At 60.7% G+C, this 57,476-nt stretch carries 52 protein-coding genes (2 of these 52 only partly in view); 31 read left to right on the top strand and 21 right to left on the bottom strand.

From position 1 onward, the window contains the following. The 3 genes from fdhD to JTY93_RS01225 form a co-directional block, all read left to right on the top strand. Positions 1-524, top strand: the 3' portion of a protein-coding gene (gene fdhD, locus JTY93_RS01235; protein WP_205477184.1) for a formate dehydrogenase accessory sulfurtransferase FdhD. Its footprint begins 316 nt before the window's first position; 524 of the gene's 840 nt are visible here — the last part of the coding sequence; its start codon lies beyond the left edge, outside the window; the stop codon is at positions 522-524. Then, entirely contained in the window at positions 521-2,869 is a 2,349-nt protein-coding gene (locus JTY93_RS01230) for an FdhF/YdeP family oxidoreductase (protein ID WP_205477185.1), read from the top strand. The genes fdhD and JTY93_RS01230 overlap by 4 nt, the downstream gene beginning before the upstream one ends. A 223-nt stretch (positions 2,870-3,092) precedes the next feature. Beyond that, a complete protein-coding gene (locus JTY93_RS01225; protein WP_057437072.1) occupies positions 3,093-3,572 on the top strand; it encodes a glycine zipper domain-containing protein in 480 nt (159 codons plus the stop codon). A 144-nt stretch (positions 3,573-3,716) separates the two neighbouring features. Here JTY93_RS01225 and JTY93_RS01220 read toward each other — a convergent pair whose 3' ends face one another. From JTY93_RS01220 to JTY93_RS01210, 3 genes are all read right to left on the bottom strand, one after another. Then, positions 3,717-4,148 (bottom strand): acyl-CoA thioesterase, encoded by a 432-nt coding sequence (locus JTY93_RS01220; protein WP_205477186.1) that lies wholly within the window; start codon positions 4,146-4,148, stop codon positions 3,717-3,719. A gap of 23 nt (positions 4,149-4,171) precedes the next feature. Further along, positions 4,172-6,109, bottom strand: a complete 1,938-nt coding sequence (locus JTY93_RS01215; protein ID WP_205477187.1) for a RecQ family ATP-dependent DNA helicase — start codon at positions 6,107-6,109, stop codon at positions 4,172-4,174. A gap of 262 nt (positions 6,110-6,371) precedes the next feature. Further along, positions 6,372-7,547 (bottom strand): tetratricopeptide repeat protein, encoded by a 1,176-nt coding sequence (locus tag JTY93_RS01210; RefSeq protein WP_205477188.1) that lies wholly within the window; start codon positions 7,545-7,547, stop codon positions 6,372-6,374. 442 nt (positions 7,548-7,989) lie between these two features. Between JTY93_RS01210 and JTY93_RS01205 the strand changes: the two genes are divergently transcribed. From JTY93_RS01205 to JTY93_RS29715, 3 genes are all read left to right on the top strand, one after another. Continuing rightward, the gene (locus JTY93_RS01205) at positions 7,990-8,322 is read left to right on the top strand and encodes a hypothetical protein (protein WP_240344377.1); all 333 of its coding nucleotides are present in this window, start codon (positions 7,990-7,992) and stop codon (positions 8,320-8,322) included. 4 nt (positions 8,323-8,326) lie between these two features. Further along, positions 8,327-8,962, top strand: coding sequence for a DUF1493 family protein (locus JTY93_RS01200; protein WP_205477190.1), 636 nt, complete (start codon positions 8,327-8,329; stop codon positions 8,960-8,962). 269 nt (positions 8,963-9,231) lie between these two features. Beyond that, the gene (locus JTY93_RS29715) at positions 9,232-9,588 is read left to right on the top strand and encodes a DUF1493 family protein (RefSeq protein ID WP_205477215.1); all 357 of its coding nucleotides are present in this window, start codon (positions 9,232-9,234) and stop codon (positions 9,586-9,588) included. Between the two features lie 116 nt (positions 9,589-9,704). On the opposite strand, the gene JTY93_RS01190 is transcribed toward JTY93_RS29715, so the two are convergent. Together JTY93_RS01190 and hslO are read right to left on the bottom strand one after the other, a co-directional pair. After that, complete coding sequence (locus JTY93_RS01190) at positions 9,705-11,246, bottom strand: phosphoenolpyruvate carboxykinase (RefSeq protein ID WP_169991838.1); 1,542 nt, start codon at positions 11,244-11,246, stop codon at positions 9,705-9,707. Positions 11,247-11,425: 179 nt separating this feature from the next. After that, on the bottom strand, positions 11,426-12,328 hold the full coding sequence (hslO, locus tag JTY93_RS01185) for an Hsp33 family molecular chaperone HslO (protein ID WP_205477191.1): 903 nt from the start codon (positions 12,326-12,328) through the stop codon (positions 11,426-11,428). A 125-nt stretch (positions 12,329-12,453) separates the two neighbouring features. Here hslO and JTY93_RS01180 point away from each other — a divergent pair, with 125 nt between their 5' ends. Next, the gene (locus tag JTY93_RS01180; RefSeq protein ID WP_205477192.1) at positions 12,454-13,254 is read left to right on the top strand and encodes a phosphatase PAP2 family protein; all 801 of its coding nucleotides are present in this window, start codon (positions 12,454-12,456) and stop codon (positions 13,252-13,254) included. Between the two features lie 41 nt (positions 13,255-13,295). Here JTY93_RS01180 and JTY93_RS01175 read toward each other — a convergent pair whose 3' ends face one another. Continuing rightward, on the bottom strand, positions 13,296-13,703 hold the full coding sequence (locus JTY93_RS01175; RefSeq protein ID WP_205477193.1) for an Hsp15 family ribosome-associated heat shock protein: 408 nt from the start codon (positions 13,701-13,703) through the stop codon (positions 13,296-13,298). Positions 13,704-13,985: 282 nt separating this feature from the next. Here JTY93_RS01175 and rimB point away from each other — a divergent pair, with 282 nt between their 5' ends. Together rimB and rimK are read left to right on the top strand one after the other, a co-directional pair. Beyond that, complete coding sequence (gene rimB, locus JTY93_RS01170; protein ID WP_029299782.1) at positions 13,986-14,468, top strand: retropepsin-like aspartic endopeptidase RimB; 483 nt, start codon at positions 13,986-13,988, stop codon at positions 14,466-14,468. Beyond that, positions 14,465-15,370, top strand: a complete 906-nt coding sequence (gene rimK, locus JTY93_RS01165) for a 30S ribosomal protein S6--L-glutamate ligase (RefSeq protein ID WP_038445187.1) — start codon at positions 14,465-14,467, stop codon at positions 15,368-15,370. Before rimB ends, rimK begins: the two co-directional genes overlap by 4 nt. Positions 15,371-15,483: 113 nt before the next feature. Here the strand turns inward: rimK and JTY93_RS01160 are convergent, their stop codons facing one another. Beyond that, the gene (locus tag JTY93_RS01160) at positions 15,484-16,797 is read right to left on the bottom strand and encodes an ATP-binding protein (RefSeq protein WP_169991830.1); all 1,314 of its coding nucleotides are present in this window, start codon (positions 16,795-16,797) and stop codon (positions 15,484-15,486) included. Positions 16,798-16,913: 116 nt separating this feature from the next. Beyond that, positions 16,914-17,654, bottom strand: a complete 741-nt coding sequence (gene ompR / locus JTY93_RS01155) for an osmolarity response regulator transcription factor OmpR (protein ID WP_205477194.1) — start codon at positions 17,652-17,654, stop codon at positions 16,914-16,916. 335 nt (positions 17,655-17,989) lie between these two features. Between ompR and JTY93_RS01150 the strand changes: the two genes are divergently transcribed. The 7 genes from JTY93_RS01150 to tauD all read left to right on the top strand — a co-directional run bounded on the left by JTY93_RS01150 (position 17,990) and on the right by tauD (position 26,232). Continuing rightward, positions 17,990-20,326: a Tex family protein gene (locus JTY93_RS01150; RefSeq protein ID WP_205477195.1), complete on the top strand. Its 2,337-nt coding sequence runs from the start codon at positions 17,990-17,992 to the stop codon at positions 20,324-20,326. Further along, positions 20,326-20,709, top strand: coding sequence for a PaaI family thioesterase (locus tag JTY93_RS01145; RefSeq protein WP_205477196.1), 384 nt, complete (start codon positions 20,326-20,328; stop codon positions 20,707-20,709). Before JTY93_RS01150 ends, JTY93_RS01145 begins: the two co-directional genes overlap by 1 nt. 215 nt (positions 20,710-20,924) lie before the next feature. After that, positions 20,925-22,508: a glutamate--cysteine ligase gene (gene gshA / locus JTY93_RS01140; protein WP_205477197.1), complete on the top strand. Its 1,584-nt coding sequence runs from the start codon at positions 20,925-20,927 to the stop codon at positions 22,506-22,508. A 233-nt stretch (positions 22,509-22,741) separates the two neighbouring features. Further along, positions 22,742-23,719 carry a taurine ABC transporter substrate-binding protein gene (gene tauA / locus JTY93_RS01135; protein WP_205477198.1) on the top strand — a complete coding sequence of 326 codons (978 nt, stop codon included), beginning with the start codon at positions 22,742-22,744 and terminating at the stop codon, positions 23,717-23,719. Positions 23,720-23,735: 16 nt separating this feature from the next. After that, positions 23,736-24,515, top strand: coding sequence for a taurine ABC transporter ATP-binding subunit (tauB, locus tag JTY93_RS01130; RefSeq protein WP_169991809.1), 780 nt, complete (start codon positions 23,736-23,738; stop codon positions 24,513-24,515). Beyond that, positions 24,512-25,339: a taurine ABC transporter permease TauC gene (tauC, locus tag JTY93_RS01125; protein ID WP_205477199.1), complete on the top strand. Its 828-nt coding sequence runs from the start codon at positions 24,512-24,514 to the stop codon at positions 25,337-25,339. The genes tauB and tauC overlap by 4 nt, the downstream gene beginning before the upstream one ends. A gap of 56 nt (positions 25,340-25,395) precedes the next feature. Beyond that, positions 25,396-26,232, top strand: a complete 837-nt coding sequence (tauD, locus tag JTY93_RS01120) for a taurine dioxygenase (RefSeq protein ID WP_205477216.1) — start codon at positions 25,396-25,398, stop codon at positions 26,230-26,232. Positions 26,233-26,346: 114 nt separating this feature from the next. On the opposite strand, the gene betT is transcribed toward tauD, so the two are convergent. Next, positions 26,347-28,308, bottom strand: a complete 1,962-nt coding sequence (betT, locus tag JTY93_RS01115; RefSeq protein ID WP_205477217.1) for a choline BCCT transporter BetT — start codon at positions 28,306-28,308, stop codon at positions 26,347-26,349. Between the two features lie 400 nt (positions 28,309-28,708). Next, a complete protein-coding gene (gene epsC / locus JTY93_RS01110; RefSeq protein ID WP_104911352.1) occupies positions 28,709-29,635 on the bottom strand; it encodes a serine O-acetyltransferase EpsC in 927 nt (308 codons plus the stop codon). A 167-nt stretch (positions 29,636-29,802) separates the two neighbouring features. On the opposite strand from epsC, the gene JTY93_RS01105 reads away from it, so the two are divergent. From JTY93_RS01105 to JTY93_RS01040, 14 genes are all read left to right on the top strand, one after another. After that, the gene (locus JTY93_RS01105; protein WP_205477200.1) at positions 29,803-30,795 is read left to right on the top strand and encodes a D-cysteine desulfhydrase; all 993 of its coding nucleotides are present in this window, start codon (positions 29,803-29,805) and stop codon (positions 30,793-30,795) included. Positions 30,796-31,016: 221 nt separating this feature from the next. Further along, positions 31,017-31,811, top strand: a complete 795-nt coding sequence (gene tcyJ / locus JTY93_RS01100) for a cystine ABC transporter substrate-binding protein (protein WP_205477201.1) — start codon at positions 31,017-31,019, stop codon at positions 31,809-31,811. Beyond that, a complete protein-coding gene (gene tcyL / locus JTY93_RS01095) occupies positions 31,811-32,476 on the top strand; it encodes a cystine ABC transporter permease (protein ID WP_029299561.1) in 666 nt (221 codons plus the stop codon). Before tcyJ ends, tcyL begins: the two co-directional genes overlap by 1 nt. Positions 32,477-32,479: 3 nt before the next feature. Then, positions 32,480-33,226 carry an L-cystine ABC transporter ATP-binding protein TcyN gene (tcyN, locus tag JTY93_RS01090; RefSeq protein WP_205477202.1) on the top strand — a complete coding sequence of 249 codons (747 nt, stop codon included), beginning with the start codon at positions 32,480-32,482 and terminating at the stop codon, positions 33,224-33,226. 368 nt (positions 33,227-33,594) lie between these two features. Beyond that, positions 33,595-34,371, top strand: coding sequence for a hypothetical protein (locus JTY93_RS01085; RefSeq protein ID WP_205477203.1), 777 nt, complete (start codon positions 33,595-33,597; stop codon positions 34,369-34,371). 185 nt (positions 34,372-34,556) lie between these two features. Then, entirely contained in the window at positions 34,557-35,798 is a 1,242-nt protein-coding gene (locus JTY93_RS01080; protein ID WP_205518967.1) for an SfnB family sulfur acquisition oxidoreductase, read from the top strand. 23 nt (positions 35,799-35,821) lie between these two features. Beyond that, a complete protein-coding gene (locus tag JTY93_RS01075; RefSeq protein WP_205477205.1) occupies positions 35,822-37,015 on the top strand; it encodes an SfnB family sulfur acquisition oxidoreductase in 1,194 nt (397 codons plus the stop codon). Then, the gene (locus tag JTY93_RS01070) at positions 37,015-38,376 is read left to right on the top strand and encodes an LLM class flavin-dependent oxidoreductase (protein ID WP_205477206.1); all 1,362 of its coding nucleotides are present in this window, start codon (positions 37,015-37,017) and stop codon (positions 38,374-38,376) included. Before JTY93_RS01075 ends, JTY93_RS01070 begins: the two co-directional genes overlap by 1 nt. Positions 38,377-38,486: 110 nt before the next feature. Further along, positions 38,487-39,296 (top strand): MetQ/NlpA family ABC transporter substrate-binding protein, encoded by an 810-nt coding sequence (locus JTY93_RS01065; RefSeq protein WP_205477218.1) that lies wholly within the window; start codon positions 38,487-38,489, stop codon positions 39,294-39,296. 2 nt (positions 39,297-39,298) lie between these two features. Further along, positions 39,299-40,414, top strand: coding sequence for a methionine ABC transporter ATP-binding protein (locus tag JTY93_RS01060; protein WP_205477207.1), 1,116 nt, complete (start codon positions 39,299-39,301; stop codon positions 40,412-40,414). After that, positions 40,404-41,048 carry a methionine ABC transporter permease gene (locus JTY93_RS01055; RefSeq protein WP_169991783.1) on the top strand — a complete coding sequence of 215 codons (645 nt, stop codon included), beginning with the start codon at positions 40,404-40,406 and terminating at the stop codon, positions 41,046-41,048. Before JTY93_RS01060 ends, JTY93_RS01055 begins: the two co-directional genes overlap by 11 nt. A 40-nt stretch (positions 41,049-41,088) precedes the next feature. Next, positions 41,089-41,724, top strand: coding sequence for a class I SAM-dependent methyltransferase (locus JTY93_RS01050; protein WP_205477208.1), 636 nt, complete (start codon positions 41,089-41,091; stop codon positions 41,722-41,724). Positions 41,725-41,915: 191 nt separating this feature from the next. After that, positions 41,916-42,482: a hypothetical protein gene (locus tag JTY93_RS01045; protein WP_205477209.1), complete on the top strand. Its 567-nt coding sequence runs from the start codon at positions 41,916-41,918 to the stop codon at positions 42,480-42,482. After that, the gene (locus JTY93_RS01040; RefSeq protein ID WP_169991777.1) at positions 42,472-42,738 is read left to right on the top strand and encodes an acyl carrier protein; all 267 of its coding nucleotides are present in this window, start codon (positions 42,472-42,474) and stop codon (positions 42,736-42,738) included. Before JTY93_RS01045 ends, JTY93_RS01040 begins: the two co-directional genes overlap by 11 nt. An 84-nt stretch (positions 42,739-42,822) precedes the next feature. Here JTY93_RS01040 and JTY93_RS01035 read toward each other — a convergent pair whose 3' ends face one another. From JTY93_RS01035 to JTY93_RS01020, 4 genes are all read right to left on the bottom strand, one after another. Next, positions 42,823-45,048, bottom strand: a complete 2,226-nt coding sequence (locus JTY93_RS01035; RefSeq protein WP_205477210.1) for a glycoside hydrolase — start codon at positions 45,046-45,048, stop codon at positions 42,823-42,825. A gap of 148 nt (positions 45,049-45,196) precedes the next feature. Beyond that, positions 45,197-48,247: an efflux RND transporter permease subunit gene (locus tag JTY93_RS01030; RefSeq protein ID WP_205477211.1), complete on the bottom strand. Its 3,051-nt coding sequence runs from the start codon at positions 48,245-48,247 to the stop codon at positions 45,197-45,199. Then, a complete protein-coding gene (locus JTY93_RS01025) occupies positions 48,244-49,314 on the bottom strand; it encodes an efflux RND transporter periplasmic adaptor subunit (protein ID WP_205477212.1) in 1,071 nt (356 codons plus the stop codon). Before JTY93_RS01025 ends, JTY93_RS01030 begins: the two co-directional genes overlap by 4 nt. Further along, complete coding sequence (locus JTY93_RS01020; RefSeq protein ID WP_205477213.1) at positions 49,311-50,408, bottom strand: efflux RND transporter periplasmic adaptor subunit; 1,098 nt, start codon at positions 50,406-50,408, stop codon at positions 49,311-49,313. Before JTY93_RS01020 ends, JTY93_RS01025 begins: the two co-directional genes overlap by 4 nt. A 151-nt stretch (positions 50,409-50,559) precedes the next feature. Here JTY93_RS01020 and JTY93_RS01015 point away from each other — a divergent pair, with 151 nt between their 5' ends. Further along, the gene (locus JTY93_RS01015; protein ID WP_205477214.1) at positions 50,560-51,720 is read left to right on the top strand and encodes an AAA family ATPase; all 1,161 of its coding nucleotides are present in this window, start codon (positions 50,560-50,562) and stop codon (positions 51,718-51,720) included. A 348-nt stretch (positions 51,721-52,068) separates the two neighbouring features. On the opposite strand, the gene JTY93_RS01010 is transcribed toward JTY93_RS01015, so the two are convergent. From JTY93_RS01010 to JTY93_RS00980, 7 genes are all read right to left on the bottom strand, one after another. Further along, entirely contained in the window at positions 52,069-52,935 is an 867-nt protein-coding gene (locus JTY93_RS01010) for a transporter substrate-binding domain-containing protein (RefSeq protein ID WP_169991764.1), read from the bottom strand. After that, positions 52,932-53,708 (bottom strand): amino acid ABC transporter ATP-binding protein, encoded by a 777-nt coding sequence (locus tag JTY93_RS01005; RefSeq protein WP_205479064.1) that lies wholly within the window; start codon positions 53,706-53,708, stop codon positions 52,932-52,934. The genes JTY93_RS01010 and JTY93_RS01005 overlap by 4 nt, the downstream gene beginning before the upstream one ends. Next, the gene (locus JTY93_RS01000) at positions 53,705-54,364 is read right to left on the bottom strand and encodes an amino acid ABC transporter permease (protein ID WP_205479062.1); all 660 of its coding nucleotides are present in this window, start codon (positions 54,362-54,364) and stop codon (positions 53,705-53,707) included. Before JTY93_RS01000 ends, JTY93_RS01005 begins: the two co-directional genes overlap by 4 nt. Then, a complete protein-coding gene (locus JTY93_RS00995) occupies positions 54,345-55,010 on the bottom strand; it encodes an amino acid ABC transporter permease (RefSeq protein WP_205479060.1) in 666 nt (221 codons plus the stop codon). The genes JTY93_RS01000 and JTY93_RS00995 overlap by 20 nt, the downstream gene beginning before the upstream one ends. 515 nt (positions 55,011-55,525) lie before the next feature. Beyond that, a complete protein-coding gene (locus JTY93_RS00990) occupies positions 55,526-56,308 on the bottom strand; it encodes a MetQ/NlpA family ABC transporter substrate-binding protein (protein ID WP_205479058.1) in 783 nt (260 codons plus the stop codon). 149 nt (positions 56,309-56,457) lie between these two features. Further along, entirely contained in the window at positions 56,458-57,384 is a 927-nt protein-coding gene (locus JTY93_RS00985; RefSeq protein WP_205479055.1) for a sigma 54-interacting transcriptional regulator, read from the bottom strand. 50 nt (positions 57,385-57,434) lie between these two features. Then, positions 57,435-57,476: the final stretch of an alpha/beta hydrolase gene (locus JTY93_RS00980; RefSeq protein ID WP_032856553.1), read on the bottom strand. 540 nt of this gene lie beyond the right edge of the window; only the last 42 of its 582 coding nucleotides appear in the window; its start codon lies off the right edge, out of view; the stop codon is at positions 57,435-57,437.

Below are 57,476 nucleotides of genomic sequence, written 5' to 3'. Positions count from 1 at the left end.
CCTTCTGGAACCTCAAGCAACAACGCCGGCAACTGGCTGGCACCAGCGGCTGCGGCCTGTGCGGAGTGGAAGCGCTGGAGCAAGCGCTGCCGGACCTCAAGGTGTTGCCGGGCGCACCATTGCCGCCTGCCGCGTGGCTGGAGGGCTTGCGCCAGCGCATCAGCGCCTTTCAGCCATTGGGCCAATACAGCGGCGCGGTGCATGCGGCGGTGTTTATGAATAACCAGGGTGAACTGCTGCTGGGCCGCGAAGATATCGGCCGGCATAACGCCCTGGACAAACTGATCGGTGCCTTGGTCCGTCAGCGCATCCCGACTACAGGCGGCGTGGCAATTGTCACAAGCCGTTGCAGCCTCGAACTGATCCAGAAAGTCCTGCGCGCGGGCATCCAGACCCTGGTCAGCCTGTCGTCGCCCACCGGCCTGGCCCTGCAATGGGCGCGCCGGCACAACCTCAATCTTATCCACCTGCCGCAAAAAAGCGCGCCGCGGGTCTACAGCCCTGCGATGGAGTATCAGCCATGAGCAATCATCACCAAGCCGACCAAACCCCGACCCCGCGCTACAAGCCCTACAAAGGCCCGGCTGGCGGCTGGGGCGCACTGATCAGCGTGGCGCAGGCGTGGCTGACCAGCGACAACGCGCTGAAAAATATCCGCATGATGCTCAAGACCAACCAGAACGGCGGCTTCGACTGCCCCGGCTGCGCCTGGGGGGACTCGCCGGAAAGCGGCATGGTCAAGTTCTGCGAGAACGGTGCCAAGGCAGTCAACTGGGAAGCCACCAAGCGCCGGGTGGATGCGGCGTTCTTCGCCAAACACAGCGTCAGCGCGCTGCTGGAGCAAAGCGACTATTGGCTGGAATACCAGGGCCGCCTGACCGAGCCGATGAGCTATGACGCCGAGACCGACCGCTACAAGCCCATCAGTTGGGAGTCGGCCTTCGACCTGATCGGTAAGCACCTGCAAGCCCTGCCAAGCCCGGACATGGCCGAGTTCTACACCTCGGGCCGCGCCAGCAACGAGGCCGCGTATCTGTATCAACTGTTCGTGCGCGCCTACGGCACCAACAACTTCCCGGATTGCTCGAACATGTGCCACGAAGCCAGCGGCGTGGCCCTGGCGCAAAGCGTGGGCGTGGGTAAAGGCACGGTGACGTTTGACGACTTTGAACACGCCGACGCGATTTTCGTCTGGGGCCAGAACCCCGGCACCAACCACCCGCGCATGCTTGAACCGCTGCGCGAAGCGGTGAAGCGCGGCGCCCAGGTGGTCTGTATCAACCCGCTCAAAGAGCGTGGCCTGGAACGTTTCCAGCACCCGCAACACCCGCTGGAAATGCTCACCAACGGCGACAAGCCAACCAACACTGCGTACTTGCGACCAGCACTGGGTGGCGACATGGCCATCCTGCGCGGCATGGCCAAGTTCCTGCTGCTGTGGGAGCGCCAGGCCCAGGCCGAAGGCAAGGAGGCTGTGTTCGACCACGACTTCCTCAATGAACACACGGTCAACGTGCTGGATTACCTGGCGAAGATCGACGACACCTCTTGGGATGAAATCGTCGAGCAGTCCGGCCTGAGCCTGGTGGAGATCGAGCAGGCGGCACGCATGTATGCCAAAGGCAAGAACGTGATCATGTGCTGGGCGATGGGCATCACCCAGCATCGGCACTCGGTGCCGACCATCCAGGAAATCGCCAACCTGATGCTGCTGCGCGGCAACATCGGCCGCCCCGGCGCCGGCCTTTGCCCGGTGCGCGGCCACAGCAACGTGCAGGGCGATCGCACCATGGGGATCAACGAACGGCCGCCAGTGGCCTTCCTGGATGCCCTGGAGCGTCGCTTCCAGTTCAAAGTGCCCCGCGACAACGGGCATAACGTGGTCGAAGCGATCCACGCCATGCTCGAAGGCCGTGCCAAGGTGTTTATCGGCCTGGGCGGCAACTTCGCACAAGCCACGCCCGACAGCCCTCGCACCTTCCAGGCCTTGAGCAACTGCGACCTGACGGTGCAGATCAGCACCAAGCTCAATCGCAGCCACCTGGCCCACGGCAAACAGGCCTTGATCCTGCCGTGCCTGGGACGTACCGACATCGATATTCAGGCCGATGGCCCCCAAGCAGTGACGGTCGAAGACTCGTTCAGCATGGTGCACGCCTCCAATGGCCAGTTACAGCCACTGTCGAAACTGATGAAGTCGGAGCCGGCCATTCTCGCCGGCATCGCCGCTGCCACCCTGGGCAGCAAGCCGGTGGACTGGAACTGGCTGGTGGCCGACTACCGCCGCATTCGCGACTTGATCGCCGATACCATTCCCGGCTTCAAGGACTTCAACGAGCGTGTACAGCACCCAGGCGGTTTCTACCTGGGCAACAGCGCCGGCGCCCGCCGTTGGAATACCCCGTCAGGCCGCGCTAACTTCCGCGCCAACATCCTGCCCAAAGACCTGGTGCATGAACGCACCCGCGCCACTGGTCAGTTGCCCGACCTGATCATGCAGTCCATGCGTTCCCACGATCAGTACAACACCACTATCTATGGCCTGGATGACCGCTATCGGGGTGTCAAGGGCCAGCGCGATGTGCTGTTCGTCAACGAAGCCGACATCATCCGCCTGGGCTTCAAGCCGGGGCAGAAGGCCGATATCGTATCGATCTGGGATGATGGCCGTGAACGGCGGGTCAAGGGCTTTACCTTGCTGGCATTCGATATTCCGGCAGGGCAGGCGGCGGCCTATTACCCGGAGGTCAACCCATTGGTGCCGCTGGAAAGCACTGGGGATGGTAGCCATACGCCCACCTCCAAGTTCGTGGCAATTCGCCTGGAAGCGGCCAGCGACAATGGCCTGATCATGGCCAGAATCGCCTGATCGGTTCCACGCTTGGGAACGATCTTTACGGGCACAAAAAAGGCCGCTTTTGCATGAAAGCGGCCGTTCCGAAGTAGCTAAAGACCGGCAAAATCCACTTAAGTTCCCTATTTAAAACAGTAACTTAGCTAATTGTATACAACCCGCACCACTGGTCGGAATTCGATTGTAAGAATATTCCGACAACCTCAGGATCGCGCCGTCATCCCCTTGAGGTTCACCTATGAAGTTCTCCTCGATTCTCTTGTTGTCCCTTGGCCTGGTCAGTGGCGCAGCCATGGCCGGTGGCACCACCGAAGCCGGTGTAGGCGGCGCATTGGGCGGGGTTCTAGGTTCAGTCGTCGGCCAGCAGATCGGCGGCAATACCGGTTCGGCCATCGGTGCGGCCCTGGGCGGCGCCGGCGGTAGCGCAGTGGGCGCAGACAAACGCAGCCGCGGCGAAGCGGCCATTGGCGGCGCACTGGGCGCAGCCGGCGGCAACGTGGTCGGTCGTAGTGTCGGCGGCAGCACCGGCAGCCTGATCGGTGCGGCAGCCGGCGGTGGTGCCGGCGGCGCGCTGGGCAACTACATGGGCAACAAGAGCGATGACGACGACCGTCGCTATCGCGGGCGCGATAACCGCCGTTATGACCGTGATGATCATCGTGGTCGTGGGCATGCCTATGGGCATCGCAAGAACAAGCATCACTACCGTCACCGCTAAAATCCAAAGAACACTGCATACCCCGTGTGGGAGCGGGCTTGCCCGCGATTGCGGTGGGTCAGTTATTGGATACTTGACTGATCCACCGCCATCGCGGGCAAGCCCGCTCCCACATTTGCTTCGGTGGCGTTTACGCGTTCGCGGTCAGATCACCAACCGCTGCAAAGCCTCGCGCAACACACCCGCAATCGCCACCGGCTGGTTTGTCGCCCGGTCCACAAACACATGCACAAACCGCCCCGCCGCACAGGCTTCGTCTTCACCGGCCTTGAACACCGCCAACTCGTACTGCACTGAACTGTTGCCCAACTTGCCCACCCGCAGGCCGATATCGATACGGTCGGGAAAGGCAATCGAAGCGAAATAGTCGCATGCCGAACTCACCACAAATCCCACCACTACACCGTCATGGATATCCAACCCGCCCTGCTCGATCAGGTAGGTGTTCACCGCCGTGTCGAAAAAACTGTAGTAGGTGACGTTATTCACATGGCCATACACATCATTGTCGTGCCAGCGCGTAATGATCGGCTGGAAGTGGCGGTAATCGGCACGCTGCGGTATTGAGTCAGGCATGGACAAGTCTCGTTGAAGTGAATTTACAGGTCGTTCAGATGGGCCCCCGCCCAATCCCGCACCTCGGCATACGGATACTCTTCCAGCGCGGCAAACCCAGGGATCCCCCGGGCCTTGAGCTTGGTAAACAATGGCACGCTGATCCCGCATAAAAACCGCGTCAAGCGTTCAGCCCCCGGCAAGCTGCCGGTGTGCTGATGATGCCTGTGGATAAAATCTGCGCACAATGCCTGGAAGTTTTTATCCACAAGCGGCGCCAGGCCAGGGGGCGCTGGCAGATGGGCGATCTGGCCACGGCACACCGAACAATGCCCGCACTGGCGGGGCGCATCGGCGTCGCCAAAATACTCGGCCAGCCGAAAGCCCAGGCAGCGCTCGCTGGCAAACAGCGCGAGCATTCCATGGATCCGCGCCACTTCCGTGACTTCGTGCTGCTTGAAGCCTGTGTATAACTCGGCGCTCATGGCCTGGGGATCAAACCCGCTATCGAGCAGGCTGTAGACCTCGGTCATCTGCTTGCTCTCCAGCTCGATCAGCCCCTGCTCCTGGAAATAGTCCAGCGCCTTGACCACCCGGCCACGCTCGGCCTGGTGCAGTTGATAAAGCGCGTCGAAGTCCACGGTAGCCCAGCTGCGGGCCCGTTTGCATACCTGGATGATCGCGGCGACAAACTGCTGCCGCTCGCCGGAAAAACGCGCCAGCAACACGTCCGGCTCCACCAGGTACTTGAAGCGATACTCGGCATAAAACGCATAGCGCGGTGCAATGACGCCCTTGAGCTCCAGTTGCACCAGCAAGGTCTTGAGCGGTAGTTCACGGATATTGCTCAGCTCTGCCAACGAGCGCAGCAGAAACTCCCATTGCCCGTCATCCCGGGCTGCCAGCAGTTCCTCCAGCACCAGCCGGATGCCTTCCTGCTCCGGCGTATCGCCATACACGAAGTTCTCCAGCACGGTGAGGCTGTCGCGGTTGGCCAGCACCAGGCACTCCGAAGGCTGGCCATCGCGACCGGCGCGTCCAATTTCCTGGCTGTAGTTCTCGATGGATTTGGGCAGGTCGAAGTGCACCACGTTGCGGATGTCGCTCTTGTCGATACCCATGCCAAAGGCGATGGTGGCGACGATGCAATTGGACTGGCCACCCATGAACCGGCGCTGGATGCCCTCGCGTTTATCATGGGGCAAACCTGCGTGATAGGCCTCGGCCTGGATGCCATGGCGATTCAGGTGCTCGGCGATCTGCTCGGCAGTTTTCTGCAAGGTGACATAGACAATGCTCGGCTGGTTGGCCCGCTCACCCATCCACTCCACCAGGCGCCGGCGCTTGTCCACGCCGCTGACCGGCTCTACCCACAGTTTGAGGTTGGGCCGGTAGAAGCCGGTGGTGATCACATCAGCGGGGGCGATGGCGAACTTGGCCTGCATATCCGCAATCACTTTGGGCGTCGCGGTGGCCGTCAATAGCAGGGACTGGGGAATCTTGAACTGGTGCTGGTAGTCGGGGAGTTTGAGGTAGTCAGGACGGAAGTTGTGACCCCACTCGGAAATACAGTGCGCCTCGTCTACCACGAGTAACGAAATCGAAACGCTGTGCAAAAAGTTGCGAAAACGCTCGTTCTTCAGGCGCTCCACAGAAATCATCAGGATTTTCAACTCGCCGGAGCGGGCGCGGGCCATCACGTCATTGGCCTCCTCGCGACTTTGCGCCGAATCGATACTGCCGGCCGAAATACCATGACGCTGTAAAAAGCCCAATTGGTCCTGCATCAACGCCAGCAGCGGCGACACCACCAGCGTCAGGTGCGGCAGCAATACGGCTGAGAGTTGATAACAGAGGGATTTACCGGAACCGGTGGGAAAGATCGCCGCCGCCGAACGGCCAGCCAACACGGCGCTGACAGCGGCCTCCTGGCCTGGGCGAAACTGGGGATAACCAAAGACCTGCTGGAGGGTGTCGTGCATAAGCTGTCACTCCATTGACCGCTGAACAGGCCTAAAACATAGCCCGGTATTTTCAGCGAATCGAGAAAGGTCGCGAGGAAAAGAGAGACAGGATGATACACAGGCTACGGGGCCCAGTCGGCAATCTAGCAAACACTCAAAAACCAATGTGGGAGCGGGCTTGCTCGCGAATGCGGTGTATCAGATACACAGTCAGTGACTGACACTACGCATTCGCGGGCAAGCCCGCTCCCACATTTTTTACATCGTGGCTACAGCTCAATCAGCGGCTTTGCACACGCTCAATGGCTTTGTCGTACACCGGATTGGCCTTCTGCTCCTTGGCCAACTGGTAGTGACGCAGTGCATCGGCAAACTGGCCGGCCGCTTCGTAGATCCGCGCGATGTTGTAGTAGGAACCGGCACGCACGGTGGCGGCTGTAGGGCCGCTGGCCAAAGCGATCGCCTTGCGGTTGGCCCAGATCGACTCGGCAGTGTTGCCGGCTTTCTGATAAGCCAGGCCGAGGTTGCCGTAGGCTTTGCCGAAAGCGTTATCCAGCTCGATTGCCTGGCGGAAGTAATCGATTGCCTGGTCCAGGTTACCGGCCTGGTAGGCCGCTTCGCCTTTGAGGTTCAGTTTTTTCGCATCACCCTGGACTGCAGAACTGACCACCACGGCATCAACCGCAACGCTGTCGTTGAGCAGCGGTTTGACTTCGTTGAGCACGTCCTTGGCTTCGACCAGCACGCCGGTGAAGGTATTGATGTCCTGGAAGTCGCCGCTGCCGGTCATGCGGAACACCGTCCACAAGTTACCGGTACGATTGGTCGGCACGTAGTAGGTACGCACCAGGGACTGGCCCATGTACACAAATACCTTGGCCTGGCTCTCGGACAGTGCCGTGGAGCCGGTATTGGTGCGGTTGGAGAAGTCATGCACGGCGTACACGTAGCTTTCGCCGTAGTGTTTTTTCTGCAGGGTGATGGTTTCCGGGCCGTAGCTGTCGGTGTCATCCACATCCAACTCGGCGTCGGTGCCGGTCTTGCTGTTGAAGTAGATATTGTTGCCCGGGAAGATCATGTGGGAGTCGAGGTCCGAAGGCGATTGCCCCCAGGTCAGCACCACACGCAGGCCGTCGAGGTTTTCCATCACTGGGCTGATGGCGTAGGTCATGCCTTTACACGGGCATTTGACCACCAGGTTGGAGTAGCCGGGCTTCTTGATGATCAGCAGGTAGTCGGCGCCGTCGGCCACTTCGCTGGTAAGGGTGACCTGGCCCTGGGCGTTGGTGCGCCCCACCACGTTCTGTGCGCCGTTGCGTTGCAGCAAGACTTCGGCGTCGGCGATTTTCTGGTCCTTGACCACCGCACTGAGCACCTCAATCGGCAACTGCTCGGCCTGGACAGAAAAAGCCACCGCACACAATGACATCGCCGAGGCGACACGAAGCAAACCCATGCTTAACTCCCTTTAAGTAGCGGGCGAAATTGCCCTACAAAATTTTGCGGTGAAACATACGCTGAATTCAGGGGTTTTGCCGGGATTTTATACAAAATGTGACGTGGTTTTTATCCCTACTATGGGTGGGCGCCTCTTAGCCAAACTTCAAGCATCGGAAGTCTCTGTAGGAAATCGCCAAGAAAGACACCATACGCTTCCCAAACTACCTCCAGTGCAAACTCAACCCCCTACAGAATCAACCAAGCCTGATCGAAACTAGCGCCCTCTCAACCCTCTCGGCAAGAAATCCGTGGACCTTGAAAGGACTCAATACATTGGCCATTACGGGGTCACTTTTACAGTGATTCGATTTATCGTTCTCCCTGCCAATCGACAAGCGCTAGCAAACCTATGTGTGTTAGAAGCCGGCGCCTCTGCAAACGAAGTTCGCGATCGATTGGTGGAACTCTACGAAAAGATGCTTGCCCGTGATTTGCCTTGCAAACTGACTGTCGCGATTTCCAAGCCACTAACCCGACAGCAGGCGGATTTACTCAACGAACGCGGAACCATCATCGCCTTATTGTTAACCGGGCTTTTCAATGCGCCAATTCACCCGTTTTCAAAACCAGCAGCGCGCGTCGTTGGTGCCACAGTGGGCTTGATCACCAAAAGCATCGTCCGCAGCTATCACGCTGGCGATGTGGTCATCGGGCTCGAAGCGCAAGTCGATGGAGGGATAGGCCCCCAACGCTCCATGTCTGCGATAGTCATCCCGTTCCTCGGGGGGTAATTCAATGATCGAATACCTCCAGTGGGTCGCTTACATCGTGTTAAGCATTATTCTCGACAACAAAATAAAATCTCAACCCATCAGGAAATACGTGGGCCTGTCCATACTGGCTGGAGGGTTGATTTGTGCATTATGGCTCCCTTACTGGATAGACGAAGCCCAACTGCCTAGCCTGCCAATAGGCGCCATTCTAATTGGCTCAGGATTGTATTTTGACCGAAATCGCTACAACCGAGTGAGGCCCACACACCCGTTGTTCATCGCCCCCACACTTAACTTAGCTCCCGATTTTCCTGATGATCCCGTCATGCGCCATTTTCTGCAGCTTTTGCATGAGGATGTGGGCTTGCCGAAAAATCAGTCAATTACCCTCAGCACTTCAATTAACCATGATCTGGGCTGCAACCGCGCCGAGGCCAAACATTTGATGGCAGCACTGAAGCAAGATTTCGGCATGCACCTCGGCGACTACAAGAGCACCCGTTACTTCAAACGCAGAGGTTTCGACGCGTACTTGCGATATGTGGAAAGAGGTAGTGAAGGCAAGGCACCACTGACCATCAACATGCTTTACCAAGCCATCAAAGCCAGGCACTGGGACACCCATGCACTAGAAGCAATCGGATATCAGAAGCCATGAATATCTACCTGCAAATACTCTTCTTCCTTGGATTTCTCCTTGTGCTGTATTTCCAAATCACCGACTGCACACTCAGAAAGCGTTTTGCTGTCACGTTTATCGCGAGCGGCTTGATCCTGACATTCTGGCTACCTTACGTAGCGATCATTCTTAGTATTCAACTCCTCCCCCTCGCTCTGTTCTTGATAGGCTTGGCACTGTTCTTCACCCGCAACAAGTACCGCTATCGCCATGACCAACCCCCTCACCCACTCCGGCGTGCCCCCACCATGAACTTGGCCCCGCACTTCCCAGAAGACCCCGTCGTGCAGCAACTCCTGCAATTGCTGCACGAAGAAATCGGCCTGCCCAAGCACAAAAGCATCCGCCTCAAGACTTCGCTGAACTTCGACCTCGGTTGCGACGGCGCCGAAGCCAGGCAGTTTATGGAAGCGCTGGAGCAGGCATTTGATCTGGACCTGGGCGACTATGATGCTTATCGCTACTTCAACCCGCCGGTATTTGATGTGTTCCTCAAACACCGCGCCAAGGGCCGGGGCGAGAAGATGCCGCTCACCATCGGCATGCTTTACCTGGCCATCAAGACTCATAGCTGGGATACGCAGACGCTGGAAAATCTCAGCTGAAGAACACTGCCCCACATTCGGATCTGCGCCTTTTTGCCGTCCTGCTCTACATTCATAGAGATTTGCGCGCACAAAAAAGCCGCCCCTGGGGGCGGCTTTTTAACAGCTAGCGAGTCTTACAACTTAGGACCCGCGGCCTTGATCGCGTCGCTCACTTCAAACTTCTTGAAGTTCTCGACGAACAGCCCGGCCAGGGCCTTCGCGGCTTCGTCGTAGGCAGCTTTGTCAGCCCAGGTGTTACGTGGGTTCAACAGGCCGGTCTCAACGCCAGGTACAGCCAATGGCACGTCGAGGTTGATGGTGTCCAGGTGCTCGGTTTGCGCACCGATCAACGCGCCACTCTGGATCGCTGCGATCACTGCACGGGTGGTCGGGATGTTAAAGCGCTTGCCAACACCGTAGCCGCCGCCGGTCCAGCCGGTATTGACCAGGTAGACCTTGGAGCCGAAGCCGCGGATGCGCTTGATCAGCAGCTCTGCGTATTCGCCAGCCGGACGCGGGAAGAACGGCGCGCCGAAGCAGGTGGAGAAGGTCGACTTGATGCCGCTGCCCGAACCCATTTCAGTCGAACCCACCAACGCGGTGTAGCCGGACAGGAAGTGGTAGGCCGCTTGTTCTTCGTTGAGGATCGACACCGGTGGCAGCACGCCAGTCAGGTCGCAGGTCAGGAAGATTACTGCATTTGGCTCGCCACCCAGGTTCTTCTCGGAACGCTTGGCAACGTGCTCCAGCGGGTACGCGGCACGGCTGTTCTGGGTCAGGCTGACATCGGTGTAGTCGGCGTGCTTGGCGTCGTTGATCACGACGTTTTCCAGGACTGCGCCGTGCTTGATGGCTTTCCAGATGACGGGCTCGTTCTTCTCGGACAGGTCGATGCACTTGGCATAGCAACCACCTTCGATGTTGAACACCACGCCTTCGCCCCAGCCGTGCTCGTCGTCACCGATCAGGTAACGGCTTTCATCGGCGGACAGGGTGGTCTTGCCGGTGCCGGACAGACCGAAGAACAGGGTCACGTCGCCTTCTTCGCCGATGTTGGCAGCGCAGTGCATTGGCAGCACATCAGCGGCCGGCAGCAGGAAGTTCTGCACCGAGAACATGGCTTTCTTCATTTCGCCGGCGTAGCGCATGCCTGCGATCAGGACTTTCTTCTGGGCGAAATTGAGGATCACGCAACCATCGGAGTTGGTACCGTCACGCTCTGGTACGCATTCGAAGTTGGCAACGTTGAGCACTTGCCACTCTTCACGGCCGGCCGGGTTGTACTGGGCCGGATTGATGAACAGGCAACGACCGAACAGGTTCTGCCAAGCAGTCTGGGTAGTCATTTTCACGGCCAGGTAGTGGTCTTGGGCAGCACCAACGTGAACGTGGGAAACGAAATGCTCTTGCGCGTTGTTGAAAGCCTCGACGCGAGCCCACAGGGCATCGAACTTGTCGGCCGGGAACTTGCGGTTGATCGGGCCCCAGGCAATGGCGGCCTGGGTGGACGGCTCTTCAACGATGAAACGGTCGACTGGCGAACGACCGGTACGGTGACCGGTTTCTACGACCAGCGCGCCAGTATCGGCAAGCACGCCTTCACCGCGCTGCAGGGCTTCTTTGACCAGATCGTCAACACTCAGATCGGTGTATACGGCGTTATTGGCTTGCGTCATGAGGTTCCCCGTCGGCCTATGGCCGAGTGCTCCAAACGTTTTGTAGTAGAAAGTTGCGCACTACTACCGCGAAAAAAGTGGGCCGGATTATGCCAGAAAAGCCCAAAAATAGTAGGGCCCTCCCGTCAGAACACCTCTAATCCGGCGTTTGTCAGGTGATTTACCTGTGCTTAAACGTTTTAGTGGTGGGTGCCCGAAGGGGTGTCAACGCCCGCGCCAGCGAACAATTGAGCGATATCGGCAGCGTCGAACAGGTAGCGCTGATTGCAGAACTGGCAGTCGATCTCGATTTGGCCACCATGTTCTACAGCAAGGTTTTGCGCATCTTCCAGGCCCAGGCTCACCAGGGCATTGCCCGAACGCTCGCGGGAACAGCTGCAATGGAAACGCAACGATTGCGCATCGAACAGGCGCACCTCTTCTTCGTGGTACAGGCGGTGCAGGATCGTTTCGTTGTCCAGGCCCAACAGCTCTTCGGCAGTCAGGGTACCGGCCAGGGCAGTGAGGCCGCGCCAGCTTTCTTCGCGCTCATCCTCGTCCTTGATACGGTCGGCCGGCAGTTGTTGCAACAGCAGGCCACGGGCGCGCTTGCCATCCGCATTGAGCCAGAAGCGGGTACCCACTTGTTGGGACATGACGAAATAGTTGGTGAAGCACTCGGATAGGGTTTCACCGTCCAGGTCGACAATCCCCTGGTAACGCTGGCCAACGGTCGGGTCGATGGTCAACGCCAGGACGCCGTTGGGCATCAGGTCGGCGAGGGTCGCGTCCGCCGGGATCTGCTCTGCGTCATAACGGGCCAGGCCACGGATTTCGCGCTCGCTGGAGCACTCGATCATCAGCATGGGTACCGGGCCTTCGGAACGGGCCTGGAGAATCAGCAAGCCATCGAACTTCATGGTGCCCACCAGCAGCGACGCGGCGGCCATCAGTTCGCCGAGCAACTGCGCGACCGGCTCCGGATAGGGGTGCTTGGCAAGGACTTCGGCATAGCTGCGCTCCAGGGCAACCAGTTCGCCACGAGCGTCGTTGTCGTCAAAGAGGAAACGTTGGGTGAAGTCGGTATCCGGTAAATCAGTCATAGGTCTGGGTATCTGAATTGATGACAAAGTGATGACAATGTTTCTAAAATTATGCGCTTTAGCACCAATTTGGTGCGCTTTTCTTCCGATAGATGAAGAGTTTCAGAGCGAAGAGGAAACAGTTTATGAACAATCCGGGTTTGTTCCAAGCCAAGTGGAACCTCGGGCGATTGGCCCTGTGCAATTTACTCGCTCTGGGGCTGCTGTGTTTTTGGCTATGGCCCGCAGGCCAGATGCTTTGCGTGATATTCGACGAATGGCTGTTTCATCTGCTCAACGACCCTTTGGCCAGCAACCCGGCCTGGCTGCATGTATGGGCGGTAGCGAGCCTGCGACCATTTGATGCGGTGGTCGGGGTAATCCTGCTGATGCTGCTGATTCGCGGCGAATGGGTGTTCAAGGCGATTGAGGTGCGCCAGGCGTTTTTTGGTTTCCTCGCGATCCTGCTGTTACTGCTGTTCATCCGCATGCTTTTTTCCAAGCTCGCGGCGCAGATGGGCTGGCAGCACAACAGCCCGTCGATGGTGATCAGCGGGGCGATCCACATGAGCGACTACTTCCCTGACCTGGAAAAAACCTGGGAATTGAAGGACCGCTCCAGCCAGAGCTTCCCCGGTGATCATGCTTCGGTGCTGCTGATCTGGGGGATGTTCATGAGTGTGTTTGCCAAGCGGATCGGGCAAGTCGTGCTGGTCTGGGCGCTGGCGCTGCTGTTCATGATGCCGCGCCTGGTGGCCGGGGCACATTGGGGGCAAGACGACTATATCGGTGGCGTGCTGCTGGCGCTGTTGGCACTGGGCTGGGGTTATTACACGCCGTTTGCAGCGAAGGTCTCGGGTTGGCTGCTGCGCGTGACCGAACCAGTATTCAAGTTGCTGCAACGGGTACCTGCGATCAATCGCTTGAGCGTGATCCGCAACGCCTGAGCCCAGGTGCAGGAGCCTGGCCGGCTCCTGCACGTAAAGCCTCACTCATCATTGCCGCTGCCGCGAAACTTGAACAGGTCGCGGCGCTGTTTCTTGCTTGGCTTGCCGTCGGTGCTCATCCCCAAAGCTCCGGACTTGCGCATGGCCGCCGCATTCTCACGCTTGGCGATACTTGCCGGCGTCTCGGTGTACAGCGCCTGCGCTTCGGGAGCGCCGCGGCGGACGATGGAAAGCGCCTGCACCACCACTGTCTTCTCATCAAACCCAACCCGAATCTGCAACTCGTCGCCAATGTGCGGCTCCTTGCCCGGTTTGCAGCGTTCGCCACGGCAATGCACCTTGCCGCTTTCGATGGCGGCCTTGGCCAAGGCCCGAGTCTTGTAGAAACGCGCAGCCCACAACCACTTGTCCAAACGGACTTTTTCGTCCTCTTCCTGCTTTTGAGCCACTTGAATTCCTCGCTCTGAAAAATGTCGCAACTTAACCGTCGAACCCCATCGACGCACAAACGCCAAGGCTCACCTAAGATACGCCAGGTGTCAGGCAGTTTCCCTTCAGTCATGGTTTTTTATGACGTGAAGATATCTGTCGCCATTTGGTGAATATTCTGCGTGAATACCGCGAATTCGGCTCCAAGCGCCCGTCAACGTTCCTGGGTTGTCACAATCCTTGAGCAGTTGGGCGCTAGTGTCGTCTGACGTCGAAATATTTCTGATTGCCGGTTGTTCATATTGAAGACATTTGACCATTTGACCGTTGTCGGTCTGCGTGAATGGGTGGCGCTTCCCGATCTGGGAGTGGCGGGCCTGCGCGCGAAGATCGACACCGGGGCCAGTACCTCCAGCCTGCATGCCACCGAGATCGAGCCTTTTGAGCGTGACGGTGAAAAGTGGGTGCGTTTCACCGCGCACCTGGGCAGCGTGGTGCAACTGCGTCACCGGCGTTGCGAAGCGCCGCTGGTGGCGATGAAAACCATTAAAAGCTCCAACGGCCAGGCGCAGGTGCGCTACGTCATCAGCACCACCCTGGCCCTGGGTGATCGGGTATGGCGGGTGGAGTTCACCCTGGCTTGCCGCAAAACCATGCGTTACCGCCTGTTGCTAGGTTCCAAAGCCCTGATCGACGGCCAGTTGGTGGTCAACCCGGGGCTCAAATACGTTCAAGACAAGCCGGTGTTCCCGGTCTCTACTATTGCTGCCACAGGTGTTGCATGAAGATCGCTGTGCTGTCGCGTAACCCGCGTCTGTATTCCACCCGTCGCCTTGTCGAGGCCGGCACCGAACGGGGCCATGAGATGGTGGTGATCGATACGTTGCGCGCCTATATGAACATTGCCAGTCATAAGCCGCAGATCCACTACCGGGGCAAACCACTGGAAGGCTTCGACGCGGTGATCCCGCGCATCGGTGCCTCGGTGACCTTCTACGGCTGCGCGGTACTGCGCCAGTTTGAAATGATGGGGGTGTTTCCGCTCAACGAATCGGTGGCCATTGCCCGTTCCCGGGACAAGCTGCGCTCCCTGCAATTGCTATCGCGCCGCGGCATCGGCTTGCCGGTGACCGGCTTTGCCCATTCCCCTGATGACATTCCCGACCTGATAGAGATGGTCAACGGTGCCCCGTTGGTGATCAAGGTGCTGGAAGGCACCCAAGGCATTGGCGTGGTGCTGTGTGAAACCGCCACGGCGGCTGAGTCGGTGATCGAGGCGTTCATGGGCCTCAAGCAGAACATCATGGTTCAGGAATACATCAAGGAAGCCGGCGGTGCCGATATCCGCTGCTTCGTGGTGGGGGACAAGGTGATTGCGGCGATGAAACGCCAGGCCAAACCAGGGGAGTTTCGCTCCAACCTGCACCGGGGCGGCAGCGCCAGCCTGATCAAGATCACCCCGGAAGAGCGCATGACCGCCCTGCGTGCGGCCAAGGTCATGGGCTTGAGTGTGGCGGGTGTGGATATCCTGCGCTCGAACCACGGGCCATTGGTGATGGAAGTGAACTCTTCACCGGGCCTGGAAGGGATCGAAACCACCACCAACAAGGATGTGGCGGGGATCATCATTCAGCACCTGGAGAAGAACAGCGGGCCGAACATGACCCGCACCAAGGGCAAGGGCTGAAATCGGCACGACCCCTTGTGGGAGCCGGCTTGCCTGCGATGACTGACTAACATTCAACATCAATGTCGACTGTTACCTCTTATCGCAGGCCAGCTCCTGATATTCGTCGTGGCTTAGACCGCATCTCTAGGCAACATCAGGCCCAACGGCAAGCGCACCCGCGCCTCCAGCCCACCATCGGCACGGTTGCGCAGTTCGACATTGCCGCCATGCATCGAAGCAATCCGCCGCACAATCGCCAACCCCAACCCGGTGCCTTTGCCACCACGAGCACGATCACCACGGGTGAAGGGGTTGAAAATGCCCTCAAGTTCCGCCGGGTCGATCCCGGCGCCACGGTCCATGACACTCAGCACCACATAGGGCGCGCTGGTATCACCCGACACATAGGCGGCGACTTCCACCTCGGTCCCCGCGTGATGCAGGGCGTTGCCGATCAGGTTGTTCAGCAGGCGCTTCATCGAGACCCGGCGCAAGGCAAAGGGCTGGATAGGCTCCAGGCGCATGCGCACCTGCTCGCCGTTCTGGTTATAGGGCGCCACGACCTCGCGTACCAGGTCGGTCAGGTCAACTTCCTCCACCACTTCATCGCGACCATCGCGGATAAACGCCAGGAACTGGTCGAGAATCGCATCCATATCTTCGATGTCACGGACCATGTCATCGGTAAGATCGGTGTGGTTGCCCATCAACTCCAGGGACAGGCGCAAACGGGTCAGCGGCGTGCGCAGGTCATGGGAGACCCCGGCCAGCATCAGCTCGCGTTCGCGACCGGCCTGTTCGACATCTTCGGCCATCTGATTGAACGCGCTGTACACCTCGGTCATTTCGCTGGGCGTGTCGCTGATTGGCAGGCGCACACTGCGCCCCTGCCCCAGTTGCCTGGCGGCGAACACCAGACGCTTGAGCGGCTGGTTGAGCTGGCGCACGAAAATCCAGGCCGACGCGGTGGAGAGCAGGCCAATGGCCAGGAACCAGCCGAGTACGTTCCAGATTTTCTGCCCCCGCAGCGGATGGGGATACAGCGGCACTTTCAACCATCCATCCCCCAGGCTAGGGGCTCGGACCCACAAGGCTGGCGAAACATGCATACGCAACCGCACCTCGGTGTCCTCGCCCAGCTCGGCCTGCATCTGGCGCTGGTAGATCTCGCTGTAGGGCCAATGCTGCTCGCCCTCGGGGACGCCCGCGCCCACCACACGGGTCAAGGTCGCCGCCTTGGCGATTTTTTCACGGTTCTCCGGATCGGCAGCCCAGTAGGCACGCAATGTCAGCGCAACACCGTGGCTGTACTGTCGATCGACCAGCACGTCTTCGTTCATCAGCAGGTAAACGAGGGTCAATGCCTTGGAAAACAGAACGACGATCAGCACCAGCCAAAGGGTGCGGGAGAAGAAACTCTGGGGGAACCACAGCGGGGTTTTCATAGAAGACAGCTAGACACCTGGCAAGAGCGAGCAAGGCTCGCAGAATTGCAGACGCCGGGCATCCGGACGACCCTTTGGGATCGAACTCCGGAGTACCCGCCTGTGCAAATCATCGGTTACTTGGTTGCCGTGCCATCCGGCACAAACACGTAACCCACGCCCCACACTGTCTGGATATAACGCGGCTTGGACGGATCCGGCTCGATCATCCGGCGCAGACGGGAAATCTGCACATCGATGGAGCGCTCCAGGGCGTCCCATTCGCGACCACGGGCCAGGTTCATCAGCTTGTCACGGGTCAGCGGTTGGCGAGCGTTCATTACCAGCGCCTTGAGCACCGCGAATTCACCCGTGGTAAGCATGTGGACTTCTTCGCCACGCTTGAGCTCACGGGTCGCCAGCGACAGTTCGTAGTCACCAAAGGTCACGCTTTCGTCTTCGCTGCCTGGAGCGCCCGGAACGGGAGCCGCCTGGCGACGCAATACGGCCTTGACCCGAGCCATCAGCTCGTCAGGGTTGAACGGCTTGGCCAGGTAATCGTCAGCGCCCAGTTCCAGGCCCTTGATCCGGCTCAACTCATCGCCCTTGGCGGTCAGCATGATGATCGGGATCTGGTTGTTGGTGCCGCGCAGGCGCTTGCACGCCGTCAGGCCGTCTTCACCCGGCAACATCAGGTCGAGTACGACCAGGTTGAAGACTTCGCGCCCCAGCAGACGATCCATCTGCTCGGTGTTCGGCACCGCGCGGGCACGGTAGCCCTTGGAGGTGAAGAACCGCTCCAGCAGGCTGCTCAGCCCCGGATCGTCATCAACGATGAGAATTTTTTCGCCTTCAGCAGTTTGTGCAGTGCTGCTCATTGGATGCTCCTCTTAACTGGCGCGCATTATGGCTTAGCTGCCGTTATACGCACGGTACGCATTGTTAGCAGATTTTTCTCTAATCACCAGTGCGCGTGCCCTTGGCGCAATCCCCCCAAGAACGGAACGCTGGTTATAATGCCGCGCTTCAGTGCCCGGCAATGCCATGCTCGGCCTGGTGTTTTTTTCATCTGCTTGTCGTGATTTTTTCGATTTCGAGGGTCAATAGGCTGCCTCTTGACCCAGGCAGCGGCGCCAGTCGGGCCGCTCAACCAGCCGCGCAAGGCCTTGTTTTCCGGGCCTGCGAACTGCTTTCAAGAATTTCAGGTGGTTTTATGGACAGCATCAACAGCCGCATCGCCGAGGAACTCGGCGTACGCCCACAACAGGTCGAAGCGGCCGTCGCTCTACTGGATGAAGGCTCCACGGTGCCCTTCATCGCCCGTTACCGTAAAGAAGTGACCGGCAGCCTCGATGACATCCAGCTGCGGCATCTGGAAGAGCGCCTGCGCTACCTGCGAGAACTCGACGAACGGCGTGTCAGCATCCTCGCCAGTATCCAGGAGCAAGGCAAGCTGACCCCGCAACTTGAACGCGATATCAAGCTCGCCGACACCAAGACCCGCCTCGAAGACCTGTACCTGCCGTACAAGCAGAAGCGCCGCACCAAGGGCCAGATTGCCCTGGAAGCCGGCCTCGGCGAGCTGGCCGACGGCCTGTTCAACGACCCGTCCCTGGCCCCGGAAGCCGAAGCAGCGCGCTTTGTCGATGCCGAAAAAGGCGTTGCCGACGTCAAGGCTGCCCTCGAAGGCGCCAAGTACATCCTCATGGAGCGCTTCGCCGAAGATGCCAACTTGCTGGAAAAACTGCGTAACTACCTGAAACAGGAAGCCACCCTCAGCGCCCGCGTGATCGCCGGCAAAGAGGAAGAAGGCGCCAAGTTCCGCGATTACTTCGAGCACGACGAACCACTCAAAAGCATGCCGTCCCACCGCGCCCTCGCCATTTTCCGTGGGCGCAACGAAGGCATTCTCAGCTCCGCGCTGAAAGTCGGCGACGAACTGCCGGGCACCATGCACCCGTGCGAAGGCATGATCGGCCAACAATTCGGCATCCAGAATCAGAATCGTCCTGCGGACAAATGGCTCAGTGAAGTCGTGCGCTGGACTTGGAAGGTCAAGCTCTACACCCACCTGGAAACCGACCTGCTGGGCGAGCTGCGCGACGGTGCCGAAACCGAAGCGATCAACGTGTTCGCCCACAACCTGCACGACCTGCTGCTGGCCGCGCCAGCCGGCCCGCGCGCGACCCTGGGCCTGGACCCGGGCCTGCGCACCGGCTGCAAGGTCGCCGTGGTCGATGCCACCGGCAAACTGCTGGACCACGCCACCGTGTACCCGCACGTGCCCCACAACAAGTGGGACCAGACCATCGCCATCCTGGCCGCCTTGTGTGCCAAGCACGCGGTGGACCTGATCGCCATCGGCAACGGTACCGCCAGCCGCGAAACCGACAAGCTAGCCCTGGAACTGATCAAAAAATACCCAGGCATGAAAATGACCAAGGTCATGGTCTCCGAAGCCGGCGCTTCGGTGTACTCGGCGTCGGAACTGGCCTCCAAGGAATTTCCTGACCTCGATGTGTCGATCCGTGGTGCCGTATCCATCGCCCGCCGCCTGCAGGATCCGCTGGCCGAGTTGGTGAAAATCGACCCTAAATCCATCGGTGTCGGCCAGTACCAGCACGACGTGTCGCAGCTGAAACTGGCGCGCGGCCTGGATGCAGTGGTGGAAGACTGTGTGAACAAGGTCGGCGTCGACGTAAACACCGCCTCGGTCGCCTTGCTCGCACGGATTTCCGGCCTCAACGCCACCCTGGCGCAGAATATCGTCAACCATCGTGACGAAAACGGCGCGTTCAAGACCCGTGCGGCGCTGAAAAAAGTCGCACGCCTTGGCGAAAAAACCTTCGAACAAGCCGCCGGCTTCCTGCGCGTCATGAACGGCGACAACCCGCTGGACTCCTCAGCCGTCCACCCGGAAGCCTATCCGCTGGTGCAACGCATTGCCGCCGAGACCGACCGCGATATCCGTTCGCTGATCGGCGACGCCGCGTTCCTCAAGCGCCTGGATCCGAAGAAGTACACCGACGAAACCTTCGGCGTGCCGACCATCACCGACATCCTGCAAGAACTGGAAAAACCCGGCCGCGACCCGCGCCCCGAGTTCAAGACCGCCGAGTTCCAGGAAGGCGTCGAAGACCTCAAGGACCTGCAACTGGGGATGATCCTCGAAGGCGTGGTGACCAACGTGACCAACTTCGGCGCATTTGTGGACATCGGCGTGCATCAGGACGGTTTGGTACACATTTCTGCGCTTTCTGAGAAGTTCATCAAGGATCCGCGCGAGGCGGTGAAGGCCGGTGACGTGGTCAAGGTCAAGGTCATGGAAGTCGATATCCCGCGCAAACGCGTAGGCCTGTCGATGCGCATGAGCGATACCCCCGGCGAGAAAATCGACGGTGCCCGTGGTGCACGCCCAGGTTCGGCACCGCGCCAGTCGCAAAACCGCTCGGAAAGCAGCGCACCACGCAAGGAAACCGCCACCGCAGCCCCGGCCAACAACGCCATGGCTTCGCTGTTCGCCAACGCCAAGCAACTGAAGAAACGCTGATGGATCTGCCGGCAGGCCAGACCCATAGCGCCTTCAGCGAACTGCTCGGCTGCCGCCTGCAACGCCTGGACCAGGGCGTTGCCGAGGTTGCCCTGAGCCTGGAGCCACACCTGCGCAACCGCGCAGGCAAGCTCCATGGCGGGGCGATTTTCAGCCTGGTGGACATTGCCATGGGGCTGGCCTGCTCCAGCGCCCATGGTTTTGACCAACAAAGCGCGACCATCGAGTGCAAAATCAACTACATCCGCGCCGTGTCCGACGGTGACGTGCTGTGTACTGCCCGAGTCATCCACCCTGGCCGGCGCACGCTGGTGGTCGAGGCCGAGGTGTATCAGAACGAAAAACTCGTCGCAAAAGCACAAGGCACCTTCGCTGTCCTATAGCTCCTTGTGATCAATTTGGGTTAATTTCGGCGCTGCGAAAACAGCGTCGGAATTTTCTTCCTGCGTAATAGCCTAATTCAGGGAATGAAGTCGGCACTTTCAGAGCAGGTTATTCCGGCTCGAAAACCAGGCGATAACGCCAGTTTTAACTTCACCCTTGTAGACCGTCTTGCCCACCCCCATATTGGGGCGACTGACGCGTGAAGGAATCCAACTTGAGCGAACTTCTCAACCGCCGCCTGGCTCTGCTCGGCAAGCGCGAACACCTCTCTTTGCTTGAGCACTGCCTGCACGGCATCGAGCGTGAATGCCTGCGTGTCACTGGCGAAGGTCGCCTGGCTCAAACGCCGCATCCAGAGGCCCTGGGTGCCGCATTGACCCATGAATCGATCACCACCGACTATTCCGAATCGCTGCTGGAGTTCATCACGCCGGCGCTGCCCAACCCGGCAGACACCCTGCGCAGCCTCGACCGAATTCACCGTTTTGCCTACAGCAAGCTCCGCAACGAGTACCTGTGGAGTCCATCGATGCCGTGCCCGTTGCCGGCCGAGGAAGATATTCCGATTGCCTACTACGGCACCTCCAATATCGGACAGCTCAAGTACGTGTATCGCAAGGGCCTGGCCCTGCGCTACGGCAAGACCATGCAGTGCATCGCCGGCATCCACTACAACTTTTCCCTGCCGCAAGAGCTGTGGCCGCTGCTCAAGGAAACCGAAGGCTTCGTGGGCACCGACCGTGACTACCAGTCCACGGCCTATATCGCCCTGATCCGTAACTTCCGCCGCTACAGCTGGCTGCTGATGTACCTGTTCGGTGCCTCGCCAGCCCTGGATGCGGGCTTTTTGCGCGGGCGTTCCCATCAGCTTGAACAGTTCGATGCCGACACCCTGTACCTGCCTTATGCCACCAGCCTGCGCATGAGCGACCTGGGTTACCAGAGCAACGCCCAGGCCGGCCTGACCCCTTGCTACAACGATCTGGCCAGCTACACCGACAGCCTGCGCGAAGCGGTGGCAACGCCCTACGCGCCTTACGTCGAAGTCGGCACCCATAAGGATGGTGAGTGGGTCCAGCTCAACACCAACATCCTGCAGATCGAAAACGAGTACTACTCCAACATCCGCCCCAAGCGCGTGACCTACACCGGCGAACGGCCGATCCAGGCGCTGATGGCCCGTGGCATCCAGTACATCGAAGTGCGCTGCCTGGACATCAACCCGTTCCTGCCGATGGGTATCGATTTGCCAGAGTCGCGCTTTCTCGATGCGTTCCTGCTGTATTGCGCGCTGAACGACAGCCCGCTGTTCGAAAACAACGAATGCGGGAATGCCACGTCGAACTTCCTCAGCGTGGTCAAGGAAGGCCGGCGCCCGGGCTTGCAACTGCAGCGTCGCGGCCAGGCCGTGGAAATGAAGGAGTGGGCCAGCGAATTGCTGGAGAAAATCGCCCCGCTGGCCGCGCTGCTGGACCAGAGCCAGGGCATCAACGAACACAGCCAGGCACTGGATGCCCAGTTGGCGAAGATCCAGGACGCGTCCCTGACCCCGTCGGCCCAGGTGTTGGCGGCGATGCAGGAGCGCAAGGAAAGCTTTGCGCAGTTCTCCCTGCGCCAGAGCGAAGTGCACGCCGAGTACTTCCGTCGCGAGCCCTTGCCGGCGGACGAACAAGCACGCTTTGAAGAGCTGGCGCGTACGTCGCTGGCGCAACAGGCGGAGTTGGAGCAGAACGAAGTGGGCGATTTCGATGTATTTGTCGGGTCGTACCAGGCGAGCATTCTGGCCATCAGTAACTGACACCTGGCTCGGATCCCGTGTGGGAGCGGGCTTGCTCGCGAAAGCGGTGTATCAGTCAGCACTTATATTGACTGACACACCGCTTTCGCGAGCAAGCCCGCTCCCACATTTGTCCTAAGCGTCTTCAAAGTTCTCCTCATAAGCTAATTCGAAAATGTTATTTATTTTCGGATTCTTAGATCATTTAGTCTCCTCACACGCCGACCCTCGGCCGCCTGATGAGGAGCTACACCATGAAACTGCCTTCCCCTTTACGCCTCCTGGCGGCTGTATCCCTGACCGGCGCGAGCCTGTTTGCCCAGGCGGCCGACGTGACCATCGCCTACCAGACCACCGTTGACCCGGCCAAAGTCGCCCAGGCCGACGGCGCTTATGAAAAAGCCACCAACGCCAAGATTGACTGGCGCAAATTCGACAATGGCGCCGATATCATCGCCGCCATTGCTTCCGGCGACGTGCAGATCGGCTACCTCGGTTCCAGCCCGCTGACCGCCGCCATCACCCGCAAAGTACCCGTGCAAACCTTCCTCGTCGCCACCCAGATCGGCGGCGCCGAAGCCTTGGTGGCGCGCAACGGATCCGGGATCAACAGCCCCCAGGACCTGATCGGCAAGAAAATCGCCGTGCCGTTCGTTTCCACCGGCCACTACAGCCTGTTGGCCGCGCTCAAGCACTGGAACATCGACCCGGCCAAAGTCACCGTACTCAACCTCGCCCCGCCAGCCATTATCGCCGCCTGGAAACGCGGCGATATCGACGCCACTTATGTCTGGGACCCGGCCCTGGGCGTGGCCAAGGAAAACGGCAAAGTGCTGATCACCTCGGGCGAACTGGCCAAGTTCGGCGCGCCCACCTTCGATGCCTGGATCGTGCGTAAGGACTTTGCCGAGAAGCACCCGGAAATTGTCAGCGCCTTTGCCAAAGTCACCCTTGATGCCTACGCCCAATATCGCAAAGACCCACAAGCCTGGCTGGCCGACAAGGGCAATGTCGACAAACTGGTGAAGCTCTCCGGCGCCAAGGCCAGCGACATTCCGCTGCTGCTGCAAGGCAACGTCTACCCGCTGGCCGCCGACCAGGTAACGCTGCTTGGCGCCCCGACCACCAAGGCGGTGACTGACACCGCCGCGTTCCTCAAGGAACAAGGCAAGGTCGAAGCCGTGCTACCGGACTACGCCCCTTACGTCAGCGCCAAGTTCATCACTAACTGATCGGGAGTTCACCGCGATGGCCTTGCTACAGCTGGAGCGCATCAGCGCACAGTACCCAGGCGCAACCACGCCCGTGCTGAAGGATATTTCCCTGACTCTTGGTCCCCAGCAATTGCTGGTGGCCCTCGGCCCTTCCGGCAGTGGCAAGACTTCGCTGTTGAACCTGATTGCCGGCTTCGTCGAACCCAGCGCCGGGCGCATCACCCTCGACGGCGTGCCCGTCAAAGGCCCGAGTGCCGAGCGTGGCGTGGTGTTCCAGGACGATGCCTTGCTGCCCTGGCAGGATGTGCTGGCCAATGTCGGCTTCGGTCTGGAACTGGCCGGCATGCCCAAGGCCCAGCGGCAAGTCCGCGCCCGTGAGATGCTCGCGCTGGTGGACCTGGCCGGCTTTGACAGCCGGCGCATCTGGCAGCTGTCTGGCGGGCAGAAACAACGCGTCGGCCTGGCCCGCGCTCTGGCTGCCGACCCCCGGGTGTTGCTGATGGACGAACCCTTCGGCGCCCTCGATGCCTTCACCCGCGAACAGATGCAGGAGCTGCTGCTGCAAGTCTGGCGGCGCACAGCCAAGCCGGTGTTCCTGATCACCCACGACATCGAAGAAGCGGTATTTCTCGCCACCGACCTGATTCTGCTGGCCCCCAACCCCGGGCAAATCGTCGAGCGCCTGAGCCTGGATTTCGGCCAGCGTTACGCTGCCGGCGAATCGGCGCGCGCGATCAAGTCCGACCCCCGGTTTATCGAAACCCGCGAACACGTGCTGGGCAAAGTGTTCTCCCAACGGCAGGTGTACGCATGAGCAGTTATGAAATCCCGGCCACTGCCGTCAGCCAAGCCAGCCCGCCGCTGCGCCGCACGTTGAGCACGCGCTGGATCAGCGTGCTGACGCTGGTTGCGCTGCTGGCGCTGTGGTGGGCCGTGACCGCCAGCGGGCTGATCGAACCACTGTTCCTGCCGCCACCATCGGCCGTGCTGCAAAAAGGCTGGCTGCTGGCGACCAGCGGCTATATGGACTCGACCCTCTGGCAGCACCTGGGCGCCAGCCTGGGGCGCATCGGCCTGGGCCTGGGCTTTGCGGTGCTGACCGCCGTGCCGGTCGGCATTGCTATCGGCGCCAACCGTATCGCCCGTGGCATTCTCGACCCGCTGATCGAGTTCTACCGCCCGATTCCACCGCTGGCCTACCTGCCGCTGATCGTGATCTGGTGCGGCATTGGCGAGCTGTCCAAAGTGTTGCTGATCTATCTGGCGATCTTCGCGCCAATTGCCATCGCTACCGCCACCGGCGTACGCACCGTAGACCCGGCCAAATTGCGCGCAGCGCAGTCCCTGGGCGCGACGCGGGCGCAGTTGATCCGCCATGTGATTGTGCCCAGCGCCCTGCCCGACATCCTCACCGGCGTGCGCATCGGCCTGGGCGTGGGCTGGTCGACCCTGGTCGCCGCCGAACTGATCGCCGCCACCAGCGGCCTGGGGTTCATGGTGCAGTCAGCGGCGCAGTTTTTGGTCACCGATGTGGTGGTGCTGGGCATCCTGGTCATCGCCCTGATTGCCTTCGCCATGGAGATGGGCCTGCGTGCCCTGCAGCGCAAGCTGGTGCCATGGCATGGCCAGGCCCACTGAATAACAACAGCACTGACTACGCCGGCATCTCGGCGCCCGACATTTGCGAGAAGAACATGAGCCGCCTGACCATTACCCCCTTAAGCAGCGCCCTGGGCGCCCAGATCAGTGGCGTCGATATTGCCCAGCCGCTGAACCTCGAACAGCGCGACGCCATCGAGCAGGCGCTGCTCCAGCATTCGGTACTGTTCTTTCGCGACCAGCCGATCACCCCGCAACAGCAAGCGCGCTTCGCGGCGAATTTCGGTGACCTGCACATTCACCCGATCTACCCCAACGTGCCGGAACAACCCGAAGTGCTGATCCTCGACACCGCCGTCACCGACGTGCGCGACAACGCCATCTGGCACACCGACGTGACCTTCCTGCCCACTCCAGCCATGGGCGCGGTGCTCAGCGCCAAACTGCTACCGGCCTTTGGCGGTGACACCTTGTGGGCCAGCGGCATCGCGGCCTTTGAGGCGTTATCAGAACCGATGAAGAGCTTTTTGACCGGCCTGACGGCGACCCACGACTTCACTCGCTCGTTCCCTCTAGAGCGTTACGGCAACACCGCCCAAGACCTGGCCCGCTGGGAAGAGGCACGCAGAAAGAACCCGCCACTGTCGCACCCGGTGATCCGCACCCACCCGGTCAGCGGGCGCAAATCGCTGTTTGTCAGCGACGGCTTCACCAGCAAGATCAACGAACTGGAACCGGCCGAAAGCGAGGTCATCCTCAAACTGCTGTTCGCCCACGCCACCCGCCCGGAATTCACTATCCGCTGGCGCTGGCAAGCTAACGACGTAGCCTTCTGGGACAACCGCGTGACCCAGCACTACGCCGTGGACGACTACCGGCCACAACGGCGGGTAATGCATCGGGCAACAATCCTGGGTGACGTGCCCTTCTAACAAACCCTTGTAGGCGCGAGCTTGCTCGCGAAAAACCCAAGGACGCTGCGGGGCATCAGATGCCCCGCATTTTCGTTGGCGATCTTCGCGAGCAAGCTCGCTCCTACCGTTTGTTCAGCGCACCAGATGCAGGAACTGCAAATGCCGCTCGTACTGGTCGAGGATGTCGTTGATGATCTGCTCCTTGGTGTAGCCCACCAAGTCGTAGTCCTGGCTACCCTCGCTCAAGTGCACTTCCGCCCGGTAGTAGCGACGGTTGTTCATCTCTTTGGAGCCCATGCCGCCACGGGCAAAGGACGGCGTGAAGTAGCCGCGCATCTGCACCTGGTAGACAAAGGGACGCTCTTCGCCGTGGCCGATTTCCAGGCTGACGCTGTCGTTGGACGGGTCGGGCTGGGTGACAACGTTCAGGCCCTTCTCGACAAACACCGCAGTCACTTCCTCAATGGCCGGGCGTACCGTGGTTTCAAGAAAACGGTAGACCTCGTCCCGTGAAGGGAAATGCACCGCCTGGCTCAAGCGCTGGCGCCAGCCGCCACGGCCCTTGCGGGATGCCGACACAGGGGCCAGGGAGTGCAGTTGGGCGATCTGCTTCTGGGACTCGAGGTAGAACGCCTTATGCAGCCCCCACATCATCAACAGCAGGATCAACGAGAACGGCAGCGAGGTCAGCACCACTGCGGACTTGAGCGAGTCGATGCTGCCGGCGAACAGCAAGGCGCTGGTCACCAGCGCGGTCATCGCACCCCAAAACACTCGTAGCCACTTGGGCCCGTCTTCATCGGCGTTGCCACCTTTGGACGACAGGGTCGACAGCACCACGGTGCCGGAGTCGGCCGAGGTGACAAAGAACACAAAGCTGATAAACACCGTGACCGCGATCACGGTCTTGCTCCACGGATAAGTTTCCAGCAGCAGGTACAGGCTCATCGAGGGGTCGTCGATGGCGGACTGACCCAGGGCGACCATGCCGTGATTGAGCACCTGATCAATGGCGCTGTTGCCGAAGATCGACATCCACGCCAGGGTGAAGCCCAGCGGAATCAGCAACACGCCGAAGACGAACTCGCGGATGGTGCGGCCACGGGAGATCCGTGCAATGAACAGGCCCACGAACGGCGACCATGCAATCCACCAGGCCCAATAAAACACGGTCCAGCCGCCGAGCCAGTCGCTGGGTTCGTTATAGGCGTAAACGTCAAAACTCTTGGTCGGCAACGCACCGAGGTAGTCACCGATGTTCTGGATCAGGGTGTTGAGCAAATGCTGGGTGGGCCCGGCGAACAACACAAACAGCAGCAGCGCACAGGCCAGCAGCATGTTGATGTCGGACATGACCCGCACACCCTTGTCGACACCGGCTACTGCAACCAGGATCGCCGCGCCCATCATCAGGGTGATCAGGCCGACCTGGATCCATTGGGTGTGGGCGATGCCGAACAGGTAGTCCAGACCCGAGTTGAGGTGCAGCACCCCAAAGCCCATGTCGGCGCCCAGGCCGAACACTGTGGCGATGATGCCGAAGCCATCCACCGCATAGCCAATAGGGCCGTTGATGCGCTTGCCGATCAGCGGGTACAGCGCCGAACGCAAGGCCAGCGGCAGGTTATGCCGGTAGGCGAAGTACGCCAGGGCCATACCGACAAACGCAAATACACCCCAGCCGTGCAGGCCCCAATGCAGGAACAGCACCTGCATGGCCTGGCGCGCCGCATCGGCGTTCAAGGCCTCGCCCTGGGGCGGTTGCACCAGGTGGGTCAAGGGCTCCGAGACGCAGAAGAAAAACAGCGTGATGCTGATCCCGGCGGCAAACAGCATGCCGGCCCAGGACAAATAACTGAATTCGGGCTCGTCGTGGTCGGCACCGAGTTTGATCTTGCCGTAGCCAGACAACGCGGTGACCACCACGAAGACCAGATACAGGGTCATCGCCAGCATGTAGTACCAGCCGACCGTATTGGCCGCCCAGTTTTGCGCGGCCAGCAACCAGGCGCCAGCCTGTTCGGGGATCGCGATAACGGTGAGGCCAAACAGCAGGATGAAGCTCGCGGCGAAGTAAAACACCGGTGCATTCATGCGCACCAGGCCGCTTGAAGGAGCAGACGATGCACTCATGAACGGTGCACCTCGAGGGTGTTGGATGTGGCTGTATAAAACGGACTCAGCAAAGGTAAGCCTCCTGTTGTGAGCGGGCAGCGAACCACCGGTTTAACTTGAACGAACGTTCAAGTTAAACATGAATAGGCGGTCTGGGACTAATCGCAGGGCTGAGTGGTAGGTAATTCCTACACTAGCTCAAGGAAGGGTATGACGGGAGGGAAAGGCAAAACGTTCAGCGATTACTGGTTGAATTTGGAATTCAGGCAAAATGTGGGAGCGGGCTTGCTCGCGAATGCGGTGTATCAGATACACAGTCAGTGACTGACACTACGCATTCGCGAGCAAGCCCACACATTAGATCGTCGCTACTTCAACACTACTTCTGCGTCCCATCATCATGCTGCAAATTCGCCTGCGTGATGTTCGCCCCCGCCGGCACGCTGCGGGTCAGCCACACATTGCCGCCAATGGTCGAGCCCTTGCCGATGGTGATCCGTCCCAGGATCGTCGCCCCGGCATAGATCACCACATCGTCCTCGACAATCGGGTGGCGCGGATGGCCCTTCTGCAACTGCCCATCCTCATCCGCCGGGAAACGCTTGGCGCCCAGGGTCACTGCCTGGTAGATACGCACCCGCTCGCCAATGATCGCTGTCTCGCCAATCACCACGCCCGTACCGTGGTCGATAAAGAAACTCGGGCCGATCTGCGCGCCAGGGTGAATGTCGATACCAGTGGCCGAATGCGCGATTTCCGCGCTGATCCGCGCCAGCAGAGGCAGCCCGGCGCGATACAAATGGTGGGCCAGGCGATGGTGGATCACCGCCAGGATCCCCGGGTAGCACAGCAACACCTCATCCACACTGCGCGCGGCCGGGTCGCCGTGATAGGCGGCCAGCACATCGGTGTCCAACAGGCTGCGCAACGCCGGCAAGGCCAGGGCAAAGTCCTGGATCAGGCGAATGGCCAATGCATCGACTTCAGTATCGGCATGGCCGCCTTGGCGCGCGGCATAGCGCAACTCCAGGCGGGCCTGGGCGAGCAAGGCATTGAGTGCCACATCGAGGGTATGGCCGACGTAGAAATCCTCACTCTCCTCACGCAAATCTACCGGCCCCAGGCGCATGGGGAACAGGGCGCCGCACAACGCCTCGAGAATCTGCGCCACCGCATCACGGGAAGGTAACTCGCGACCGCCCTGCTCGCCGCTGACCCGCCCGTTGCGCGTGCGCCACTGGTCCCGGGCACCGCGCAACTGGCTGACGATGGTCTGTAATTGCCAATGACTGGAACGCTCGCTCACGGTATTCACTCCTGACGTAATGGCCGTCACTTTACGGTATGCAACCGGGCCGCCCTTAAGAACCAATGGTGCAATGCTAATAACCGCAGAGCATAAGCAACTGGCAGTTGCCCGCGCAAAAAGCCCTGCCTATAGTCCTTCCCATCTCCTCTTACCCGTGCGTGACCATGATCAAACAACAGCTCGACCGTTTTAATCGTCTGGAACTGCTCGGTGGCTCCACCGCCCTGGAAAAACTCGAACGACTGTCGACCTGGCTGGGCCGTGATATCTACATCAAACGCGATGACACCACGCCGCTGGCCATGGGCGGCAACAAGCTGCGCAAGCTCGAATACCTTGCCGCCGATGCCCTGGCCCAGGGCGCCGATACGCTGATCACCGCCGGCGCGATCCAGTCCAACCATGTGCGCCAGACCGCAGCCCTCGCCGCCAAGCTGGGCCTGGGCTGTGTCGCCCTGCTGGAAAATCCCACGGGCACCGACGACCCCAACTACCTGAGCAATGGCAACCGCTTGTTGGTCGAGCTGTTCGACGCCAAGGTCGAACTCGTCGAAAACCTGGACAACGCCGACGAGCAACTCCATGCCCTGGCCGAGCGCCTGCGCAGCAATGGCAAAAACCCCTACCTGGTGCCTATCGGCGGCTCCAACGCCCTGGGCGCCCTGGGCTATGTGCGCGCCGGGCTGGAATTGGCCGCGCAGATTGACGCCAGCGGCCTGCAGTTCGCGGCGGTGGTCCTGGCATCCGGCAGCGCCGGCACCCACAGCGGCCTGGCCCTGGCGTTGAGTGAAGTGCTGCCGGACTTGCCGGTGATTGGCGTCACCGTGTCGCGCACCGACGAAGCGCAACGGCCCAAGGTCCAAGGCCTGGCCGAGCGCACGGCGCAGTTGCTGGGGGTGGATGTACCCGACGCGTTCAAGGTGATTCTTTGGGACGAGTACTTCGCCCCGCGCTACGGCGAACCCAACGCCGGCACCCTGGCGGCAATCAAGCTGCTGGCGAGCCAGGAAGGCCTGCTGCTCGACCCGGTCTACACCGGCAAGGCCATGGCCGGATTGCTTGACGGTATCGGGCGCGGGGCGTTCGGCGACGGGCCGATCATCTTCCTGCACACCGGCGGGGCGCCGGCGTTGTTTGCCTATGACTCGGTGTTCTGACGGGAGGCATACTTACTAAATGTGGGAGCGAGCAAGCCCGCTCCCACAATTGAATTTTCATCGAATTCATATTCCTTAATAGAATATAAAACTGAATTTATATTATTTTTAACACTTTAAACCTCGCCCTATAGTCGCGCTCCCACACACCGCGTTTTTAGGGCAGGATACGACCACTGCGTCACCTGCTTCGCACACCACAAAAAACACAGGGGCTTGTCATGACTATTTCTGTATTGCGTCGAACGTTGCTGGTTGGCACTTTGGGCCTGGCCCTTGGCGCCGGGTTGCTGGGCCAGGCGGTTGCCGGCGAGCAACTGGGCAAGATCAAGAAGGCCGGCGAGATCAAGATCGGCCTGGAAGGCACCTACCCACCGTTCAGCTTCGTCGATGAAAGCGGCAAGCTCAGCGGCTTTGAAGTCGAGCTGTCCGAAGCCCTGGCCAAGGAGCTGGGCGTCAAGGTCAAGCTGCAAGCCACCCCGTGGGACGGCATCCTCGCCGCTCTGGAATCCAAGCGCCTCGACGCCGTGGTCAACCAGGTAACAATCTCCGAAGAGCGCCAGAAAAAGTACGACTTCTCCAAGCCCTACACCGTCTCCGGGATCCAGGCCCTGACCCTGGCGAAAAACGTCGACACCATCAAGACCGCCGATGACCTGGCCGGCAAAAAAGTCGGGGTAGGCCTGGGCACCAACTACGAACAATGGCTCAAGGACAACCAACCCAAAGCCATCATCAAGACCTATAACGACGACCCGACCAAGTTCCAGGACCTGCGCATTGGCCGTATCGACGCAATCCTGATCGACCGCCTGGCGGCCCTGGAATATGCGAAAAAAGCCAAGGACACCGCCGCTGCCGGTGAAGCCTTCTCCCGTCAGGAAGCCGGGATTGCCCTGCGCAAAGGCGAGCCTGAGCTGCTTGAGGCGGTCAACCAGGCCCTCGACAAACTGCGCGCCGACGGCACCTTGAAGAAGCTGTCCGAGAAATACTTCAACGCTGACGTCACTCAATAATGGAAGCAGGTTTCCAACTCGCGCTCGACTCCGCGCCCTTTCTGCTCAAGGGCGCGTACTACACGGTGATCCTCAGCCTCGGCGGGATGTTTTTCGGTTTACTGCTGGGCTTCGGCCTGGCCTTGATGCGCCTGTCGCGCTTCAAGCTCTTGAGCTGGACCGCCCGGGTGTACGTCTCGTTCTTTCGCGGCACGCCGTTGCTGGTGCAGCTGTTTTTGATCTACTACGGCTTGCCGCAAGTGGGAATCGAACTGGATCCGATCCCGGCGGCGATGATCGGCTTCTCGCTGAACATGGCCGCCTACGCCTGTGAAATCCTGCGTGCGGCCATCGGTTCCATCGAGCGTGGGCAGTGGGAAGCGGCCGCCAGTATCGGCATGACCCGTGCGCAGACCCTGCGCCGGGCCATCCTGCCGCAGGCCATGCGCACCGCCCTGCCGCCCTTGGGCAACAGCTTTATTTCGCTGGTCAAGGACACGGCGCTGGCCGCTACGATCCAGGTGCCCGAACTGTTCCGCCAGGCTCAACTGGTGTCTGCGCGCACCTTTGAAATTTTCACCATGTACCTGTCCGCGGCCCTGATCTACTGGGTCCTGGCAAGCATCCTGGCGCATTTTCAGAATCGCCTGGAAGACCGGGTCAACCGGCATGACCTGGAGTCTTGAAGCATGATCGTGGTTGAAAAACTGACCAAACAATTCAAGGGTCAGGTGGTGCTCAACGGCATCGACCTGGAGGTCAAGGAAGGCGAAGTCGTCGCCATCATCGGTCCCAGCGGGTCCGGCAAGACCACCTTCCTGCGCTGCCTGAATTTCCTCGAAGAACCCACCAGTGGCCGGATCAAGGTCGGCGACATCCAGATCGACGGCAGCCGCCCGCTCAACCAGCAACAAAGCCTGGTGCGACGCCTGCGTCAGCATGTGGGCTTTGTGTTCCAGAACTTCAACCTGTTCCCCCACCGCACCGCGCTGGAAAACGTCATCGAAGGCCCGCTGGTGGTCAAGAAGATGGCGCCTGACGCCGCCGACCGCCTCGGTCGCTCGCTACTGGCCAAGGTCGGCCTGGCGGGCAAAGAGGACGCCTATCCCCGGCGCCTGTCCGGTGGTCAGCAGCAACGGGTGGCTATTGCCCGGGCCTTGGCGATGGAACCGGAAGTCATCCTGTTCGATGAACCGACCTCGGCCCTCGATCCGGAGTTGGTCGGCGAAGTGCTGGCAACCATCCGCAGCCTGGCCGAAGAGAACCGCACCATGGTCATCGTCACCCACGAAATGAGCTTTGCCCGGGATGTGGCCAACCGGGTGATCTTTTTCGACAAGGGGGTGATCGTCGAGCAGGGCGAAGCCAAGGCGCTGTTTGCCAACCCCAAGGAAGAACGCACCCGGCAGTTCCTCAGCAAATTCCTCACCCACTAAAACAATCCTGACCGACTGTAGGAGCGAGCTTGCTCGCGAAAAACGTCAACGATAACGCGCAGAATCAGATTAACCGTGTCGTCTGGACGTTCTTCGCGAGCAAGCTCGCTCCTACAGGGATTGGCGTGCCTCACATAGAAAAGCACCCTACCCAAACCCGCCTTTACACCCCCTCCCAGTCAGACCCATCTGAATAATCCCAAACCCGCCGTTTAGCCTTTTGCCGCCATTGACGCCCCCTGGCCAACCCTCTTATCTAAGGCCCAGAGGATTGGATCCTATCCTGGCTTTTCAAAAAAATCGTTCCTTTCGAACCCCACACTCAGGGTTCGGAACGATCGCTGCTGGCTGCATCAAGGAGATTATTTATGACGCACATTCCCCCCCTGGCCATGCTCGCCGCGCCGACAGTGCCCCAGGCCCTCAAACAAGGTATCAATGCGCAGGCCGCCACCCATTTGCAGGTCGATATCGCCCCGTACCCAAACATGGGCAAGGGCGACCTGATCGAGTTGTTCTGGAATAACTGCTTTGCCGCCTCCAAGCGCGTGAGCACCGCCGATATCGGTCAGCCCAGCAGCCTGCGGGTGCCCGAAAGTTTTGTGCAAAATGGCGCCGCGCGGATTCATTACCGGATCATGCAAGTGGGGCGCGGCCCGGCGCGTTCCCTGATTACCCGCGTGCAGGTCAAGACCGCATGCCCTGGCGGCCAGCCATCGGTGCTGTGTGGTGAAGAAAACCAGAGCCTGGCCCCTGTCGGCCTGCCGGAAACCATCCGTCGCCATGGGGTCAACCCCAGCCAGATCCGCCGGGGCGTGCCGTTGACCATCGAGCCCTACCTGAACATGGCCACCGGTGATGCAATCACCCTGCGCTGGGGCGATGCGCGCCTTGACCTGCCCCCCATCCAGGCCAACGAAGTGGGCCGGGCCGTGCACGTCTGGGTGCCTTCGACGCTGATCCTCGAAGCGGGGGACGATGCGCGCCAGGAGGTCACCTACTGCGTGATCGACCGCGTGGGCAACAACTCCCGCTGGGCCCCGCCACGCATTGTGAGCATCGCCCAGGCTCAGGCCCATGGCCCGGCCAGCCATCCGTCGGTGTACCAACCACGGCGTCTTGGCTCGCCCTGCGAGCCGGGGTGACAGACCTTCTATGCATATTCCTAAAAGTTAGTTTATTTAAAAAATAAACACGCTTAGGGTATATACACCGGACCACCGGACATTCCTGATTTTTAAGCTTTTCCACGGATGTGAGGTAGGTATGGTCAGAATCACCCCGGTGCACAACGCCAGGGCATTACGTGTAGCCACGCAGGGGCGCACCGATGTCTAACTTGGCGCAATCACCCCTCCAGAGCGATCTGGATATCGCCCCGCTACTGTTGCCCACCAAGGTGTTGCGCAACGACAGTGAAGCCCTCGCCGCCGCCCACGAGCTTGCCCAGGCCGCCCGCCTGCAAGCCGGGTTGCGCGACCGCCAGCGCAAACTGCCCTGGGCCGAAATCGAACAGTTCACCCGCAGTGGCCTGGGCAGTATTTCCATTCCCCGCGAATACGGCGGCCCGCAAGTGTCGTTCGTGACCCTGGCCGAAGTGTTCGCGATTATCAGCGCCGTCGACCCAGCCCTGGGGCAGATCCCGCAAAACCACTTCGGCATCTTGCACGTGCTGCAAGGCGCTGCCAGCCAAGCGCAGAAAAAACAGCTGTTCCAAAGCGTGCTGGATGGCTGGCGCATCGGCAACGGTGGCCCGGAGCGCGGCACCAAAAACACCCTGGATGTGAAGGCCCGGATCAGCGCCGAGGCTGATGGTTTTGTCATCAACGGCCAGAAGTTCTACTCCACCGGCGCGCTGTTTGCCCATTGGGTCGCGGTCAAGGCCCTGGATGACGAAGGCCGCCAGGTCATGGCGTTTGTGCGACGGGGCACCCCGGGGCTGCGCATCGTCGATGACTGGTCGGGCTTTGGCCAACGCACCACCGCCAGCGGCACCGTGCTGCTCAACAACGTGCCGGTGGACGCCGACCTGGTGGTGCCGACCTGGCGCCTGGGGCAAACCCCGGGCATCCAGGGCGCGGTCTCGCAATTGATCCAGGCGGCCATCGACGCCGGCATCGCCCGCGGCGCCCTCGACGACACCATCAGCTTTGTGCGTGAACGCGCGCGGCCATGGATCGACGCCAAGGTCGAGCGGGCCAGCGATGACCTCTATGTGATTGCCGATATCGGCAAACTGAAAATCGAACTGCACGCCGCCGAAGCCCTGCTACGCAAGGCCGGCCAAGTGCTGGACCAGGTCAGCGCCGCGCCCATCACCGAACACTCCGCCGCCCGTGCTTCGATTGCCGTGGCCCAAGCCAAGGTGCTGACCACCGAAGTCTCGCTGCTGGCCAGCGAGAAGCTCTTCGAACTGGCCGGCAGCCGCGCCACCCTCGCCGAATTCAACCTTGACCGCCACTGGCGCAATGCCCGGGTGCACACCCTGCACGACCCGGTGCGCTGGAAATATCACGCGGTGGGCGCCTGGTACCTCAATGGAACATTGCCGGCCCGGCATTCCTGGATCTGACGACCAGACCTCTGGAGAAAAACATGACGCTTTCCCATCCCGTCGCGGTCATCGCCAGCGATGAACAAGCCCTGATTGTCGCCAGCGACCTGGCCGAAGACTTTCGCCGTGACAGCGCCCTGCGCGATCGCGAACGCCGCCTGCCGCTCGCCGAACTGGAGGCCTTTTCCCGTTCCGGCCTGTGGGGCATCAGCGTGCCCAAGGCCTACGGCGGCGCTGGCGTATCCAACGTCACCCTGGCCAAGGTCATCGCCCTGATCGGCCAGGCCGATGCTTCACTGGGGCAGATCCCGCAGAACCATTTCTATGCTCTGGAAGTACTGCGCGTAAACGGCAGCCCGGCGCAGCAACAGCGCCTGTACGCCGAGGTGCTGGCCGGCCAGCGCTTTGGCAATGCCCTGGCGGAACTGGGCACCAAGACCGCCCATGACCGGGTGACCAAACTCGCCCGCGATGGTGACGGATTTCGTATCAGCGGCCGCAAGTTCTACGCCACCGGCGCGATCTACGCCCAGCGCATTCCCACATCGGTGGTGGACGAGCACGGCGTGCAACAACTGGCCTTTGTCCCGCGCGACAGCCAGGGCCTGACGGTGATTGACGACTGGAGCGGCTTTGGCCAGCGCACCACTGGCAGCGGCTCGGTGGTGTTCGACAACGTATGGGTCGGGGCCGAGGACGTGATCCCGTTCCAGAGCGCCTTTGAGCGCCCGACCACCGTGGGCCCGCTGGCCCAGATCCTTCATGCAGCCATCGACACCGGCATCGCCCGCGCGGCCTTTGAAGATGCCCTGCATTTTGTGCGCACCAAGACCCGGCCGTGGATCGACTCGGGCAATGACAAGGCCAGCGAAGACCCACTGACCCTCAAGAGCTTCGGCCACCTGAGCATCCGCCTGCACGCCACCGAAGCCCTGCTGGAGCGCTGCGGCGAATTCCTCGACCGCGCCCAGGCCGACAGCACCGCACAAACCGTCGCGGCGGCCTCGATTGCCGTGGCCGAAGCACGCGCCCTGAGCACCGAGATTTCCCTGGCCGCCGGCAGCACCCTGTTCGAACTCGCCGGCAGCCAGGCAACCCTTGCCGAACATGGCCTGGACCGCCACTGGCGCAACGCCCGGGTGCATACCCTGCACGACCCGGTACGCTGGAAATACCATGCGGTGGGCAACTACTACCTCAACGATGAAAACCCGCCACTGCGGGGGACCATCTGATGCCCAAGAAAAAGATCCTGCTCAATGCCTTCAACATGAACTGCATCGGGCATATCAACCATGGGCTGTGGACCCATCCACGGGACACCTCGACCCAGTACAAAACCATCGCATACTGGACCGAACTTGCGCAGCTGCTGGAGCGCGGCCTGTTCGACGGTTTGTTCATCGCCGATATCGTGGGTGTGTACGACGTCTATCAAGGCTCGGTCGACGTGCCGCTCAAGGAGTCGATCCAACTGCCGGTCAACGACCCGCTGCTGCTGGTCTCGGCCATGGCCGCCGTGACCAAGCACCTCGGCTTCGGCCTGACCGCCAACCTCACCTACGAACCGCCGTATCTGTTCGCCCGGCGCATGTCCACCCTCGATCACCTGAGCCGTGGCCGGGTGGGCTGGAACATCGTCACCGGCTATCTGGACAGCGCCGCCAAGGCCATGGGCCTCACCGAACAGGTCGAGCATGACCGGCGCTACGACCAGGCCGACGAGTACTTGGAGGTGCTGTACAAGCTCTGGGAAGGCAGCTGGGAAGACGACGCGGTGCTCAATGACCCCAAGCAACGGATCTATGCCCAGCCGGGCAAGGTGCACAAGATCGAGCACCACGGTGAGTTCTACCAAGTGGAGGGCTATCACCTGTGCGAGCCGTCGCCGCAGCGCACGCCGGTGCTGTTCCAGGCCGGCAGTTCCGAGCGCGGCCTGCTGTTCGCCGGGCGCCATGCCGAGTGCGTGTTTATCAGCGGGCAGAACAAGGCCGCGACCAAGGTACAAGTGGACAAGGTGCGCGCCAGCGCAGTCGAGGCCGGGCGCAAGCCGGACGACATCAAGGTGTTCATGGGGCTCAACGTGATTGTCGGCGCCACCGAGGCGTTGGCCTGGGCCAAGCACGCCGAGTACCTGAGCTACGCCAGTGCCGAAGCCGGCGTGGCGCACTTCAGCGCATCCACCGCCATCGATTTCTCGCAGTACGAACTGGATGAGCCGATCCAGTACGTGAAGAGCAACGCCATCCAGTCAGCCACCAAGACCTTGCAGAACAATGACTGGACCCGTCGCAAGTTGTTGGAGCAGCACGCATTGGGCGGGCGCTATATCACCCTGGTGGGTTCGCCTGCGCAGGTGGCGGATGAGCTGGAATCCTGGATCGCCGAGACCGGTCTGGATGGCTTCAACCTGACGCGCATTGTGACGCCGGAAAGCTATGTGGATTTTATCGAACTGGTGATTCCGGAGTTGCAAAGGCGCGGGTCGTACAAGACCGCTTATGAGACCGGGACACTGCGGGAAAAAGTGTTCCACCGCGATGCCTATTTACCCAAACAACACACCGGTTCCACCTACCGCCACCAACCCCTGTAGGAGCGAGCTTGCTCGCGAAAATCGTTAACGATAACGCGGGGTACCTGATACCCCGAGGCGCCCTCAGGTTTTTCGCGAGCAAGCTCGCTCCTACATTTGGAATATCAATGATGAAAAAAACCCTGCTCTCCCACCCAGTCAAAGCACTGGCCCTAGCTCTCGGTCTGTTCAGCTCGGCGGTATTTGCCGCCGATGCGCCGCTCAAAATCGGCACCACCGCCGCCTTCGCCATTCCCCTGGAAGCCGCCGTCGAAGAGGCCGGCAAGCAGGGCCTGAAAGTCGAGCTGGTGGAGTTCACCGACTGGATCGCGCCCAACGTCAGCCTCGCCGCCGGCGATATCGACGTGAACTACTTCCAGCACATCCCGTTCCTGGAAAACGCCAAGGCCGCCGCCGGTTTTGACTTGGTGCCGTTCAAGCCCGGGATCATCAACAACGTGGGCCTGTACTCGAAAAAATACAAAAGCTTCGATGAACTGCCCCAAGGCGCCAGCGTGGCCATCGCCAACGACCCGATCAACAGCGGGCGCGGCCTGCAACTGCTGGCCAAGGCGGGCTTGATCACCCTCAAGCCGGGCGTGGGCTACAAGGCCACCGAAGAAGACATCGTCGCCAACCCGAAAAAGATCAAGATCCTGCAGGTCGAAGCCGTGCAGTTGGTGCGCGCCTATGACGACGCCGACCTGGTGCAGGGCTACCCGGCCTATATCCGCCTGTCCAAGACCTTCAATGCCGAGTCGGCGCTGCTGTTCGACGGCCTCGACCATCCGGAATACGTGATCCAGTTCGTGACCCAGCCCAAAGGCACCACCGACCCGCGCGTCATCAAGTTCGTCGAGATCTACCAGCACTCGCCGGTGGTCCGCGCAGCCCTGGATAAATCCCTGGGCAAGCTCTACCAAGTCGGCTGGGAAGGCTGAATATGAGCGCCGCCAACGCCCAACTGCGCGACCTCGGCACACCGCCCAGGGACGCCCGGCAGACAGAGCTGCATCCGGACTTGAACCACGCCCATGTGCGTTTTATCAACTTGGGCAAAACCTATGACGGCACGGTGCACGCACTACAAGGTATCGACCTGGCGATCCAGCGCGGCGAAGTGTTCGGCATCATTGGCCGCAGCGGCGCTGGCAAGTCGTCGCTGATCCGCACCATCAACCGCCTGGAACAACCCAGCAGCGGCCGGGTGTTGATCGACCAGGTGGATATCGGCGACTTCGACGAAGACCGCCTGGTGGCCCTGCGGCGGCGCATCGGCATGATCTTCCAGCACTTCAACCTGATGTCGGCCAAGACCGTGTGGCAGAACGTCGAACTGCCGCTGAAAGTTGCCGGTGTGCCCAAGCCACAACGCGAGCAAAAAGTGCGTGAGCTCCTGGAATTGGTGGGCTTGCAGGACAAGCACAAGGCGTACCCGGCGCAGTTGTCCGGGGGCCAGAAACAACGGGTGGGCATCGCCCGCTCGCTGGTACACGACCCGCAGATCCTGCTGTGCGACGAAGCCACCTCGGCCCTGGACCCGGAAACCACCCAGTCGATCCTCGGCCTGTTGCGCGAGATCAACCAGCGCCTGGGCCTGACCATCGTGCTGATCACCCATGAGATGGCCGTGATCCGCGAAATCTGCGACCGCGTGGTGGTGCTGGAGCATGGGCGGATCGTCGAGCAAGGCCCGGTATGGGAAGTATTTGGCAACCCCCGGCATGAGGTCAGCAAAACCCTGCTCGCGCCCCTGCAACACGGCTTGCCCGACGAGTTGCAAAAACGCCTGCAAGCCACGCCGCAGTCAGCGCATGCAGCGGTGGTGCTGCGCCTGCAGTTTACCGGCGCCAGTGCCGACGAGCCGGACCTCGCCGCGCTGTTCAGCGCCCTGGGTGGGCGCGTGCGCCTGCTGCAAGGTGGGGTCGAACGCATCCAGGGCCACGCCCTGGGGCAATTGCTGCTGGCGGTGACGGGCTCAACCCTGGACGCCGACACATTACGCACCCGCGCCACGCGCTGGGCACAACAGGTCGAGGTGCTGGGTTATGTGGTTTGATCGTTTATTGCAGGGCGCCATCGACACCTTGTTGATGGTGGGCGTGTCGTCGTTGATCGCCTTGCTGGTGGGGATCCCGCTGGCGGTGTTCCTGGTGACCAGCGACAAGGGCGGCATCTACCAGGCCCCGGCGTTGAACCGGGTGCTGGGGGCGTTCGTCAATCTGTTCCGCTCCATCCCGTTCCTGATTCTGATGGTGGCGCTGATCCCCTTCACCCGCCTGATCGTCGGCACCACTTACGGCGTATGGGCCGCCGTGGTGCCACTGACCATCGCCGCCACGCCGTTCTTTGCGCGGATCGCCGAAGTCAGCCTGCGTGAAGTCGACCATGGCCTGATCGAAGCCGCGCAGGCCATGGGCTGCCGGCGCTGGCATATCGTCTGGCATGTGCTGTTGCCCGAAGCGCTGCCGGGGATTGTCGGCGGGTTCACCATTACCCTGGTGACCATGATCAACTCCTCGGCCATGGCCGGGGCGATTGGCGCCGGAGGCCTGGGGGACATCGCCTACCGCTACGGCTACCAGCGCTTCGACAGCCAGATCATGCTCACGGTGATTGTGCTGTTGGTGATTCTGGTGGCGGCAATCCAACTGGGCGGCGATCGCCTGGCGCGCGGGCTGAACAAGCGCTGAGGTATAGTCGGCAACTCTCTTTGCCCTGGTGCCGACTGCCATGAAACTCGCCCCCGACGACCTCGACCAGATTACTTCCACCACCCTGGGCCACTACAACCAGGTGGCCGAGGATTTTCGCGAAGGCACCCGCGACCACGATGTGAGCCAGAACATCGAGGCGTTGCTGCGGCATATCCAGGGTGATGCACCGTTTACCGTGCTGGACTTCGGCTGCGGGCCGGGGCGCGACTTGCAGACGTTTACCCGCCTGGGACATATCGCCGTCGGGCTCGATGGCGCCGAGCGGTTTGCGCAGATGGCGCGCCAGGACAGCGGCTGCGAAGTGCTGCACCAGGACTTCCTCAAGCTCGACCTGCCGGCCGAGCGTTTCGATGGGATTTTTGCCAATGCGGTGCTGTTTCATATTCCCAAGCAGGAATTGCCGCGCATTCTCAGGCAGTTGCATGGGGCGTTGAAGCCGGGTGGGGTGTTATTCAGCTCCAACCCCCGAGGGGAAAACCAAGAGGGCTGGAACGGGCCGCGTTATGGCTCGTATCACGACCTTGAGGCCTGGCAGGGGCTGCTGACTGCGGCGGGGTTTGTGGAGCTGGAGCACTACTATCGCCCCGCAGGCCTGCCGCGTGAGCAGCAGCCTTGGTTGGCCAGTGTGTGGCGTAAGGTCGGGGTTGTCTGAGCGCACGCTATCGCGGGCAAGCCCGCTCCTACGGGTGATCGCCTCCGGTATCAGGCCCACAGGCATTCTGAATAGCCAGTAGGCCTAGCCCTGCTGTCACGTCGGACCTTTCTGGATTTACCCCTCTCCCGCCTAGGGTCCTTTACTGCGACCTAACATCTTGCCTGTCATTTACGTACAAGGATTACGTCATGCAGGAAAGCGATCTTCATTCGGCAATCATGCGAAGCCAACTTGAGCTAGAACGAAATGGCATAGATTTCGGCTCGACTGCCAGCATGGCATTTCATCTGGGAAATACGATGACAAGCTGCCCGGCAGTCATGGTTTTGCCTAATACACCAGGCTGGACCCATGGCGCCAAGTACAAGTTACTCACGCCCACTCATGCCGACTCTTCTGTACCGAACACTACTTTTGAAGAGCTCTGGAAATGCACACAGCAACACTACGGCTTGACAGCAGCAACAGTTATAACCGGCATGGCGGGCATACCTATCAGCAAAATTGCTGTGGGAACCTGGGTCCACGTCGGCTCCAGCAAAACAACAAACCTGGTTAGCCTCATTGGAATGCGCTTTTTCCCTCGTACACTGATCAGACAGCCGACATTGGCCGGCATGGCGAAAGCGACTTTTGGTACCGTCCGGGTATTTGGCATTCTCGGGCGAGGCATCCCCTTCGTTGCTGCTGGTTTGGCTATTTTTGATCTAGTGAGTATTGGTAAGTGTGCCTATGAGGCAAGAAATGGAAAATAACCTGACCAGGGCCGAGATCAGTGAAAAAGTGATCCGGCTTTTCGTCGATATCATTGGCTTTATCGACCGAAGCCAGGTGACAGAACAAACGGACTTCATCCACGACTTTAAGATCATTGATGAAGATCTGACCTGCTTTGTCATGCAGATCAAATGGCAATTCAAATTGCAGGCAACTCAGGATGATTGGGATCACATCACGACTATCCAGCAAGTTGTCGATTTGATTGTTCAATGTCGGCGGAGGGGCAACTGACGCTATCGCGGGCAAGCTCGCTCCCACATTGGAATGTATTCCCCTGTAGGAGCGGGCTTGCCCGCGATGGACTCAAGAACACCGCTAATCCACCTGATACACCACCGGCTCCGCCCCCACCACCAACGCCGTCACACTGCGCCCGGCATACCCTTCCCGCTGTTCCTGCGCAAAATTGGCCACCAACCGCGTGCCATCGGCAAAGGTGGTCTGCTGCACCAGCCGGTCGCTGCTCAGCCAGCGAAAATCCGTCAGCGCCTGGGTCGCCAGACGCTCATGCAACGGGCGAAAGAACCCATCCTGGCGCTGGATCATTGGCAAGCGCTGCTTCAACGTAGCGGCACTCAGATGATAGAGCGGCGGTACGTTGTAAAGCAGTTGGGTCAGCTCGTTTTCCGCCTGCACATTGCTCAGTTTCAGGCTGTCGAACAGCCAGTGATGGGTGGTGATGACCGAGCCATGGAAGACCGCCTGATATAACGGCAGGCGCATCGCCGGGGCAAAGTACACGGTGCGCAGCGGCTCTTTGAGCGGCACGCGCTTGAAGAATACCGCTGGCTGTTCCGGTGGGTACCAGGCCCCCACGTAGTAAGGCGATTGCTTGTCCTGGGTCATCTCGCGGTCGCCCCAGCCCATGACCGGCGTCTGCATGCCATGGGCGAACAACACGCCCCGGGCGGTGGTGGCGTTGCCGTCTTCGGAACCCACTGGCAACTGCAGGTGATTGCCGATCCAGCGGGCCGCGTCGACATTACCTTCAGCGTTCTGTGCCTGGGTCATGCCCAGCACCGAGCGATAGCTGTCAAACAACATGCCGGTGGCGTATGCATCGAGAAACCAGGCATTGAACCCGGCCCGGGCCTGCACCGCTGCCACCCGTGCCTCCAACAGCGGGCGCACGCAGCGCGGGTCGGTGTAATGCCCGGACTTCTGGAAACCGGTCTTGAGCTGGCCGTTCTTGAGCATGATCGCGCAGTCGCGGTAGGCGCGGCTGCCCAGGTGCGCGGTGATCCAATCGGGGTTTTCGCTATCCGCCAGCGCGGTTTCATAGGAGTCATAGGGCGCCATCAAGTATCCGGCCTCGACCCCCTTGCGCACCGCCTCGGAGTGCCAGAGCCCGCCTTCCCAGCCCTCCCCCAGGGTCAACAGCAGGCGTTGCAGGCCGCTGTCCTGCAGGGTCTTTATCGTGGCTGTCGACAACGTGCTGCCCCAGGCTTGAGGGGGGGAGTTCAAGGCGCTGGCAAACGCCAACGCCAGTTCCTCACGGACTGCACCGTAGCCAGCGGCGAGTGCCTGCATATCGGGCTGCACCTGGGCCTGCCAGTTCAACCGCGCCTTTTTGTTCAGCGCCGCGTTAAGCCCTCTGAGCAGCACACCTTGCTGATAGCGATCCAGAAACGGCAGGGTAACTTGCACCACCTGCGCCGCTTGCGGGTCCAGCAGGCCATTGAGTTGTGCGCCCAGCCCGTCAGGGGCGCGCAGCAATGTGCGTAACTGCGCCCAATCGCGCACATCGCCCAGGCCCAGCAGGTCATTGCCCCACAGGTACACATGGCTGGCGCCCAACAGTTTTTTGCCGGCGGGGATCTGTTGCAGCTTGTCTGCCAAAGGCTCGTAGCGCCCCTGCTCTATCAGCCATTGGCGATAACGTTTGGCACCGGCCAGCACGTCGGCCTCGCCCAGGTTCAGGCGCAGGGTCATGGGCGCGGTGGGGTCAAGGCCGGTGAATTCATGGTGCAGCGACAAGCCCAGGCGCGAGCCCTCGGCCTGCCACTGCAAGCGATTGTTGTAGGGGTTGGTCAGCAGCCAGTTGAGGGTAAAGCTGCCGTGGTCGACGCCCCATAACGGCAGGCTCAGGTCCTGGGTGCTGTTCACGTCGCCCTGTTCGAGCAGGAAGTCTTGCCAGAGACGATTGCCGGCAGGGATGTAATGCCCCTCGGCCAAGGGCCAGATCAAACCATTGCCCATAGCGCTGGCAGGCTGGCGGATAAGCTCAAGCTCCGCGGCCTCGCGTGCGGTGACGGTGATGATCAGGTCGCGCTGGTCGAGGGTGGCGCTGAGGCGATAGGCACCGTTGTCCCATTGCCAATTGGCCTGTTGTTTGGACTGTTTCAACTGGCTGACCTGATGGGCCGCCACGCCACTGGCGGCTTGCACCGGTTCGCCGCCAGCCGGGGTGACGCGCACGGCCAAGGTGGCCGCGTCGAGTTCGATGCGCCACTGGGGGTTTTCCAGAACGGTGCTGGCCACTGCCAGTGGCGAGAGCAGCAGCATGCTGATGCACAGGGCGCGGCGCAGGTTACGGGGCATGACGTGGGCCTTCACAGGAGCGAAAGCCCGAGGGTAAAGCAATTTGTTGATCGGTACTTTTCCAAGGCCCATTTAAAGATTTTCCCCACTGCCTGCCCCCTCTCCACAGAGTCCTTCCCAACACTGTGTTCCCCACCACAGTGTTGCGTTACGGCGCGGTCTTGGGCTCGCGGATTTTGTACCAGGCCACATACAGCGCCGGCAAAAACAGCAACGTCAGCAAGGTCGCGATGATGATGCCGCCGATCATCGCGTAAGCCATCGGCCCCCAGAACACCTCCCGCGCGATGGGGATCATGCCCAGGCTGGCCGCCGCCGCCGTCAGCAGGATCGGCCGGCGCCGGTGTTCAGTGGCTTGCACCACCGCGTCCCACGGCGTGTAGCCATCACGCTCATAGGCGTCGATCTGGGTCACCAGGATCACCGAGTTGCGGATGATGATGCCGATCAGCGCCAGGATCCCCAGGATCGCCACAAAGCCCATGGGCGTGCCGGTGGGAATCAGCGCCAACGCCACGCCGATCAGGCCCAGTGGGGCCACGCTGGCCACCAGGAACGTCTTCTGCACGCTGTGCAATTGGATCATCAAAAAGGTCGCCATCAAGAACAGCATCAACGGCACCACGCTGGCAATCGGGCCCTGGGCCTTGCCGCTTTCCTCCACGGTGCCGCCGGTTGCGACCTTGTAGCCCACCGGCAAACCGGCGCTGAACTTGTCGATTTCAGGCTTGAGCTGCTTGACCAGGTCGGTCGGCTGCATCTCATCGCGCACGGCGGCCTTGATGGTGATGGTCGGCAGGCGATCGCGGCGCCACACCAGCGGCTGCTCCAACTCGTAGCGCACAGTGGCAAAGGCCAGCAGCGGAATCGAAGTGCCGCTGGGGGTGACGATCTGCAGGTTCTGCAAGGTTTCCGGGGTACCGCGTTCGGCGTCTTCGGCGCGGCCGACCACGTTGATCAGGTAGATATCGTCGTGCACCTGGGTCACGGCCGCGCCGCTGACCACGCTGTTCATCAACTGCGCCACATCTTCGGACGACAGCCCGAGTTGGCGCGCCTTGTCCTGGGCAATATCGATCCGCAGCACTTTGCCCGGCTCGTTCCAGTCGTAGATGATCTCGCCCAGGTGGCTGTTTTTATCCAGCAGTGTCGCCAGCTCGATGGCGTGTTTGCGCACCTGATCGATGTCCTTGCCCGACACCCGATACTGGATCGGCCGCCCGACCGGCGGGCCCATTTCCAGAGGTTGGACAAAGCTGCCGACACCCACAAAGTCATCGCGCAAACGTTTTTGCAGGCGCTCGATCAACGCACCGCGCTCTTCCAGACCTTTGCTGACGATCACCAACTGCGCGTAATACGGGTTCTCCAGTTGCTGGTCCAGGGGCAGGTAGAAGCGGATCGCCCCCTGACCGATGTAGGTGCTCCAGCGCGTGATATCCGGATCGTCCTTGATGATCGCTTCCAGACGGTCCACCGCCTTACGGGTTTCGTTGATCGAGGCGTTTTGCGGCAGGTTGAGATCGACGAGGATTTCCGGGCGATCCGACGACGGGAAGAACTGGTTTTGCACAAACTGCATGGAAAACACCGACGCCGCGAACAGCAGCACCGTGAGGCCGATCGCCCACCAGCGATTGCGCATGGCCCACAACATGCCGCCATTGAAGGCCCGGCCAATGCGCCCCGGCTCTTCATTGTGCGGTTTGACCTTGCTGCTGAGGATATGCACGCCAATCACCGGCGCAAACAACACGGCCACCACCCACGACACCAGCATCGCCACGGCAATAACGGCAAACAGGGTGAAGGTATATTCGCCGGCCGAGCTGGCGTTAAGGCCAATGGGCACAAACCCGGCCACGGTCACTAGGGTCCCGGTGAGCATCGGGAACGCGGTGGAGGTGTAGGCAAAGGTCGCGGCCTGCTCCAGGGTTTCGCCTTTTTCCAGGCGGGTGATCATCATTTCCACGGTGATCATCGCGTCGTCCACCAGCAAACCAAGGGCGATGATCAACGCGCCCAGCGACACCCGCTGCATGGTGATGCCGCTGTACTCCATAAACACAAACACCAGTGCCAGCACCAGCGGGATCGAGCATGCCACCACCAACCCGGCACGCAGGCCGAGGCTGATAAAGCTCACCACCAGCACGATGATCACCGCCTCGAACAGCGCACTGGTGAAGCCGCCGACCGCTTCCTCCACCACCTCTGCCTGGTCCGACACCTTGTGCACGCCAATGCCCACCGGCAGGTCGGCCGTCAGCTCGTCCATGCGCTGGTGCAGCGCCTTGCCGAATTCCTGGATGTTGCCGCCCTTCTGCATGGCGATGGCCAGGCCGATGGCTTGCTGACCGTTGAAACGAAACATTGGCCGCGCCGGATCCACATAGCCCCGGCTGATATCTGCGATATCCGCCAGGCGGTAGAAGCGGTCATTGAGACGCAGGTTGACGTCGGCCAGATCCTTTTCCGAGGCGAATTGCCCGGTGGTGCGCACCGAAATCCGCTCCGGCCCGGCCTCGATCACCCCGGCCGGGGTCACCGCGTTCTGCGATTGCAGGCTCTGCACCACATGGCGCTGGTCAATCCCCAGGGCGGCCAGTTTGCGCGTGGAGAAATTCAGGTAGATCACTTCGTCCTGCTGGCCGATCATCTCGACCTTGCCCAACCCCGGCACCGCCCGGATCTCGGCGCGCACCTGCTCGACGTAATCGCGCAACTGGCGCATCGACATGCCATCGGCGGTAAAGGCGTACACCGAGCCAAATACATCACCGAACTCGTCGTTGAACGACGGCCCCTGCAAGCCCTGGGGGAAGGTGCCGCGGATGTCGTCGATCTTCTTGCGCACCTGGTACCAGATCTCGGGGATCGCCTTGGCGCTGGTGGTGTCCTTGAGGAACACAAAAACCGTGGACTCACCGGGCCGGGTGTAGCTTTTTACATAGTCCAGCGAGTCCAGCTCTTCGAGCTTTTTCTCGATGCGGTCGGTGACCTGCTTGAGGGTTTCTTCCTGGGTTGCGCCCGGCCAGCGGGTCTGGATCACCATGGTCTTGATGGTGAAGGACGGATCTTCCTCGCGCCCCAGGTTCATGTAGGAAAACACGCCCATCAGCAGCGCGACGAACATCAGGTACCAGACGAAGGACTGATGCTTGAGCGCCCAGTCGGATAAGTTGAAGCTCCCTTTCATCGCGGGCTGTCCTCGTCGGTTTTGACTTTTTGTCCGGGTGTGAGGCTGTTGACGCCGGCACTGACCACACGCTCGCCAGGCTGCACCCCGCCGTTGAGCACGACACGGTTGGCATCGCGGCTGACCAGGGTCACATCACGGGGCTGCACGCTCTGCTGTTGCGTATCGACGACCCAGATGCGGGTCTTGCCTTCGACATCCTGCACCGCGCTGGCAGGCAGTTCGATACGCGGGGCGATGGCCGAGCTCAAGGTCACGCTGATCGCCGTGCCCAGGCGCAACGCCGGCGGCGTCTGGGCCAGGGTCAGGCGCGCGCGACGGGTGCGGGTGGCGCTTTGCGCCTGGGGCTCGATCTCGCGCACGGTAGCGGTGGTGTTGACGCTGGGGTCCAACTGGCTGGCCACCAGGAACACCACATCGCTCGGCAGGCGCTCGGCAAGGCCGGCGGGCAGGTCGATCACCGCTTCCTTGATGTCCGGACGGGCCAGGGTCACCACTTGCTGGCCAGCACTCACCACTTGGCCGGCTTCGGCATTCCAGGCGGTGACAATGCCGCCATGGTCGGTGCGCAACTCGGCATAGTTGAGCTGATCCCTGGCCTGGTCCACCGCCGCCTTGGCCTGGTCGAGGGAGGCCTGGGTGGTTTTCAGGTCGGTCTGGGCAACGTCCAGTTGCGCCTGGGCGCCGACACCACGGTTGAACAGTTCCTGCTGGCGACGCGCATTGGCCTGGGCGTTGATAAATTGCGCCTGGACCCGCGCCAGATCGCCTTGGGCAGCGCGCAACTGGTTCTGCTGGTCAGTGGGGTCGAGCACCGCCAGCAAGGCGCCCTTGCTGACTTCGGCGCCCACATCCACAGCGCGCCGGGCGATACGCCCGGGCACACGGAAGCCCAGGTTGCTTTCGTAGCGGGCCTGGATCGTGCCGGCGAAGCGGCCGAGGTTTTCCTGGTCTTCGGCTTTCACCTCGACCCAGAGCACCGGGCGCACAGGTTCCGGCGCCGGCTCTTGCTTGGAACAGGCCATCAGCAACAGGCTGCTGGCGAGGATCAGCGTCAGGCGCTTCATGGCTGCACTCCCTGGGCCTGGTCCGGCGCTTGGGCGATCTCCACCAACATGCCTGGGTGCAGCAATTGCCCACCGGCCACCACGACCTTTTCACCGCCATTAAGGCCGTCGCTGATGATCACTTTGCCGGTCAGGTAGCGCGCGACAGTAACCTTGTGCAGTTGCGCCTTGCCGTCAGCGTCCACCAGCCACACGGCAGGCTCGCTGAGGTCTTTGGTCAGTGCGGCCCATGGCAGCTCGACGCTGGGCTTGGCTGGTCCATTGGCGGTGGCACTGACGACCGAACCCAATTGCATGCCCTTGGGCAAGGCCTCCAAGGCGATCTTCACTTGCACCGTGCCGCTGCTGGCCGCGACGGCGGGGGTTACTTCACGCACACGGCCCACGGCCTTGATACTCGGGTTATCCAGCAGGCTGACGGTGATCGGTACATCCGGCGCAGGTTCCGCCAGCAGCGATTCGTAGACGTCGAACACTGCGTCGCGCTCGCCGTCGCGGGCCAGGCTGAAAATCGGCATGGTGGCCTGCACCACCTGGCCGACTTCGGCCTGGCGCGCAGTGATCACCCCCGGCGCTTGGGCGATCAACGCCGTATAGCCCAACTGCTCACGGGCATTGGCCAACTGCGCCTGCGCGCCAGCCAGGGCACTTTGACTGCTGAGCAATGCGGCCTGGGCGGCGTCGTATTCGCTGCGGCTGGTGTAACCCTTGGGCAGGAGCTTTTCCTGGCGCACAAAAGCCGCCGCCGTCTGTTTGACCCGTGCCTGTTCCGCCACCACCTGGGCCTGGGCGGAATCGACATTGGTCTGCAAATCCTTGGGATCAAGCTTGGCCAGCACTTGCCGGGCCGTCACGCGGTCGCCGACATCGACCATGCGCTGGATAATCTTGCCGCCCACGCGAAATGACAAATCGGTCTGCACCCGCGCCTGGATATCCCCGGTGAGGGTCACCGCCGCCGCAAAATCGGTCGGCTGCACCGTTTGCACAAACACCCTGGAATGAGCCTTGGGTGCAGGCTTTTCCTGGCCACAGCCGCTCAGCAATGCCAGCAGGGCAAGGCCACAAATAACTGTTGAGGTGGGACCGCCCATGCAGACTCCTTCGCGTGATACTGACGTGCCAGTGTGTATGCGACTGTGAGCTTAGTTCAGGGTTCCGCCTTCGCCTGAGTGATTTACAGGCCTGCGATGATGCTGTTCTACACGATAAGATGTTGGTCCATGCCGGCGCGGAACGCCCTCAATGCTCAAGACATTAGCGGTAGCCAATTACCGCTCGATCAATAAATTGGTGGTACCGCTGGATCGGCTGAACCTGATCACAGGCCCCAATGGCAGCGGCAAATCCAACCTGTACCGCGCCTTGCGCCTATTGGCAGAAACCGCCCAGGGCGGCGTGATCAATGCGCTGGCCCGCGAAGGTGGCCTGGATTCGACGTTCTGGGCCGGCCCCGAAAATATCAGCCGACGCATGCGCAGTGGCGAAGTCCCGGTACAAGCCAGCGTGGCCCAAGGTGCCAAGCGCTTGCGCCTGGGCTTTGCCGGGGAAGATTTCAGCTACGCGATTTCCCTGGGTTTGCCAGAACCCAGCGAGTCGTATTTTTCCCTGGACCCTGAGATCAAGAAAGAATGCATCTGGGCCGACCACGTGTACCGCCCGGCCAGCCTGCTGGTGCAGCGCTCCGGGCCGATGGTCCGCGCCCGTGATGGTCGCACCTGGGATGTCCTGGCCCAGCACACGCCCAACTATCAAAGCCTGTTCGATCAGGTCGGCAGCCTGCGCGGCTCGCCGGAAGTGCTGATGCTGCGCGAAAGCATTCGCGGCTGGCGCTTCTACGATCACTTTCGCAGCGACGCCGATGCGCCGGTACGCCTGCCGCAACTGGGCACGCGCACGCCGGTGTTGCATCACGATGGCCGCGACTTGGCGGCCGCGTTGCAGACCATCCGCGAAATCGGCGACCCCGAGGCATTGCAGCAGGCGGTGAGTGATGCATTTCCCGGCGCACGCTTGCATATCGAGCCATTGCAGGGCGGACGTTTCGCCATTGAGTTTTATCAGGAAGGATTGCTGCGGCCGCTGTCGGCGGCGGAGTTGTCGGACGGCACCTTGCGCTACCTGCTGCTGATCGCCGCGCTGCTGACGCCACGCCCGCCAACGATGATGGTGCTCAACGAGCCGGAAACCAGCCTGCACCCGGACCTGCTGCCCGCCTTGGCACGCCTGATCATCCAGGCATCAAAGCAATGTCAGGTGTGGGTGGTGTCCCATGCCAGCCGCTTGATCGCGGCGTTGCAGCAGGATGAGGGGTGCAATTCGATTGTGCTGGAGAAGGTGATGGGACAGACACAGATTGTGGGGCAGCGGGTGCTGGATGAGCCGGCTTGGCATTGGCCTCAGTAGGCGGCGCCTGTACTGCCGCCGTCGCGGCATAGGTATCTACACAACTTTCAGAAACTGACGAACTCTCCTGTGGCGAGCGGGCTTGCCCCGCGCTGGGCTGCGAAGCAGCCCAAAAAGCCCTCCACGTTTCTTCAGATAAACCGCGACGGCCGGGTTTAGGGCTGCTTCGCAGCCCAGCGAGGGGCAAGCCCGCTCGCCACAACTGCGCTATCTGCCTGGATTTAGGCGTTGCGGCAAAGTTGTGTAGATACCGATGGCCATCGCGGGCAAGCCCGCTCCCACATTTGGAATGCATTCTCCTGTGGGAGCGGGCTTGCCTGCGATAGCGGTGGAGCATTCAGTACAGGATCAACCCTGCCACTTACCCCCCTCAACAATCACACTCTCAGGCTTGGTGTCATCGCTCAGCTCTTTACGCACGTACTGGTCATACAGCTTGAGCAAGAACTTCTCTTCACCCAACTTCGCCAACTCGGCATTCACCCAGTCGCGCAGTTCGATATTGCCCTTCTTCACTGCCGGTGCAATCGGCGCTTCATCGCCCAGTTTCTCTTCAAGCACGCGGTAGCCCGGGTTCTGCTTGGCCCAGCTGAACAGCACCAGGTTGTCTTGCGCATAGGCATCGCCACGCCCAGCCGACAGGGCTTGCAGCGACTCGGTGTTTTTCTCGAACTTGAGCAGTTTCCAGTCCGGGTGGTTCTTGGTCAGCCAGATATCGGCCGTGGTGCCGGTGGTGACGATGGTGGTGCGGGTCGCCAGGTCGTCGAGGCTTTTCACCGTGCTGTCGTTAGGCACCAGGGCCTGGACCGCGACTTTCAGGTTGGGGTTGGTGAATTCCACCGCTTCCTTGCGCTCGGGGGTCACGGTCATGTTGGCGAGGATCAGGTCGACCTTGTCGCTCTGCAGGAACGGGATGCGGCTGGCCGGCTCCACGGCCACGAACTCGACCTTGTTCTCGTCGCCCAGCAGATCCTTGGCAAACCGGCGGCCGATGTCGGTATCAAAGCCCACATAGCGCCCAGCTTCATCGACAAACCCAAACGGTGGCTTATCGGTGAATACGCCGACGATCAGCTTGTCGCGGGCCTTGATCTTGTCGATATAACTCACCGCAGCCGGCGCAGCAGCGGCGGGTTTGGCCGGTTCTTCGGTTTTGTTGCAGCCGGCCAGTAAGGCGAGGCCGAGCAGCGGCAGTAACAACTTGGCAGTTTTCATGACAGCTCCAGTTCCTTGATTTTCTTGGGCAGTGTTGAAACAAACGAGAATTTCTCGAGGAACTGCTGCGCGCGTGCGGTCTGCGGGTTCGTAAAGAATGCCTCGGGGGTGTTGTGTTCGAGGATGCGGCCAGCCTCCATAAACACCACGCGGTCGGCGACGGCGCGGGCGAAGGCCATTTCGTGGGTGACGATCAGCAGGGTCATGCCATCGCGAGCCAGGTCCTGGATCACTTCCAGCACCTCCTTGACCATTTCCGGGTCAAGGGCCGCAGTGACTTCATCAAACAGCATGACCTGGGGGTTCATGCACAACGAGCGGACGATGGCGATGCGTTGCTGCTGACCACCGGACAACTGGCGCGGGAATGCATCGCGCTTGTCGGCGAGCCCCACCCGTTCCAGCAGTTTTTCCGCTTGCTCGCGGGCTTCGCGCAGGTCACGTTTTTGCACTTTCAGCGGGCCCAGCAGGATGTTGTCGAGCACGCTCATATGGGGGAACAGGTGATAACTCTGGAACACCATGCCCACGTCCTGGCGCACCTGGCGCCAGTCGGTGTGTTTATCCAGCAGCTGTTTGCCGGCAAAGCGCAAGCTACCGCTGTGGGCCACTTCCAGGCCGTTCAGGCACCGCAGCAAGGTGCTTTTGCCGCAGCCGCTGGGGCCGAGGATCACCAGCACTTCGCCGCTTTGCACACTCAGGTCGATGCCGTCGAGCACCTGCTGTGCGCCGAAAAATTTATTGAAACCCTGAAACTCGATCAATGCGCTCATGCTTGGGCCCAGCGCCGTTCCAGCACCTTGGAGGCGGCCGACAACGGGTAGCAGATAAAGAAGAAAAACAGGAACAGCGCGCCGTAGATCAATACCGACTCATAGGTGCGCTCGATGATTTGCTGGCCGACCTTGATCACATCCACCACGCCGATCAGCACCGCCAGGGAGCTGGTCTTGATGATCCGCGTGTAGACGTTGATGGTCGGCGGCGTCATGCGTTTGAGCGCTTGGGGCAGCAGCACAAAGCCGTAGAGTTGCGCCGCCGACAAGCCAATCGACAGCCCCGCCTCCCGTTGCCCACGCGGCAGCGAATGCAAGGCGCCACGCACCACTTCGCCCACTTCACTGGCGCCCCACAACGACAACACCAGCACCGCACACCAGAAACTGGGGATGCTCAGGCCGGTGAAAATCGGCAGGCCAAAAAACAGCAGGTACAGCCACACCAGCACCGGAATCGCGCGAAACAACTCCAGGTAAATGCGCAGCAGCAGGTTGATCGCACGCACATTCAAGGTGCGCAGCACCCCATACAACACCCCGCCAATCGTGCTGAAGACGATACTCAAGAACGAAATCGACAGGGTTTGCGCAGCGCCTTTGCCCAGTTGCGGCAACGACACCCACAACAACTCAAGACCCGAACTGGCCATGCTGGAGCCTCCTTTCCAGGCGGCTGAGCAGCAGCGACAGCGGCAAGAACAACAACACGCAGATCAGCGTGAGCACGGCGAGCATTTCGTAAGTCTTGTAGTAGAGGGCGATGTAGCTTTTGGTGGTGTAGAGAATCTCGGGGACCGCCACCGCCGAGACCACTGTGGTTTCCTTGAGCAGAAAAATGAAATTGGCGAACAGCGCCGGCAGGCTGAGGATCCCGGCCTGGGGCAGGATCACATGGCGCAGCAGTTGCCAGTCGGACAGGCCGATGGACTTGCCCGACTCGATCTGCGCCAGCGGCACCGCTTCCACACCGGCGCGCAGCACTTCGGTGAGGTAGGCGCCGCCCAAGAAGGTCATGGTGATAATCGCCGCCCAGAACCCGGAGATATTGATACCCAGGCCCGGCAAGGCGAAGTACACAAAAAACAGCTGGATCAGTAGCGGCGTGTTACGCGCCAGCTCCACATACAACGCCACCAGGCGCGACAGGTAGGGTGTGCGGAACACCAGCAGGGCCGCGTTGATCAGCGCCACCAGCAGCGAGGTGCCGATGGCGATCAAGCCCACTTGCAGAGTCACCCCCACGGCCTTGAGAAACGCCGGCAGGGTGCTGAGGATAAACGCGTAGTCAAAAGTCATTTCAAGTCCTGGGCGCCGCAGGGGTAATGCGGCGTAAACGCAGTCCGGTCCAGCGTGGGTAACGCCGGGAAGCGCTGACTTTAAAGGTATAAAAACCAAAATTTAAATACCGAAATAGCATATTGATATCACCCAAAAAGCTAACCGGTGGATTCGCCGGGTTGGCGGGTGACAGCTATTGTTCTGGGGTACGTAGGAAGGGTCTATTTTTCAGCGCTGAACGACAGGGATGGACAGCGCGTGGCCAGACTGAGGGCCATTTAACCAGCGAGGGAATGACAGATGAGCGAGACCAAACCGATCGATCCGCAGGACTTGGTGAAGTGGTTGGTGGCTCTGCGACGGGCGATCAACAGCCGGGATTGACAGGCATAACGCCAAAGCAATGTGGGAGCGGGCTTGCTCGCGAAAGCGGTGGTTCAGTCAACACAGACAGTGACTGCACCACCGCATTCGCGAGCAAGCCCGCTCCCACATGACGCTCGGCGTTCAAACCTTGAAGGGGGTTTGGCAAATCAGAACGCAGGCAGGACCGCGCCGCTGTATTTCTTCTCGATGAAGGCTTTGACTTCAGGGCTGGTCAGGGCCTTGGACAGTTTCTGGATGGCGTCGCTGTCCTTGTTGTCTGGACGAGCCACCAGATAGTTCACGTACGGCGAGTCGGCGCCTTCAATGATCAGCGCATCCTTGGCTGGGTTCAGGCCAGCTTCCAGGGCGTAGTTGGTGTTGATCATGTCCAAGTCAACCTGGTCCAGGACACGCGGCAGCAGGGCTGACTCCAGTTCCTTGAACTTCAGGTTCTTCGGGTTGCTGGCAATGTCTTTTGGCGTGGACAGGGCGTTTTTCGGATCCTTGAGGGTAATCAGACCGGCCTTTTGCAGCAGCAACAGGGCGCGACCACTGTTGGAGCCTTCGTTGGGAATGGCCACGATAGCGCCGTCTTTCAGGTCTTCAAGCTTGGTGACTTTCTTCGAGTAGCCGCCAAACGGTTCAACGTGCACGCCAACCACGGTGACCAGGTTGGTGCCTTTACCCTTGTTGAAGTTTTCCAGGTACGGCAGGGTCTGGAAGTAGTTGGCGTCCAGGCGCTTCTCGGCCACTTGCACGTTCGGTTGCACATAGTCGGTGAAGACCTTGATTTCCAGGTCCACGCCTTCTTTGGCCAGGGTCGGCTTGATCAGCTCAAGGATCTCGGCATGCGGCACCGGCGTGGCCGCAATCACCAGTTTTTCGTTGGCTTGAGCGATACCGGCAGTCAGGGCAGCGGCCAGGGCGGTGAACAACAGAACCTTTTTCATGCAGTGTCCTTAATCAAAAATCCGGGACGTCGTTGACGGCCGCTTCTTATGGGGGTGCCAGCGATGTGCTATCGCGGCGTGGAAGGGACAATACCGATATTTTTTATTCCAGAACAATACCTTTTATTCACTTTGATATTCCATTTTGTTCATACAGAGCCCAAGCCCCGAAACAGACGCGTCAACGCCGCGCGCTCGACTTCGCTGCCGCTGCTCAGGATCTGTCGCACCTGATGCTCAATCTGCGCCACCGACGCCACCGGCAGGTTCAGATGCTCCGGCAAGATCTCATCGCCACTGCTGACCAGCAGCGCAAAGTGGATCACGTTCTCCAGCTCGCGGGTATTGCCCGGCCAACTGTGCTGCTCCAGCACACGCTGCGCGTCCTCGCTGATCAACGGCACCGGCAAGTCCAAGCGCTGGCTGTAGATGCCCAGGAAGTACTCGGCCAACGACAGGATGTCACCCACCCGCTCGCGCAGGGCCGGCAGTTCCAGTTGGCCTTCGCTGAGGTAATGGAACAGGCGCTCATGGAACTTACCGACGGCCACGGCCTGGGCCAGGTCGATGCTGGTGGCGGCGACCAGGCGCACGTCCACCGGGCTCGGTTGATGAGCGCCGACACGGGTGACTTCGTGATTTTCCAGGGCGGCGAGCAGCTTGACCTGGATCGGCAACGGCAGGTCGCCGATCTCATCGAGGTACAAGGTGCCGCCGTTGGCCGAGCCGAACCAGCCTGCCCGGCTGCTGGCCGCGCCGCTGTGGCTGCCGGCGGCATAGCCGAACAATTCAGCATCGGCATAGGTCGGGCTGATAGCGCCGCAGTTGACCGACACAAACAGGCCGCTGCGGTCACTGCCGCGATGGATATGGCGCGCCAGCAATTCCTTGCCGCTGCCGGTCTCGCCGCGAATCAACACAGGCAAGGCACGCGGGGCCAGGCTTTCGAGGTCTTCACGCAGTTGCCTTGAACGGGGGTCGACAAACACCAGTGCCTTGGCACGGATGCTCAGGGGGCTTTTTTCGGCGTCGGGGAAGGTCAGCAGTGGCTGGCCAAAGGTTTCATGCAGGCTCATGGCAGGCTCCCGCCCCAATTCCACTTAAGGGACGGGGCGTTGAAAAGGTATTAGGCGCGGCGCCGGGAGTGATGCTCCAGACGGTTTTGCAG

This window comes from Pseudomonas hygromyciniae, assembly GCF_016925675.1.
Classification (GTDB): Bacteria; Pseudomonadota; Gammaproteobacteria; order Pseudomonadales; family Pseudomonadaceae; genus Aquipseudomonas; species Aquipseudomonas hygromyciniae.
This window is presented reverse-complemented; position numbering and strand designations above follow the sequence as displayed.

Bases quoted from the DNA above. Each gene is read 5' to 3' on its own strand.
- JTY93_RS01230 (WP_205477185.1), top strand. From the start codon at position 521: ATGAGCAATCATCACCAAGCCGACCAAACCCCGACCCCGCGCTACAAG.
- JTY93_RS01225 (WP_057437072.1), top strand. From the start codon at position 3,093: ATGAAGTTCTCCTCGATTCTCTTGTTGTCCCTTGGCCTGGTCAGTGGC.
- JTY93_RS01220 (WP_205477186.1), bottom strand. From the start codon at position 4,148: ATGCCTGACTCAATACCGCAGCGTGCCGATTACCGCCACTTCCAGCCG.
- JTY93_RS01215 (WP_205477187.1), bottom strand. From the start codon at position 6,109: ATGCACGACACCCTCCAGCAGGTCTTTGGTTATCCCCAGTTTCGCCCA.
- JTY93_RS01210 (WP_205477188.1), bottom strand. From the start codon at position 7,547: ATGGGTTTGCTTCGTGTCGCCTCGGCGATGTCATTGTGTGCGGTGGCT.
- JTY93_RS01200 (WP_205477190.1), top strand. From the start codon at position 8,327: ATGATCGAATACCTCCAGTGGGTCGCTTACATCGTGTTAAGCATTATT.
- JTY93_RS29715 (WP_205477215.1), top strand. From the start codon at position 9,232: ATGAACTTGGCCCCGCACTTCCCAGAAGACCCCGTCGTGCAGCAACTC.
- JTY93_RS01190 (WP_169991838.1), bottom strand. From the start codon at position 11,246: ATGACGCAAGCCAATAACGCCGTATACACCGATCTGAGTGTTGACGAT.
- hslO (WP_205477191.1), bottom strand. From the start codon at position 12,328: ATGACTGATTTACCGGATACCGACTTCACCCAACGTTTCCTCTTTGAC.
- JTY93_RS01180 (WP_205477192.1), top strand. From the start codon at position 12,454: ATGAACAATCCGGGTTTGTTCCAAGCCAAGTGGAACCTCGGGCGATTG.
- rimK (WP_038445187.1), top strand. From the start codon at position 14,465: ATGAAGATCGCTGTGCTGTCGCGTAACCCGCGTCTGTATTCCACCCGT.
- JTY93_RS01160 (WP_169991830.1), bottom strand. From the start codon at position 16,797: ATGAAAACCCCGCTGTGGTTCCCCCAGAGTTTCTTCTCCCGCACCCTT.
- ompR (WP_205477194.1), bottom strand. From the start codon at position 17,654: ATGAGCAGCACTGCACAAACTGCTGAAGGCGAAAAAATTCTCATCGTT.
- JTY93_RS01150 (WP_205477195.1), top strand. From the start codon at position 17,990: ATGGACAGCATCAACAGCCGCATCGCCGAGGAACTCGGCGTACGCCCA.
- JTY93_RS01145 (WP_205477196.1), top strand. From the start codon at position 20,326: ATGGATCTGCCGGCAGGCCAGACCCATAGCGCCTTCAGCGAACTGCTC.
- tauA (WP_205477198.1), top strand. From the start codon at position 22,742: ATGAAACTGCCTTCCCCTTTACGCCTCCTGGCGGCTGTATCCCTGACC.
- tauB (WP_169991809.1), top strand. From the start codon at position 23,736: ATGGCCTTGCTACAGCTGGAGCGCATCAGCGCACAGTACCCAGGCGCA.
- tauC (WP_205477199.1), top strand. From the start codon at position 24,512: ATGAGCAGTTATGAAATCCCGGCCACTGCCGTCAGCCAAGCCAGCCCG.
- tauD (WP_205477216.1), top strand. From the start codon at position 25,396: ATGAGCCGCCTGACCATTACCCCCTTAAGCAGCGCCCTGGGCGCCCAG.
- betT (WP_205477217.1), bottom strand. From the start codon at position 28,308: ATGAATGCACCGGTGTTTTACTTCGCCGCGAGCTTCATCCTGCTGTTT.
- JTY93_RS01105 (WP_205477200.1), top strand. From the start codon at position 29,803: ATGATCAAACAACAGCTCGACCGTTTTAATCGTCTGGAACTGCTCGGT.
- tcyJ (WP_205477201.1), top strand. From the start codon at position 31,017: ATGACTATTTCTGTATTGCGTCGAACGTTGCTGGTTGGCACTTTGGGC.
- tcyL (WP_029299561.1), top strand. From the start codon at position 31,811: ATGGAAGCAGGTTTCCAACTCGCGCTCGACTCCGCGCCCTTTCTGCTC.
- tcyN (WP_205477202.1), top strand. From the start codon at position 32,480: ATGATCGTGGTTGAAAAACTGACCAAACAATTCAAGGGTCAGGTGGTG.
- JTY93_RS01085 (WP_205477203.1), top strand. From the start codon at position 33,595: ATGACGCACATTCCCCCCCTGGCCATGCTCGCCGCGCCGACAGTGCCC.
- JTY93_RS01080 (WP_205518967.1), top strand. From the start codon at position 34,557: ATGTCTAACTTGGCGCAATCACCCCTCCAGAGCGATCTGGATATCGCC.
- JTY93_RS01075 (WP_205477205.1), top strand. From the start codon at position 35,822: ATGACGCTTTCCCATCCCGTCGCGGTCATCGCCAGCGATGAACAAGCC.
- JTY93_RS01070 (WP_205477206.1), top strand. From the start codon at position 37,015: ATGCCCAAGAAAAAGATCCTGCTCAATGCCTTCAACATGAACTGCATC.
- JTY93_RS01065 (WP_205477218.1), top strand. From the start codon at position 38,487: ATGAAAAAAACCCTGCTCTCCCACCCAGTCAAAGCACTGGCCCTAGCT.
- JTY93_RS01060 (WP_205477207.1), top strand. From the start codon at position 39,299: ATGAGCGCCGCCAACGCCCAACTGCGCGACCTCGGCACACCGCCCAGG.
- JTY93_RS01055 (WP_169991783.1), top strand. From the start codon at position 40,404: ATGTGGTTTGATCGTTTATTGCAGGGCGCCATCGACACCTTGTTGATG.
- JTY93_RS01050 (WP_205477208.1), top strand. From the start codon at position 41,089: ATGAAACTCGCCCCCGACGACCTCGACCAGATTACTTCCACCACCCTG.
- JTY93_RS01045 (WP_205477209.1), top strand. From the start codon at position 41,916: ATGCAGGAAAGCGATCTTCATTCGGCAATCATGCGAAGCCAACTTGAG.
- JTY93_RS01040 (WP_169991777.1), top strand. From the start codon at position 42,472: ATGGAAAATAACCTGACCAGGGCCGAGATCAGTGAAAAAGTGATCCGG.
- JTY93_RS01035 (WP_205477210.1), bottom strand. From the start codon at position 45,048: ATGCCCCGTAACCTGCGCCGCGCCCTGTGCATCAGCATGCTGCTGCTC.
- JTY93_RS01030 (WP_205477211.1), bottom strand. From the start codon at position 48,247: ATGAAAGGGAGCTTCAACTTATCCGACTGGGCGCTCAAGCATCAGTCC.
- JTY93_RS01025 (WP_205477212.1), bottom strand. From the start codon at position 49,314: ATGAAGCGCCTGACGCTGATCCTCGCCAGCAGCCTGTTGCTGATGGCC.
- JTY93_RS01020 (WP_205477213.1), bottom strand. From the start codon at position 50,408: ATGGGCGGTCCCACCTCAACAGTTATTTGTGGCCTTGCCCTGCTGGCA.
- JTY93_RS01015 (WP_205477214.1), top strand. From the start codon at position 50,560: ATGCTCAAGACATTAGCGGTAGCCAATTACCGCTCGATCAATAAATTG.
- JTY93_RS01010 (WP_169991764.1), bottom strand. From the start codon at position 52,935: ATGAAAACTGCCAAGTTGTTACTGCCGCTGCTCGGCCTCGCCTTACTG.
- JTY93_RS01005 (WP_205479064.1), bottom strand. From the start codon at position 53,708: ATGAGCGCATTGATCGAGTTTCAGGGTTTCAATAAATTTTTCGGCGCA.
- JTY93_RS01000 (WP_205479062.1), bottom strand. From the start codon at position 54,364: ATGGCCAGTTCGGGTCTTGAGTTGTTGTGGGTGTCGTTGCCGCAACTG.
- JTY93_RS00995 (WP_205479060.1), bottom strand. From the start codon at position 55,010: ATGACTTTTGACTACGCGTTTATCCTCAGCACCCTGCCGGCGTTTCTC.
- JTY93_RS00990 (WP_205479058.1), bottom strand. From the start codon at position 56,308: ATGAAAAAGGTTCTGTTGTTCACCGCCCTGGCCGCTGCCCTGACTGCC.
- JTY93_RS00985 (WP_205479055.1), bottom strand. From the start codon at position 57,384: ATGAGCCTGCATGAAACCTTTGGCCAGCCACTGCTGACCTTCCCCGAC.